General features: G+C 66.4%; 56 protein-coding genes and 3 pseudogenes (1 of these 59 cut by a window edge). 32 read left to right on the forward strand and 27 right to left on the reverse strand.

All coding sequences use genetic code 11. The features are described 5' to 3' along the window. The 4 genes from IEW19_RS15170 to IEW19_RS15185 form a co-directional block, all read left to right on the forward strand. Window positions 1–242, forward strand: a 242-nt coding sequence (locus IEW19_RS15170; protein WP_308419996.1) for an enolase C-terminal domain-like protein, incomplete at its 5' end; no start/stop codon positions are given. A gap of 399 nt (window positions 243–641) precedes the next feature. Beyond that, window positions 642–944 (forward strand): EthD family reductase, encoded by a 303-nt coding sequence (locus IEW19_RS15175; RefSeq protein WP_188572453.1) that lies wholly within the window; start codon window positions 642–644, stop codon window positions 942–944. A gap of 230 nt (window positions 945–1,174) precedes the next feature. Beyond that, window positions 1,175–1,642, forward strand: a complete 468-nt coding sequence (locus IEW19_RS15180) for a hypothetical protein (RefSeq protein WP_188572454.1) — start codon at window positions 1,175–1,177, stop codon at window positions 1,640–1,642. 68 nt (window positions 1,643–1,710) lie between these two features. After that, window positions 1,711–2,043, forward strand: a complete 333-nt coding sequence (locus IEW19_RS15185; RefSeq protein WP_188572455.1) for a TfoX/Sxy family protein — start codon at window positions 1,711–1,713, stop codon at window positions 2,041–2,043. A gap of 263 nt (window positions 2,044–2,306) precedes the next feature. Here the strand turns inward: IEW19_RS15185 and IEW19_RS15190 are convergent, their stop codons facing one another. Together IEW19_RS15190 and IEW19_RS15195 are read right to left on the reverse strand one after the other, a co-directional pair. Further along, window positions 2,307–2,636: a YciI family protein gene (locus IEW19_RS15190; protein WP_188572456.1), complete on the reverse strand. Its 330-nt coding sequence runs from the start codon at window positions 2,634–2,636 to the stop codon at window positions 2,307–2,309. After that, entirely contained in the window at window positions 2,633–3,019 is a 387-nt protein-coding gene (locus IEW19_RS15195) for a nuclear transport factor 2 family protein (protein ID WP_188572457.1), read from the reverse strand. The genes IEW19_RS15190 and IEW19_RS15195 overlap by 4 nt, the downstream gene beginning before the upstream one ends. Window positions 3,020–3,372: 353 nt before the next feature. Here IEW19_RS15195 and IEW19_RS15200 point away from each other — a divergent pair, with 353 nt between their 5' ends. Then, window positions 3,373–3,735: a GNAT family N-acetyltransferase gene (locus IEW19_RS15200; protein ID WP_229748498.1), complete on the forward strand. Its 363-nt coding sequence runs from the start codon at window positions 3,373–3,375 to the stop codon at window positions 3,733–3,735. Window positions 3,736–3,786: 51 nt separating this feature from the next. Here IEW19_RS15200 and IEW19_RS15205 read toward each other — a convergent pair whose 3' ends face one another. Together IEW19_RS15205 and IEW19_RS23940 are read right to left on the reverse strand one after the other, a co-directional pair. Continuing rightward, the gene (locus IEW19_RS15205) at window positions 3,787–4,488 is read right to left on the reverse strand and encodes a hypothetical protein (RefSeq protein ID WP_188572458.1); all 702 of its coding nucleotides are present in this window, start codon (window positions 4,486–4,488) and stop codon (window positions 3,787–3,789) included. Window positions 4,489–4,868: 380 nt separating this feature from the next. After that, window positions 4,869–5,336: a MarR family winged helix-turn-helix transcriptional regulator gene (locus IEW19_RS23940; RefSeq protein WP_188572514.1), complete on the reverse strand. Its 468-nt coding sequence runs from the start codon at window positions 5,334–5,336 to the stop codon at window positions 4,869–4,871. 134 nt (window positions 5,337–5,470) lie between these two features. Between IEW19_RS23940 and IEW19_RS15215 the strand changes: the two genes are divergently transcribed. The 9 genes from IEW19_RS15215 (at window position 5,471) to IEW19_RS15255 (ending at window position 16,231) form a co-directional block, all read left to right on the forward strand. Continuing rightward, window positions 5,471–6,409, forward strand: coding sequence for an SDR family NAD(P)-dependent oxidoreductase (locus IEW19_RS15215; RefSeq protein WP_188572459.1), 939 nt, complete (start codon window positions 5,471–5,473; stop codon window positions 6,407–6,409). Between the two features lie 2 nt (window positions 6,410–6,411). Continuing rightward, the gene (locus IEW19_RS15220) at window positions 6,412–7,302 is read left to right on the forward strand and encodes an amidohydrolase family protein (protein ID WP_188572460.1); all 891 of its coding nucleotides are present in this window, start codon (window positions 6,412–6,414) and stop codon (window positions 7,300–7,302) included. A 1-nt stretch (window position 7,303) separates the two neighbouring features. Further along, entirely contained in the window at window positions 7,304–8,533 is a 1,230-nt protein-coding gene (locus IEW19_RS15225; RefSeq protein WP_188572461.1) for an acyl-CoA dehydrogenase family protein, read from the forward strand. 43 nt (window positions 8,534–8,576) lie between these two features. Beyond that, window positions 8,577–9,032, forward strand: a complete 456-nt coding sequence (locus IEW19_RS15230) for a MaoC family dehydratase (RefSeq protein ID WP_188572462.1) — start codon at window positions 8,577–8,579, stop codon at window positions 9,030–9,032. Between the two features lie 125 nt (window positions 9,033–9,157). Next, the gene (locus IEW19_RS15235) at window positions 9,158–10,483 is read left to right on the forward strand and encodes an MFS transporter (RefSeq protein WP_188572463.1); all 1,326 of its coding nucleotides are present in this window, start codon (window positions 9,158–9,160) and stop codon (window positions 10,481–10,483) included. Between the two features lie 7 nt (window positions 10,484–10,490). After that, a complete protein-coding gene (menE, locus tag IEW19_RS15240) occupies window positions 10,491–12,053 on the forward strand; it encodes an o-succinylbenzoate--CoA ligase (protein ID WP_188572464.1) in 1,563 nt (520 codons plus the stop codon). Between the two features lie 88 nt (window positions 12,054–12,141). Further along, entirely contained in the window at window positions 12,142–13,161 is a 1,020-nt protein-coding gene (locus IEW19_RS15245; protein ID WP_188572465.1) for a bile acid:sodium symporter family protein, read from the forward strand. 125 nt (window positions 13,162–13,286) lie between these two features. Next, complete coding sequence (locus IEW19_RS15250) at window positions 13,287–15,752, forward strand: molybdopterin oxidoreductase family protein (protein ID WP_188572466.1); 2,466 nt, start codon at window positions 13,287–13,289, stop codon at window positions 15,750–15,752. After that, window positions 15,749–16,231 (forward strand): hypothetical protein, encoded by a 483-nt coding sequence (locus tag IEW19_RS15255; protein WP_188572467.1) that lies wholly within the window; start codon window positions 15,749–15,751, stop codon window positions 16,229–16,231. The genes IEW19_RS15250 and IEW19_RS15255 overlap by 4 nt, the downstream gene beginning before the upstream one ends. Here IEW19_RS15255 and IEW19_RS15260 read toward each other — a convergent pair. Next, window positions 16,224–16,352, reverse strand: coding sequence for a MerR family DNA-binding transcriptional regulator (locus IEW19_RS15260; protein WP_229748499.1), 129 nt, complete (start codon window positions 16,350–16,352; stop codon window positions 16,224–16,226). The genes IEW19_RS15255 and IEW19_RS15260 overlap by 8 nt on opposite strands. 192 nt (window positions 16,353–16,544) lie before the next feature. Here IEW19_RS15260 and IEW19_RS15265 point away from each other — a divergent pair. The 7 genes and pseudogenes from IEW19_RS15265 to IEW19_RS23580 form a co-directional block, all read left to right on the forward strand. Continuing rightward, window positions 16,545–17,477: pseudogene (locus IEW19_RS15265) on the forward strand (alpha/beta hydrolase fold domain-containing protein); the annotation flags it as partial. 56 nt (window positions 17,478–17,533) lie between these two features. Further along, window positions 17,534–18,409 carry a fumarylacetoacetate hydrolase family protein gene (locus tag IEW19_RS15270; RefSeq protein ID WP_188572469.1) on the forward strand — a complete coding sequence of 292 codons (876 nt, stop codon included), beginning with the start codon at window positions 17,534–17,536 and terminating at the stop codon, window positions 18,407–18,409. Next, on the forward strand, window positions 18,409–20,190 hold the full coding sequence (locus IEW19_RS15275) for an FAD-dependent monooxygenase (RefSeq protein ID WP_188572470.1): 1,782 nt from the start codon (window positions 18,409–18,411) through the stop codon (window positions 20,188–20,190). Before IEW19_RS15270 ends, IEW19_RS15275 begins: the two co-directional genes overlap by 1 nt. Continuing rightward, window positions 20,168–21,403: a DUF3500 domain-containing protein gene (locus IEW19_RS15280; protein ID WP_188572471.1), complete on the forward strand. Its 1,236-nt coding sequence runs from the start codon at window positions 20,168–20,170 to the stop codon at window positions 21,401–21,403. The genes IEW19_RS15275 and IEW19_RS15280 overlap by 23 nt, the downstream gene beginning before the upstream one ends. Before the next feature lie 234 nt (window positions 21,404–21,637). Beyond that, window positions 21,638–22,459, forward strand: a complete 822-nt coding sequence (gene ppk2 / locus IEW19_RS15285; protein WP_229748500.1) for a polyphosphate kinase 2 — start codon at window positions 21,638–21,640, stop codon at window positions 22,457–22,459. Between the two features lie 26 nt (window positions 22,460–22,485). After that, window positions 22,486–23,040: a cation-transporting P-type ATPase gene (locus tag IEW19_RS23945; protein WP_268236269.1), complete on the forward strand. Its 555-nt coding sequence runs from the start codon at window positions 22,486–22,488 to the stop codon at window positions 23,038–23,040. Continuing rightward, complete coding sequence (locus IEW19_RS23580) at window positions 22,964–25,255, forward strand: cation-translocating P-type ATPase (protein ID WP_268236270.1); 2,292 nt, start codon at window positions 22,964–22,966, stop codon at window positions 25,253–25,255. Before IEW19_RS23945 ends, IEW19_RS23580 begins: the two co-directional genes overlap by 77 nt. On the opposite strand, the gene IEW19_RS15295 is transcribed toward IEW19_RS23580, so the two are convergent. The 3 genes from IEW19_RS15295 to IEW19_RS24240 all read right to left on the reverse strand — a co-directional run bounded on the left by IEW19_RS15295 (window position 25,252) and on the right by IEW19_RS24240 (window position 27,094). Then, a complete protein-coding gene (locus IEW19_RS15295; protein ID WP_188572472.1) occupies window positions 25,252–26,322 on the reverse strand; it encodes a quercetin 2,3-dioxygenase in 1,071 nt (356 codons plus the stop codon). The two genes, IEW19_RS23580 and IEW19_RS15295, sit on opposite strands and share 4 nt — an antisense overlap. A gap of 127 nt (window positions 26,323–26,449) precedes the next feature. Next, a complete protein-coding gene (locus IEW19_RS15300) occupies window positions 26,450–26,749 on the reverse strand; it encodes a DUF4193 domain-containing protein (RefSeq protein ID WP_018772148.1) in 300 nt (99 codons plus the stop codon). A 147-nt stretch (window positions 26,750–26,896) separates the two neighbouring features. Then, window positions 26,897–27,094 (reverse strand): glycoside hydrolase family 15 protein, encoded by a 198-nt coding sequence (locus IEW19_RS24240; RefSeq protein WP_373283616.1) that lies wholly within the window; start codon window positions 27,092–27,094, stop codon window positions 26,897–26,899. A 16-nt stretch (window positions 27,095–27,110) separates the two neighbouring features. Between IEW19_RS24240 and IEW19_RS15305 the strand changes: the two genes are divergently transcribed. Next, complete coding sequence (locus IEW19_RS15305) at window positions 27,111–27,401, forward strand: hypothetical protein (protein WP_188572473.1); 291 nt, start codon at window positions 27,111–27,113, stop codon at window positions 27,399–27,401. Next, window positions 27,398–28,141: a DMT family transporter gene (locus IEW19_RS15310; RefSeq protein ID WP_229748501.1), complete on the forward strand. Its 744-nt coding sequence runs from the start codon at window positions 27,398–27,400 to the stop codon at window positions 28,139–28,141. The genes IEW19_RS15305 and IEW19_RS15310 overlap by 4 nt, the downstream gene beginning before the upstream one ends. Here IEW19_RS15310 and IEW19_RS15315 read toward each other — a convergent pair. The 3 genes from IEW19_RS15315 to IEW19_RS15325 form a co-directional block, all read right to left on the reverse strand. Further along, a complete protein-coding gene (locus IEW19_RS15315) occupies window positions 28,052–28,348 on the reverse strand; it encodes a DUF3040 domain-containing protein (RefSeq protein WP_229748502.1) in 297 nt (98 codons plus the stop codon). The two genes, IEW19_RS15310 and IEW19_RS15315, sit on opposite strands and share 90 nt — an antisense overlap. Before the next feature lie 79 nt (window positions 28,349–28,427). Continuing rightward, the gene (locus IEW19_RS15320) at window positions 28,428–28,961 is read right to left on the reverse strand and encodes a DUF488 domain-containing protein (RefSeq protein ID WP_229748503.1); all 534 of its coding nucleotides are present in this window, start codon (window positions 28,959–28,961) and stop codon (window positions 28,428–28,430) included. A 99-nt stretch (window positions 28,962–29,060) separates the two neighbouring features. Beyond that, window positions 29,061–30,107 carry an aldo/keto reductase gene (locus tag IEW19_RS15325; protein WP_188572474.1) on the reverse strand — a complete coding sequence of 349 codons (1,047 nt, stop codon included), beginning with the start codon at window positions 30,105–30,107 and terminating at the stop codon, window positions 29,061–29,063. 188 nt (window positions 30,108–30,295) lie between these two features. Here IEW19_RS15325 and IEW19_RS15330 point away from each other — a divergent pair, with 188 nt between their 5' ends. Both IEW19_RS15330 and malQ read left to right on the forward strand, forming a co-directional pair. Further along, the gene (locus IEW19_RS15330) at window positions 30,296–31,030 is read left to right on the forward strand and encodes a GAF and ANTAR domain-containing protein (protein ID WP_188572475.1); all 735 of its coding nucleotides are present in this window, start codon (window positions 30,296–30,298) and stop codon (window positions 31,028–31,030) included. A gap of 169 nt (window positions 31,031–31,199) precedes the next feature. Next, window positions 31,200–33,422 carry a 4-alpha-glucanotransferase gene (gene malQ / locus IEW19_RS15335; protein WP_188572476.1) on the forward strand — a complete coding sequence of 741 codons (2,223 nt, stop codon included), beginning with the start codon at window positions 31,200–31,202 and terminating at the stop codon, window positions 33,420–33,422. A gap of 91 nt (window positions 33,423–33,513) precedes the next feature. On the opposite strand, the pseudogene IEW19_RS15340 reads toward malQ, so the two are convergent. Together IEW19_RS15340 and IEW19_RS15345 are read right to left on the reverse strand one after the other, a co-directional pair. Beyond that, window positions 33,514–33,838: pseudogene (locus IEW19_RS15340) on the reverse strand (pullulanase X25 domain-containing protein); the annotation flags it as partial. A gap of 257 nt (window positions 33,839–34,095) precedes the next feature. Beyond that, window positions 34,096–35,157, reverse strand: a complete 1,062-nt coding sequence (locus IEW19_RS15345; RefSeq protein ID WP_188572477.1) for a lactonase family protein — start codon at window positions 35,155–35,157, stop codon at window positions 34,096–34,098. A gap of 192 nt (window positions 35,158–35,349) precedes the next feature. Between IEW19_RS15345 and IEW19_RS15350 the strand changes: the two genes are divergently transcribed. Further along, the gene (locus IEW19_RS15350; protein ID WP_188572478.1) at window positions 35,350–36,189 is read left to right on the forward strand and encodes a putative protein N(5)-glutamine methyltransferase; all 840 of its coding nucleotides are present in this window, start codon (window positions 35,350–35,352) and stop codon (window positions 36,187–36,189) included. Here the strand turns inward: IEW19_RS15350 and IEW19_RS15355 are convergent. From IEW19_RS15355 to IEW19_RS15405, 11 genes are all read right to left on the reverse strand, one after another. Next, window positions 36,129–37,277, reverse strand: a complete 1,149-nt coding sequence (locus tag IEW19_RS15355; RefSeq protein WP_188572479.1) for a hypothetical protein — start codon at window positions 37,275–37,277, stop codon at window positions 36,129–36,131. The two genes, IEW19_RS15350 and IEW19_RS15355, sit on opposite strands and share 61 nt — an antisense overlap. Window positions 37,278–37,708: 431 nt before the next feature. After that, a complete protein-coding gene (locus tag IEW19_RS15360) occupies window positions 37,709–38,128 on the reverse strand; it encodes a YtxH domain-containing protein (RefSeq protein ID WP_188572480.1) in 420 nt (139 codons plus the stop codon). Window positions 38,129–38,254: 126 nt separating this feature from the next. Beyond that, on the reverse strand, window positions 38,255–38,521 hold the full coding sequence (locus IEW19_RS15365; RefSeq protein ID WP_188572481.1) for a GlsB/YeaQ/YmgE family stress response membrane protein: 267 nt from the start codon (window positions 38,519–38,521) through the stop codon (window positions 38,255–38,257). A gap of 133 nt (window positions 38,522–38,654) precedes the next feature. Next, complete coding sequence (locus IEW19_RS15370) at window positions 38,655–39,488, reverse strand: aldo/keto reductase (protein WP_188572482.1); 834 nt, start codon at window positions 39,486–39,488, stop codon at window positions 38,655–38,657. 102 nt (window positions 39,489–39,590) lie between these two features. Then, on the reverse strand, window positions 39,591–41,147 hold the full coding sequence (locus IEW19_RS15375; RefSeq protein ID WP_188572518.1) for a long-chain-fatty-acid--CoA ligase: 1,557 nt from the start codon (window positions 41,145–41,147) through the stop codon (window positions 39,591–39,593). 23 nt (window positions 41,148–41,170) lie between these two features. After that, window positions 41,171–42,367, reverse strand: coding sequence for an acetyl-CoA C-acetyltransferase (locus IEW19_RS15380; RefSeq protein ID WP_188572483.1), 1,197 nt, complete (start codon window positions 42,365–42,367; stop codon window positions 41,171–41,173). Window positions 42,368–42,401: 34 nt separating this feature from the next. Next, the gene (locus IEW19_RS15385) at window positions 42,402–43,658 is read right to left on the reverse strand and encodes an acyl-CoA dehydrogenase family protein (RefSeq protein ID WP_188572484.1); all 1,257 of its coding nucleotides are present in this window, start codon (window positions 43,656–43,658) and stop codon (window positions 42,402–42,404) included. Window positions 43,659–43,801: 143 nt separating this feature from the next. After that, window positions 43,802–44,527 (reverse strand): TetR/AcrR family transcriptional regulator, encoded by a 726-nt coding sequence (locus IEW19_RS15390; protein ID WP_188572485.1) that lies wholly within the window; start codon window positions 44,525–44,527, stop codon window positions 43,802–43,804. Between the two features lie 81 nt (window positions 44,528–44,608). Beyond that, window positions 44,609–45,631: an SDR family oxidoreductase gene (locus tag IEW19_RS15395; protein ID WP_188572486.1), complete on the reverse strand. Its 1,023-nt coding sequence runs from the start codon at window positions 45,629–45,631 to the stop codon at window positions 44,609–44,611. Continuing rightward, a complete protein-coding gene (locus IEW19_RS15400; protein WP_018763738.1) occupies window positions 45,625–46,596 on the reverse strand; it encodes an aldo/keto reductase in 972 nt (323 codons plus the stop codon). The genes IEW19_RS15395 and IEW19_RS15400 overlap by 7 nt, the downstream gene beginning before the upstream one ends. Before the next feature lie 55 nt (window positions 46,597–46,651). Continuing rightward, complete coding sequence (locus IEW19_RS15405; protein WP_188572487.1) at window positions 46,652–47,473, reverse strand: aldo/keto reductase; 822 nt, start codon at window positions 47,471–47,473, stop codon at window positions 46,652–46,654. Window positions 47,474–47,675: 202 nt separating this feature from the next. On the opposite strand from IEW19_RS15405, the gene IEW19_RS15410 reads away from it, so the two are divergent. Both IEW19_RS15410 and IEW19_RS15415 read left to right on the forward strand, forming a co-directional pair. Further along, window positions 47,676–48,572, forward strand: coding sequence for a helix-turn-helix domain-containing protein (locus tag IEW19_RS15410; RefSeq protein ID WP_188572488.1), 897 nt, complete (start codon window positions 47,676–47,678; stop codon window positions 48,570–48,572). A 145-nt stretch (window positions 48,573–48,717) separates the two neighbouring features. Next, on the forward strand, window positions 48,718–48,918 hold the full coding sequence (locus IEW19_RS15415; RefSeq protein ID WP_188572489.1) for a hypothetical protein: 201 nt from the start codon (window positions 48,718–48,720) through the stop codon (window positions 48,916–48,918). Between the two features lie 70 nt (window positions 48,919–48,988). Here IEW19_RS15415 and IEW19_RS15420 read toward each other — a convergent pair whose 3' ends face one another. Further along, complete coding sequence (locus IEW19_RS15420; protein ID WP_141944225.1) at window positions 48,989–49,201, reverse strand: dodecin; 213 nt, start codon at window positions 49,199–49,201, stop codon at window positions 48,989–48,991. 540 nt (window positions 49,202–49,741) lie between these two features. Here IEW19_RS15420 and IEW19_RS24420 point away from each other — a divergent pair. Next, window positions 49,742–50,092, forward strand: a pseudogene (locus IEW19_RS24420) (DUF4193 family protein); the annotation flags it as partial. 30 nt (window positions 50,093–50,122) lie between these two features. On the opposite strand, the gene IEW19_RS23590 reads toward IEW19_RS24420, so the two are convergent. Both IEW19_RS23590 and IEW19_RS15430 read right to left on the reverse strand, forming a co-directional pair. Beyond that, window positions 50,123–50,395, reverse strand: a complete 273-nt coding sequence (locus IEW19_RS23590) for a hypothetical protein (RefSeq protein WP_229748506.1) — start codon at window positions 50,393–50,395, stop codon at window positions 50,123–50,125. A gap of 234 nt (window positions 50,396–50,629) precedes the next feature. Continuing rightward, a complete protein-coding gene (locus IEW19_RS15430; protein ID WP_188572490.1) occupies window positions 50,630–51,334 on the reverse strand; it encodes a FadR/GntR family transcriptional regulator in 705 nt (234 codons plus the stop codon). A 175-nt stretch (window positions 51,335–51,509) separates the two neighbouring features. Between IEW19_RS15430 and IEW19_RS15435 the strand changes: the two genes are divergently transcribed. The 3 genes from IEW19_RS15435 to IEW19_RS15445 form a co-directional block, all read left to right on the forward strand. Next, complete coding sequence (locus IEW19_RS15435) at window positions 51,510–52,994, forward strand: four-carbon acid sugar kinase family protein (RefSeq protein ID WP_188572491.1); 1,485 nt, start codon at window positions 51,510–51,512, stop codon at window positions 52,992–52,994. Window positions 52,995–53,023: 29 nt separating this feature from the next. Continuing rightward, on the forward strand, window positions 53,024–53,923 hold the full coding sequence (locus IEW19_RS15440) for an NAD(P)-dependent oxidoreductase (protein ID WP_188572492.1): 900 nt from the start codon (window positions 53,024–53,026) through the stop codon (window positions 53,921–53,923). Window positions 53,924–54,088: 165 nt separating this feature from the next. Then, window positions 54,089–55,549: the 5' portion of a GntP family transporter gene (locus IEW19_RS15445; RefSeq protein ID WP_188572493.1), read on the forward strand. Its footprint extends 6 nt past the window's final position; the window shows 1,461 of its 1,467 coding nt (coding positions 1–1,461); the start codon lies at window positions 54,089–54,091; its stop codon lies beyond the right edge, outside the window.

Here is a 55,549-nt window from a genome sequence, read left to right on the forward strand (position 1 = left end):
CCGCGCAGCTGCATGTGGGTTTGGCGATCCATAACTACGGGATCCAGGAATACATGCAGCACTCGGACAAGACCAACGAGGTCTTCGAGCAGTCCATGACCTTTGTGGACGGGTACCTGCACCCGGGTGACAAGCCGGGCATCGGCGTCGAATTCAACGAAGAAGCCGCCGCGGCCTTCCCGTACCAGCAGGCCTACCTGCCCTACAACCGCCTGGTCGACGGCACCGTCCATGACTGGTAGGACTTATAGCCGCGACAGGTGACGCTGGCACGTCGACGCCCAGCGCCACCCGGTGTGGGGATGGCGCAACGAACCAGATCTCGGCCTCCATGCTCATCCCACACCCCATCGAGACGGCCACTGCATCAGCAACATGATCCCGTCCCCTCGAAAAGCGTGTCAACGCTCGATAAAGGCGACTCGCTGCCCGCAAGGGGGTCCCCGTGCGTGCGCAACGGAAGTCGGAGACGACCGCCGCGACTATCGTTGCCGCCATCGTCGGGGTACGTCCCCAGCCAGTACTCCATGTTTGTTGAAGTTTGCGGGGTTCTGTACGAAGTGATTGCGAGCTACATACACTGTCCGGTGAAGGCGCGCGCATCGCCATCGCCGCTGATTCATGAATGAAGGGAGTCCGGCATGTTCTGTGCATCCGTCGTCTACCCACTCGACGCTGAAAACTTCGACGTCGACTACTTCGCCACGAAGCACGCTCCACTGTTCGCCGAGATGATGGGCGACAACTGCGTGCGATGGGAAGTGCATCAAGCGCTGACTGCACGGGGCGCGCCGCCCCCGCAGTTCATTGCGGCTGCGTACTTCTGGGTGGAATCCGCAGAGCGATTCGGAGCGATGCTCGCCGAGCGGGGAGAGCAAATCTACGCAGACATCCGCAACTTCAGCGGGACGCAGCCTGCTCGAGGTTGGGCAGAGGTTCTTTGACAGCAGCGTTTGAGCGCGCACGAGCCTCAGGGGCTCACAGTGGGCGACGAATAACCGCGAAGAATGGGTGTCGCCGGTGCCTGAGCTCAACTGGACACTTTGCCAACGGCGTCAAGTGCTGCCGCCGGGCCGTTTGGTTTAGGACCATGCGCGGGCTGCCTGAGAGTCGACCGGTCTGCGCTCCTGCGCGTGCCGTCATCCATAGGCCGCACAGTTAGGGGGAAGCTGCGGTGGTCAGACCCGAAAGGCTCCCGAGGGGCAGGAAGGGCAGCGCCCCGTCGTGGTGGATGCCATGGCCGGTCGTTGCCCTGGTCGTGGTCACGGTCGCCAACTATGTGTGGCAGGTCCCCTATTACCTGCACTTCTACGGCCGTTTCGGCACCAGCCCCGGCGGCCTGACGGTCCCGCTGCTGTTGACCTTTCTCTGGTTCCTGCTGGCCACCGTTCTTCTGGTGACCCGGCGCCGGGGCGGGGTTCCGGTGATGGCATCGTTCCTGGTGGTCGAGGCGCTCTTCTACCTCGTGCACAACCTCTCCGGCGCCGCAGGGCGTGATCTTCCCGCCGGCGACGTCGTGCTCCTCGTCGCCTCATTGCTGGGCTACGTCAACACCGTGGCCGCAGTCTTCTTCCTGGGGTGGCTGTTCGTCACCCGCCGACAGAGCCGGTCAGGCGATCGACGCACCATCAGCAGCCGCTGAGGACGGGCCGGCCCGTCCGGGCCAGGGTCGGGGTTGTCCTCTTCGCTCCCGGGAGCGAAGATGTTCCCATGCTGCCCGAGGAGCGTTTCAACATGCTGGTGGGTGAATTTGCTTCCAGTCCTGGCGTCAGCGTCCCGGGTGAACCCGGAGGGCGCGGGTTCGGGTCGTCCGCGCTGAAGGTCAACGGCTCGATTTTCGCCATGATCTCCGGCGGCAAGCTGGTGTTGAAGCTGCCTCATGCCCGTGTCGACACGCTCATGCGGGCCGGAGCCGGCACGCCCTTCGATGCCGGAAAGGGCCGCCCGATGAAGGAATGGCTCACCGTCACCGCCGACGACAACGAGTCCTGGCTGGCACTGGCCCGGGAGGCCCTGGACTTCGTGGGGTCCACTCACCAGTGACCTGCGCCGCCAATGACATCGGTGCCCGGAAACGCCCCGGCGACCTGTCGCCCGGCCCACCCGGCCGAATCCGTGGATGACCGCTCCCCACCGGAGTCCCGGACGGCTAGTGTCGGCATTATGTAGTTCGTGGTCTTCTACGCAGCCAAAGGTGCCTCCCGCCTGCGCGAGGTCTACCCGCGCCATCACGCCTACGTCGAACAATTCGCCCGGGACGGCGGCCTGCTGGCCATCGGGACCTTCGACGATCCAGTCACCGGTGGTCAGCCGAAGATGTTCGCCCATTCCCGGATGTGCCACTCCTCGACGAGCCCGGCACGGACGAAGGGGTCATTTTCCGCGTAATGTTGCGCCTCGTCAGGGGAGACGAGCACGCCCATGGTGCGGACCGCCTCGCCGGGCCGGTCAAGGAACGCGCCGGCCATGAGAAGCAGGCCTTCGCGGTGCAGCCGTTTGGACGTTGCGACGTGTTCAGCCAGTTGCTCCGGGGCCTCGCGCTGTATGTCGGGGAAGGACTGGAAGCGGGTGGTCATGAAGACCACATAGAACCGGGGGACTCCGTCGATTTGGAGCGGGCCCGCGCCGTTTGTCATGCCGGGACCTCCGTGGTGGTGTCAGTGCTTGAGGGAGCGAAGGAGGGCCTGTCGAAGATGAGGACGGTGCGGTTGATTTTGCCCCCGGCCACGATGAAGTGCTCGGCGGTGGGCGCATGGGTGGTTGCGGGGGTGTGCGGGTAGTACACGAGTACCGCAGTGGTGTCGTCGCCGAAGGCTGCGATGGTTTCGACGCCCGTGAGCTGCTGCATAAAGCCGCCGAGGAATGCGCGGTAGGAGGCGGCCCCGTTAATGGCCCCGCTGGGGGCCTCCGTGGCGATCTCCTCGGCGATGTAGCCCATCGCCCGGTCCAGATCGTGTCCGGTCCAGGCCGAGTGGTAGGCAAGTGCGATGGAGAGCGGGGAGGGTTCGGTCGAAGGCATCTGTTCCTCCTTGCGGTGTGCACCAGACCAGGTGGTGGATTCCAGCGGGCGCGTCGCGGCGGCACTGAAGGGGAGTCTATCGAGATTTGGCCACGACAGAAACCTCTTATTTCTGTACTAAGAGAGAGGCAACGTCCAAATCCGAGAAGGCCCCGTGACCGGACAGTCCGCCCTGAAATGTCAACCTGATTCAGGACCGGTGTGACGGCTTGAATCGGGACCACTAAGGTTCCAAGCCCAGCGCTAACGTTGGCGTTCGTTGTTTGAAACTACGTTGCCCGTTCCCCATAGGGTGTTGTCATGACTGAGCGATATTTTTCTCCGCCGGCGCGGACAGGGTTGATCGTGCCCGCGTGCACCTGTGGCTCAGCGAGCAGTCCTACTGGGCGCAAGGTCGGCTTCGTGAAAAGCAAGATGCAGCTTTTGACGCCTCCCGGAACTACGGAGTGTACGACATCGAGACTGGAGAGCGGGTAGCTTACGGTCGCGTCGTCACTGACGGAGTTACGTTCGCTTGGCTTTGCGACGTGTTCGTTACGACCGAAGCCCGCGGTCACGGCATCGGCAAGATGCTCGCCGCAGGTGTAATGGCGGACCTGGAACCTCTGGGCCTGAAGCGGATTCTGCTTTCAACGGCAGATGCTCACGGGCTTTATGCCCAATATGGCTTCACAGAACTGGCTGAGCCATCAAGAATGATGGCCCGTGTCCGTTGACCGATCCATTACCGGACGGAGACACAGAGGATGCTGTCGCCCGGGCAGAACCTAGACGATGACTCCGTCGTTGACTTGTAAGCGCCCGGAACGGCGAGGGATTCCCCGGGCCCAGTATGCGATCAGGAGTCCGACCGTGGCGGCTCCGCCGGCGTGCATCCGGGGGGAGGACCATGCACCTTCCGGAGTGGGAATCGCCAATGCCACGACGACGGTGACGACTCCCAGGAGAACCTCCGCTGTAGCCTGCAGTGGCCGGCCCCGGTATTCAGGGTAGGCCAGTCGGATGCAGGGGATCACCGGCAGCAAGAACAGGCCGAAGCTGGGGAATGGGTAGATGGCATTGAACGTGAAAATGACCAGTCCCAGCGCCAGCAGGCCGATGAACTTCAGCAGCTGACCAGCCCTAAGCGGGTTCTCCGGCGTCCACCGGCTCAGCAGCAGGCCCCACGCCGGAAGTCCCAGCAACCAGCCGCCGGCCCAGAAGCCTAGGTCCATCAGCGCCAGGACAACGAGCAGGGCACCGGGCATCAGGAACGCCGCGGCCTGTCGGAGCGGTGGGAGCTTCCCGGTCGGGACGAATATGCACGTCCCTACCAGGAAATACGCTCCCGCATACCAGGGCAGCAGCTGGATCACCGGTACTTGGGACAGTCCAAAAACCAGCAGCGCCAGCGAGACGGCCATCACGCACACCGAAGCGAACACCCACGGCCGGCGGACTACGTTCGGTGTGGCATCCCCCAATGTCATGGACGCACTCTACCGGTGTGCCGCACTCGTTTCCGCACCTCCAGGATTAGGACAGTTGCCAGCCACGCAGTACGGCACGAATGATACGAAGAAGATGAGGATAGCCGTGTCGGCTGCTGCCCGGTACTCGTAGTAACTGGGGTGACCGAATGCTATGTCTCCCCTGAGCAAGGGGTAAAGCACCCCGGCCAAGTAGGCCAAGGCACCTATACATGGGAGTAGCAGAAGTCCATAGATCGCCCTTAGGCGCTTAGCGGAGCGCTTGTACTGGCCATATTGCTTCTCCCATTCCGTCCGATTCACGAACCCCACAGCCTGCCGTAAACCCCTTGTTCAGGCTGCGAATTGCGTTCCTCGGGGACCAGGAACGCCGGCGGGCCCTACTCTGCCGCGCCCCACAGGGCTTTTCGGAGCAGCCGCTTCAACTCCTGCGACTCCTCGCCCGACAGGACTGCCAGCTGATCCAGTTCGGCTGAGTCCATTGCCGCCCGGGCCTTGGTGTGCATCCTGCGCCCCTCTGCCGTCGAGACGATGATCTTCGCCCGCCGGTCCTGCTTTCCCTGCGCACGCTCCACGAGGCCGCGGCGTTCCAGGTCGTCCACCAGCGTGACCACCTGGCTGGGGTCCAGGCTCAGGAAGTCCGCCAGTTCGCGCTGCGTCGGCTCCAGCCCGCTGCACGCCAATGTCAGGATGGAGAATGAGCGTTCGCGCAGGCCAAAATCAGCGAGGGCGCGGTTGTTCAGTACCGATCCCGCGGCATGCAGCTTGGCCAGCAGAAGGCCCACATCACTGCCGATCCTGGCGGCCGCAAGGCGCGGTGTCTGAACGTCTGTGCCCAAGGTGGCCATCACAACTCCGGTACTGGTAAAAAACAATCGTTGACTTTTTCAATGATCCGTATTTTCATTGATTCCAACAAGGATCTCACACCGCAGTGGGACCACCCCACCGGCCTCGGCCGGCGCATGCAAAGGAGCAGGCCATGAGCTTGAACGGCAAGGTTGCAATCGTCACCGGCAGCGGGCAGGGCCTTGGCCTTGCCTACGCAAGGGAACTCGCCCGCAAGGGTGCCGCCGTCGTCATCAACGACGTGAACGCAGACACCGCAGCGCAGGCCGTCGCGCAGATCGAGGCCGACGGCGGCCGCGCCACCGCCGTGGTGGTTCCGGTAGGCTCCACCGACGCCGCCAAGGCCCTGGTGGCCGGAGCCGTGGACACCTTCGGCGGCTTGGACATCCTGGTCACCAATGCCGGGATCCTGCGGGACAAGTCCCTGTTGAAGATGACGGACGAGGACTTCGACCTGGTGATCAACGTCCACCTCAAGGGCACCTTCACCTGCGTCCGCGAGGCATACGCCTACTTCAAGGAAAACAACGTCCAGGGCCGCATCATCACCATTGGTTCCCCCACGGGCCAGCGCGGCAACTTCGGCCAGACCAACTACGCCGCCGCCAAGGCCGGCATCGTGGGCATGGTCCGCACCTGGGCGCTGGAAATGAAGAAGGCCGGCGTGACGGTCAACAGCGTCATTCCCGTGGCCGCAACCGCCATGACCAAGACCGTCCCGTACTTCCAGAAGGCAGTGGAAGCGGACGAGCGCGGCGAGGCCATGCCGTCCTTCTTCCGCCACGACCTTGGCTTTGGAACGGCCGACGACGTCTCCGGACTGGTTGCCTTCCTCGCCTCCGACGAAGCCGCCAACATCACCGGCCAGGCCATCGGAGCCGGCGGTGACCGGCTGCAGGTGTGGACCCACCCCGAAGCGGCCACCACCGAATACCGGGAGGGCGGCTGGAGCTATGAGGCGTTGCAGGAAAACGCCGGCCACCTGTTCAGCAAGGAAACCCTGCAGGGCTACGGCGAGGAATTCCTGCCACTGCCTGAGGAGCTGCAGCCCGAGCCTGTCGAGGCCCGCTGACCATGGCCGACCGTTACGAACTGGCAATCGACCCGGCGAAACTCGACGCCATCGACATGCACGTCCACCTCGAGGTGGACAGCTGCGGCCACGGCTCCCTTCCGGAGGAACTGACCGAAGCCTCGGCCAAATACTTCAAGGCCGAGGACCGCACTCCCTCCCTGGACCGGATCGCCGACATCTACCGCGAACTGAACATGGCCGCCGTCGTCTTCACCGTGGACGCCCGCACCCAGCTCAAGCACGAGCCCAACAGCATCCCGGAGCTCATCGCGGGCGCTGCCCGGAACAACGACGTCCTGATCCCGTTCGGCAGCGTGGACCCGCGCACCGGCGAGGACGCGATCGCCGGAGCCAAGCACCAGGCCATCGAACTGGGAGCCCGCGGCTTCAAGTTCCACCCCTCCCTGCAAGGCTTCGACCCGTCCAACGAACGCTTCTACCCGCTCTGGGAGACGCTTCAGGAACTGGGGCTGCCAGCCATCTTCCATACCGGCCAGAACGGCATGGGCGCAGGCCTCCCGGGGGGCTACGGCATCAAGCTGGCCTACTCCAACCCGTTGCTGCTCGACGCCGTGGCCGCAGACTTCCCCGGCCTGCAAATCATCATGGCCCACCCCTCCGTGCCGTGGCAGGACGAGGCCAACTCCATCGCCACCCACAAGGCCAACGTCTTCATCGACCTCTCCGGCTGGTCACCCAAGTACTTCCCGGAGTCCCTGGTGAAGGCCTCCAACTCCTACCTGCAGGACAAAGTGCTGTTCGGCACCGACTTCCCGCTCATCACCCCGCAGAAGTGGCTGGGCGCCTTCGCCGACCTGCCGCTGAAGGACGAGGTCCGGCCGAAGATCCTCAAGGACAACGCGGTCCGCCTCCTTGGGCTGGGGGCCTGAGATGGGCACCTTGACGACGGCGGAGGCCGGCCTGAGTGCCCGGCTCTACGAAGCAGCGGACTGGTACAACGCCGAGTCCCTGCTGACAGACGGCGAGCGCAGGGTCCTGGCGCGCCTTAGAAGCTTCCTCGACACCGAGGCGAAGCCCCTCCTGGCCGAGTACTGGGAACGCGGGGAGTTCCCGGAGCAGCTTGCCCGGCCGCTGATCGAGCTGGACCTCATGGAACCGGGGGAACTCACCGGCGCCCCCGGCGCAGAGCACAGCCCGGCCCGTGGAATCTACCAGGGCTTCCGCATCTTCGAGCTGGCCCGCACGGACGCGTCGCTGGCCACCTGGTACACCGCCCAGGCTGGCCTGTTCCGCACCGCCATCCGGGTGGGTGCCTCCCAGGAACAGCAGGCCGAATGGATGCCCAGGGTGATCGACTTCTCGCTCAAAGGGGTCTTCTCGCTCACCGAACCCGAGTCGGGATCGGACATCGCCGGCGGGCTCTCGACGACTGCCCGGCAGGAGCCCGATGGGAGTTGGATCCTGGACGGTGCCAAGCGCTGGATCGGCGGCGCCGCCACGGCTGACGTCCTGGCAGTGTTCGCCCGGGACACCGCGGACGGGCAGGTCAAGGCCTTCCTGGTGGACCGCGCCGCAGACGGCGTCACGCTGGAGAAGATCCACGGGAAGACCTCGCTGCGGATGATGCAGAACGCCCACATCACGCTGGCCGGTGTCCGGGTCCCCGAGGCAATGCGGCTGCACAACGTGAACTCCTTCAAGGACGTCGCGGCGATGCTCCGGGCCATGCGGTCCGATGTCGCCTGGATTGCCACCGGCGTCGCTGCCGGTGCCTTCGAGGCCGCGCTCGCCTATGTCAATGAACGCCGGCAGTTCGGCCGCACCCTGGGCTCCTTCCAGCTCGTCCAGGAGAAACTGGCCCGCATGCTGGGGAACGTCACGGCCAGCCTGTCCCTGGTGGTCAGGCTCACCGAACAGCAGGCCAAGGGCATCTACCGCGACCAGGACTCGGCCCTGGCCAAGATGCAGGCGTCCCTGTTCATGCGCGACACCGTGGCCCTGGCCCGCGAGGTGGTGGGTGGCAACGGCATCACCCTGGCCACCGACGTCGCCCGCTTCCATGCGGACGCGGAAGCCGTCTACTCCTACGAGGGCACGCACGAGATCAACGCCCTCATCATCGGCCGCGCCCTCACCGGCGAAAGCGCCTTCACCCGCTGAACCACAACTTCCCCACCCACCAAACAACTGCCAGGAGGCAACGATGCCCAATCTCGTCGTCGATTTCGACACCCTGCTCACCCTGTCCGGCAAGGACCTCGGCACCACCGACTACCGCCAGATCACCCAGGAACAGATCAACCTCTTCGCGGACGCCACCGACGACCAGCAGTGGATCCACACCGATCCCGAACGCGCCAAGGACGGCCCGTTCGGTGCCCCCATCGCACACGGTTTCCTCACGCTGTCCCTGATCATCCCGTTCTGGGGCGAGCTGTTCGACGTCGAGGGCGTCACCACCAAGGTCAACTACGGCCTGGACAAGGTCCGCTTCACTGCCCCGGTGAAGGTCGGTTCCAAGGTCCGCATGCAGGCCACCATCGCCGAGGTCACCGAGGTCAAGGGCGGCGCGCAGATCAAGGTCAACGCCACGATCGAAATCGAAGGCCAGGAACGCCCCGCCGTCGTCGCGGAATTCCTGGCGCGCTTCTACAAGTAAGGCGCTTCCATAAACGGGCCCCTTTTACAAGGGTCCCTCCTGACGCACCAACCCGGCGGCACCCCCGCGGCACCGCCCCCACGGGCAACCCCAAAACCCCCTTCCCTCCGTCCCTAGGAACAACCATGTCCGGACACACCACGCTCGCACCCGCGGGCACGGCCGCCAAGCGCAAGGAAGCGCGCACGGTCATCCTGTCCAGCTATCTGGGCAGCACCATCGAGTTCTACGACTTCCTGCTGTACGCCACGGCCGCAGCAGTCGCCTTCCCCAAGGTCTTCTTCGCCGGAACCGATGAGTGGGTAGGCGTCGTCGCGGCCTACGCCACCTTCGCCGCCGGGTACGTGGCCAGGCCGCTGGGCGGGGTGATCTTCGGCCACTTCGGGGACAGGATCGGCCGCAAGGGGATGCTGATCATCTCCATGGCCATGATGGGCATCGCCTCCACCCTCATCGGCCTGATTCCGGGCGCGAGCGCGATCGGGCCTTGGGGGGCTGTGCTGCTGGTCCTGCTGCGCGTCTGCCAGGGCATCGCCGTCGGCGGTGAATGGGGCGGCGCCGCCCTCATGGCGCTGGAGCACTCAGACCCCAAGCGGCGCGGCTTCGCCGCCTCCTTCGTCAACGCCGGCGCCCCCACCGGCGCCGTCCTGGGAACCCTGGTGATGGGCGCTTTCTCGGCACTGCCGCAGGATGCGTTCCTGGCGTGGGGGTGGCGGGTGCCGTTCCTGCTGTCCTTCGTGCTCCTGATCGTGGGCATGTTCGTCCGCCTCCGGGTCTCCGAAAGCCCGATTTTTGCCGAGGCCGTAGCCAAGGAAAGCACGCAGGGCACCAAGCGCAAGATCCCGCTGCTGGACGTGCTGCGCCGGCCCAAGGCACTGATCATGATCATGTTCGCCGGTGCCGCCGGATTCGGCCTGCAGGTGGTGCTGCCCACCTTCTCTGTCACCTACGCGGTGTCCAAGGGGGCGCCGCAACAGGGCGTGCTCTACGCGTTCGCCGGTGCCTCGGCCATCTCCATCGTGTTCGTCCTGCTGGGCGGCCGCCTGTCAGACCGTTTCGGCCGCCGGCCGGTGATGATCGCCGGCCTTGCCCTGTTCATCGCCTACCTGTTTCCGATGTTCGCCATGCTCGGCTCCGGCAACGTGGGCCTGGTCTTCCTGGCCTTTACCGTGGCGCTCATCCTGCACTCATCCCTCTACGGGCCGCTGGCAGCGTTCGTCTCCGAGCAGTTCGGCACCACCTCCCGCTACACCGGGGCGGCGGTTGGCTACCAGCTGGCCACCCTGATCGGTGCGGGCTTCACCCCGGGCATCATCGCCGGGCTGTACAAGGATTCCGGGCAGAACATCCTCCCCGTGGTGGTGTTCCTGTCCGTCATGGCCCTCGTCTCGATTGTCTTCATCGCCCTGACGCGGGAATCTAAGAACAACGACCTCACCACGGTCCGTTAGGAGAACCATGGACAACAACGGAGTTGGCTCCTGGCTGCAGCGCCGCCGCCGGAAGTCAGGTGCCAAGTCAGCCCTCCTGTCCGCAGCCGGCACCCTGAGCTACGAAGAGCTCGCCGAAAGGGCCGACCGCCTGGCCAACGCGCTCCGGGACAGGGGAGTGGCCAAGGGGGACCGGGTGGCTTACCTGGGGGAGAACCATCCTTCCTTCGTGGAGACGTTCTTCGCCTGTGGCCTCCTGGGCGCCATCTTCGTGCCGCTCAACACCCGTCTCGCGCCGCCGGAACTGCAGTTCCAGCTGCAGGACTCCGGGGCGCGGCTCCTGGTCAACGCCGGCGCCCTGGAGGAGCCTGCCTCCGCCGCCGTGGCGGGCACGGACGTGAGCCACCGCCTGGTCACAGCAGCCGACGGCGGGACCGAACCTTCCGCCGCCGCGTCACCGGCCGCCGTCGGACACTCCGCCGTCGTCGAGCACTACGAAGAGGCGCTGCAGGCAGCGGCACCGGACCACCTCGACGTGCCGGTGGGGCACGACGACGCGGCGATGATCCTGTACACCTCGGGGACCACGGGCAAGCCCAAGGGCGCCCTGCTGACCCACGGGAACATCACGTGGAACTGCATCAACACCATCGTTGACATGGACCTGAACCGCAACGACGTGGCGCTGATGATCTCTCCGCTGTTCCATGTGGCGTCGCTGGACATGGGGCTGCTGCCGATGCTGCTCAAGGGCGCCACCGTGGTGCTCGAGGCCAAGTTTGATTCCGCCAGGGTCCTGGATCTGATCCAGGAACACGAGATCACCACCCTCAACGGGGTGCCCACCACGTTCCAGCTGCTCTGCGAAGATCCGGGATGGGCGGCGGCGGACCTCACCTCGCTGGACAAGCTCACCTGCGGGGGCTCGGCCATCCCCCGCCGGGTCCTGGACGCGTATGAGGACCGCGGCATCGGCTTCACCAACTGCTACGGCATGACCGAAACGGCACCCGGGGCCACCATGCTTCCGGTGGACCGCTCCAGGGAAAAGGCTGGCTCGGCGGGCCTGCCGCACTTCTTCACCGACGTCCGGATTGCCGATCCGATGGGCGGCGCCGTGGCCCCGGGCGAGGTTGGGGAAATCCAGATCTCCGGCCCCAACGTGATCAAGGAATACTGGAACCGGCCGGAGGCGACGGCTGCCAGCTACGCGGACGGATCCTGGTTCCGCTCCGGTGACATGGGTTACCGGGACCAGGAGGGCTTCCTGTTCGTCTCGGACCGGCTCAAGGACATGATCATCTCCGGCGGGGAGAACATCTACCCGGCCGAGGTGGAAGCCGTCATCGCGGAGCACAGCGCCGTGGGCAGCGTTGCCGTCATCGGCGTCAGCGACGACAAGTGGGGTGAGGTTCCCCAGGCGATTGTGACCCTGCGCGAGGGCGGATCGCTGACCGCCGAGGAGCTCCGCAGCTTCCTTGACGGCCGGCTTGCCCGCTATAAGATCCCCAAATCGCTGGTGGTGGTGGATGACATGCCGCGTACGGCCAGTGGCAAGATCCGGAAGATGGAGCTGCGCAGGCAGCTCTGAGGGTTTCCCGAGCAGTAGGGTTCCGCCGTTGTTACCGTTCACGGTCATCAATTGGCGGAACCCTACCAGCCGGTGGCAGCATAGTTGGATGCTTGAGGCAACTAAACCCCAGAATTCCCCTGACAGGGCCCCCGTAAACCCAGCCCTGGAAGCGGAAAGCAAGATCGCCCGCATCGCCGTGACGGTGTTCCCCATCCTGGTGGTGGCCGCAGGCATTATCGGCTTCCTGCTCCCCGGGGTCTTCAAACCCATCGCGCCCGGCGTGCCCTACCTGCTGGGCATCATCATGTTCTGCATGGGCTTGACCCTGACCCCGCCGGACTTCGCGGCGGTGGCCAAGCGGCCGTGGGCAGTGGCACTCGGAATCGTTGCCCACTACATCATCATGCCCGGTGCCGGCTGGCTGATCGCAGGGGCCCTCAACCTCGAGCCCGAGCTGGCCGTCGGCGTCATCCTGGTGGGCTGCGCACCCTCCGGAACCGCCTCCAACGTGATGGCATTCCTGGCCAAGGGCGATGTTGCCCTCTCCGTGGCAGTGGCCTCCGTTTCCACCTTGATCGCCCCGATCGTCACCCCTCTGCTGGTCCTGTTCCTGGCCGGCTCCTACCTGCAGATCGACGCCGCGGGCATGGTCCTGGACATCGTCAAGACCGTGCTGCTGCCGGTGGTCGCCGGCCTCCTCGCCCGGCTGTTCCTCAAGAAGCTTGTCGCAAAGGTGCTGCCGGCACTGCCGTGGGCCTCCGCCGTCGTTATCTCCCTGATCGTGGCCATCGTGGTGGCCGGCAGCGCCAGCAAGATCATCAGCGCCGGGGCCATCGTGTTCCTCGCCGTGCTGCTGCACAACGGCTTCGGCCTGGGCCTGGGCTACCTGGCCGGCAAGCTGGGCCGCCTGGACGACAAGGCCCGCCGCGCCCTTGCCTTCGAAGTGGGCATGCAGAACTCCGGCCTGGCCGCGACCTTGGCCACCGCCCACTTCACACCACTGGCCGCGCTTCCGTCGGCCGTCTTCTCGCTGTGGCACAACATCTCGGGTGCCATCGTGGCGGCCTGGCTCGCCCGGCGCCCGCTGCAGGAAAAGCAGGCCAACGTACCGGTTAAGCAGGCCTGAGCAGCGCCGTCAGACCCCGACGTCCGGGAGCGGGCCTGTTTCCATCCGCCCACCGTGGGTAAAGGACCCGGTAGGGACAACGCCGTTTCGGCGCTGCCCGCCGGTTCCTGACAGGAGATGGACAGATGGCCCGGATCGACCGAATAGCTGAACCATGGGGGACAAGGACGCCGTACGGCAGCGGCGGTGAGTGGCCGGTGAGGGTGGATACCCACTTGGCCGAGGGAGTGGCCCCTGACGATGTGGACAGGTGGGTCCAGACGGCATCGCTCCTCCACTCCAACGGCGATGCCATGGACATCGCGGTCAAGGACAACCGGATCGTCGGGGTACGGGGACGGGCCTCGGACCGGGTCAACCACGGCCGGCTGGGGCCGAAGGACCTCTACGGCTGGCAGGCGAACGCGTCACCGGACCGGCTCACCAAACCCCTCATCCGCGAGGGCGGGAAACTGGTGGAAACGGACTGGGACACCGCCATGCGGCGCGTGGTGGACCGGTCCAAGGCGCTGCTGGCGGAGCAGGGGCCCAGCGCCCTCGGCTTCTACACCACCGGCCAGCTCTTTTCGGAGGAGTATTACACGCTGGGCGCCGTGGCCCACGGCGGTATCGGAACCAACCACGTGGACGGAAACACCCGGTTGTGCACGGCCACCGCAGGTGAGGCGCTCAAGGAATCATTCGGCTGCGACGGCCAGCCCGGCTCCTATACAGACGTGGACCACGCGGACGTGATCGCCCTCTACGGGCACAACGTGGCGGAAACCCAGACAGTCCTCTGGACCAGGATGCTGGACCGGCTGGCCGGGCCCAACCCGCCCAAGATCATCTGCGTGGACCCGCGGATGACGCCCGTGGCCAGGGCCGCCACCGTGCACCTGGCCCCGAGGCCGGGCACCAACGTTGCCCTGATGAACGGCATCCTGCACGAGATCATCACCAACGGCTGGGTGGACCAGGACTATATCCAGGCGCACACGGTGGGGTACTCCGAGCTTGAGAAATTGGTCAAGAACTACCCGCCCGCCCTGGTCGCGGAGATCTGCGGTGTTCCTGCGGAGCAAATCCAGGAGGCGGCGAGCATCATCGGCCACGCCGAGCGGCTGCTGTCCACCGTCCTGCAGGGCTTTTACCAGTCCAACCAGGCCACTGCAGCCGCCGTGCAGGTGAACAATGTCAACATCATCCGCGGCATGCTGGGCAAGCCGGGCTGCGGCATCCTGCAGATGAACGGCCAGCCCACGGCGGAGAACACCCGCGAGTGCGGCGCGGACGGTGACCTGGCCGCGTTCCGGAACTGGTCCAATGACGCCCACATCAAGGACCTGGCCAGGGTCTGGAACATCGATCCCATGTCCATTCCGCACTACTCGCCGCCCACCCACGTCATGCAGATGATGCGGTACGCGGAGGACGGCTCCATCCGGATGCTGTGGGTCAGCGGCACCAACCCCGCCGTCTCCCTGCCCGAGCTTGCGCGGATCCGCGGCATCTTGGAGCAGGAGCGGCTGTTCCTGGTGGTGCAGGACATCTTCCTGTCCGAGACCGCCCAACTGGCCGACGTCGTGCTCCCCGCTGCCACGTGGGGTGAAAAGACGGGCACCTTCACCAACGTGGACCGCACCGTCCACCTCTCCGAGAAGGCCGTGGATCCGCCCGGCGAGGCCAAAGCCGACCTGGACATCTTCATCGACTATGCCCACCGGATGGGCCTGCAGGACAAGGACGGGCAGCCGCTGATCAAGTGGCACGATCCGGAGTCCGCTTTCGAGGCCTGGAAGGATTGCACCCGCGGCCGCCCCTGCGATTACACCGGCATCACCTACGACAAGCTGCGCGGCGGCTCCGGCATCCAGTGGCCATGCAACGAGGAGAACCCCGACGGGACCGAACGCATTTACGCTGACGGCAAGTTCTGGGCACATCCCGAGTACTGCGAGACGTACGGGCGCGACCTCATCACCGGCGCGCCCGTGGAGCCATCCGAATACAAGGCGTTGAACCCGGAGGGCAAGGCCATCATCAAGGCCGCCGAATACATGCCGCCGCATGAACTGCCCAGCCGGGACTTTCCGCTTCAGCTGATCACCGGCCGCACGCTCTACCAGTTCCACACGCGCACCAAGACGGGCCGGGCCCCGGAGCTCCAGGCAGCCGCACCGGACGTCTGGGTTGAGTTGTCAGCCGACGACGCCGGCGCGTACGGGATTGCCGAGGGCGACCTTGCGGAGGTGGAGACGCCCCGTGGTTCCGTCCGTGCCAAGGTGCGGATCAGCGGCATCCGTAACGGCGTGCTGTTCCTGCCGTTCCATTACGGCTACTGGGACACCGACGGCGGCCATCAACCGGACGGCGCGGGCAGGGCGGCGAACGAACTGACCATCACGGACTGGGATGCGGCGTCCAAACAGCCAATCTTCAAGACGGCGGCGGCACGCATCACCCGGGTTTCGGGCGGCGACGGGCCCTCGCCGGCGCCCACCAACACGGCGTCGGCCCCCGCCGGCGACTTCCCGGAAGGGGCCAGGACCAAGGGGATTGCCTCTGCCCTCGCGGACGAGGCCACCGGAACGGCAGGAGGGGCACGATGAAATTCGGGCTTGTACTTGAGGAAATGCACCGCTCCGAAAACGACCTTGCGCACCACCTGCTGGTCATCTCGGAGCGGCACAAGGTGGACCACGAGATCTACCACCTGGCCCGTGACCTGGCGCGCTGGTCCCAGCAGCATGTGCGGGACATCGCGGCCATCGGCAAGAACTACGGCCAGGACCTGGATCCGGAGCCGCGCGGCGAAGCGGGACTGATGGAGACCCTCCGGGAAAAGGGCAGCGAGATGGTGGGCCGGCGCCCCGAAACCGGGATGCTGCTGCTGAAGGACCTGCGGGAGCTCTACCTGAAGGCCTGCGGCGTCTCGGCTGACTGGGAGCTGCTGGCCCAGGCTGCCCAGGGAATGAAGGACAAGGACCTGCTGGCCCTTGCCGAACGGTGCCATCCGCAGACGATCCGGCAGATGAAGTGGGCCAACGGCAAGCTGAAGGAATCCGCCACGCAGGTCCTGGTCAGCTGACGGTCCGGACGCTGGCCTGGGGCCGCCCGATGCTGTCGTAGTGGTGCAGCGCCCGGACGGTGACTCCTGTTGCCGCGGCGAGTTCACCAACGCTCCAGGCTGCGCAGGGGCCGAATTCCATACCGCCAACCGTAGGACCTGACGCAGCGTCAGGTTCAACCCCTGCGCGCCGCAATTCCCGGCACCTCCGAACCAGTTTCATTCAGTGAAACCGGCGGCGCGATCGGCACCGCGGATGGCCCAGAGTTGAATGCAGGAGCGCGGACCACGGCGTGGGCCCGCTCCCGACACCACAGGTCATTCAGCACAGGACAGAGACGGCGCGGAACATATGGAGTCAACGATGACGGCACTGCGGATCCTCCGGGGGATCGAGTTCGCCCGGCCGCGCAACGCGGAGCCGCTGCTGCTGGACCTGTACCTTCCCGGCGCCGCAGCGGCAGGTGCCCACCAGGGCGGCAGGCCTGCTGTGATCCACCTCCACGGGGGCGGCTGGAGGACTGGGGAGCGATCCTCGTTGGGACCGGCGGTGGATGGTTTCGGCTTCAGCCCCATCGAGCAGCTCGCCGATGCCGGTTTCGTGGTGGCCTCGGCCGACTACCGCCTCACGGACGTTGCCACCTTCCCGGCCCAGCTGCTGGACGCCAAGGCAGCCGTCCGCTGGCTACGGGCCCACGCCGCGGACTACGGGGTGGACCCGGACCGGATCTACGCCTGGGGCGACTCCGCCGGCGGCCACCTCGCCTGCCTTCTGGGCCTGACGGCCGGATTCCCGGCGTTCGAGGTCCACGACGGCGCGGGGAAAGGCATCGGCAGCCACGGCGCGGACGCGCACGTCGCCGCCGTCGCTGCCTGGTACCCGCCCACAGATCTAACCCGGATGGGCCAACAAGCGCGGCCGGACGCCGTGGCCCGCGCCGACGATCCCGGCTCCCGCGAGTCGCTGTTGATCGGCGCCCAGCCAGCCGACGCACCGGACAAAGCCAGGGCCGCCAGCCCCGTCGCCTACGTGCACCCGGACGCGCCGCCCTTCCTCCTCATCCACGGAACAGCGGACCGGTTCGTCCCCGCGGCCCAGTCCGCCGGCCTTGCCGAGGCGCTGGAAGCGGCGGGCAACGCCGTCGAACTTCTCCTGTTGGAGGACGCGGACCATATGTGGACGACGCCGGACGGCGGCAGCTCAGCGGCTGAGCAGGCAACTGCCGCCACCATCGACTTCTTCCGCCGCCAGGCGGAACAGCACTGAATTTCCCAAACCAAACCGGGGCGGCATGCGCCCGGACAGACCTGAAAGGCCCCTCCATGCAGTTCATCGGCATCACCCACCACGGCGGACCCTGGGCAGCGGTGCTCGCCGGTTCCCGCGTCCTTCCGCTCGCCACCGTCACCGAATTCTGGGCCGACGCCGAGGGCTGGAAGGACAAGGCAGCCAGCCTGGTATCCGCCACGGATGGGGCGGACGACGCCGGCGCCTGGCTGGAACGCGGCAGCGTCACCGAAGTGCCGCTCGTCCCTGCCGCCGCACGGGTTATCTGCGTCGGGCTGAACTACAAGGCGCATGTTGCCGAGGGCAGCTTCAAGGACCAGGAACTGCCGCCGTATCCCACGCTTTTTGCCCGGTGGACCGCATCCCTGTCCGTGGGCAACGCGCCAGTCCCCGTCCCCGCAGGGGAGGCCGGGCTGGACTGGGAAGGCGAAGTGGCCGCCTACATCGGCCGCCGCGTGGAGTCCGCGGACCAAGCCACGGCTGCCGACGCTGTCTTTGGCTACTCCACGTTCAACGACATCACGTCCCGCAGGGCCCAGAAGCTCACCTCGCAGTGGACCCTGGGCAAGAACGGCGACTTCAGCGGCCCGCTGGGCCCCCTGGTCAGCCGCGACGAAGTGGGCGACCTCCGGGACGGGCTCCAGGTCCGCACTCGCGTCAACGGCTTCGAAGCCCAGAACGGCAACACTCGGGACATGATCTTCTCCGTCCCGGCCATCATCGCGCTCATCAGCGAAACCTTCACCCTGCACCCGGGGGATGTCATCGCCACCGGCACTCCGGACGGCGTGGGCTACGCCCGCACCCCGCAGTGGCTGCTGCAGCCGGGCGACACCGTGGAAGTGGAGGTCGAAAAGCTCGGCACCCTGACCACCCCGGTGGGGGACATTTCCCTCCGGAGCCGTGCCTGATGAATGCCTTCCATCCCGGCCCGGGCATTCCGGAGGAAGCGCAGGTCCTGATAGCCGGTGGCGGCCCCAGCGGGTTGTTCCTGGCTTTGGACCTCGCCTCCCGCGGTGTCGCCAGCACGGTCATCGAACCGCGGACCGGCGTGGACCCCACCCGGCCCCGGGCCAAGACCACCAACGCCCGCACCATGACCCACCTGCGCCGCCTGGGCCTCGCCGATGCGCTGCGGAAGGCCTCACCGTTGCCCGTGGAGTACGCGCAGGACGTCATCTTCTGTACCGGGCTCACCGGCCCCTCCGCGCATGAGCTGCGCCGGTTCCGCAACGCCTTCCAGCTGGTCCCCGGGCGGTACGGTCCGCAGCCGGAGTGCGGCCAGCAGGTCCCCCAGCCCGTCCTCGAAGAAGTGCTCCGTACCGCGGTCGCGGACAACCCGCTGGTTACCTTCGTGACCGGCTGGTCTGTCCATGAGGTCCGGGCCCCGGGCACCGGAGGAAGCGAAGCCGGCAGGACTGACACCAGCGGAACCGACGGTGAGGCAGCCGAGGCGCCTTACGCCGTCGTCGTAGCTGATGCTTCGGGTGCCTGCCGCACCATCGCGGCGGAGTACGTCATCGGGGCCGACGGCGGGTCCTCCGCCGTGCGCCGCAGCCTTGGCCTTCGCCTGGAAGGTGGCTCCGCTGCGCTGTCCAACATCAGCATCCTGTTCCGCTCGCGCTCCCTGGCGTCCGCCGTCTCCCTGGACCCCGCGGTGCAGTATTGGGTGGTGGGGTCGGAAACGTCCGGCATGGTGGGACCGATGGACCTGGCCGGCACCTGGTGGGCCATCATCCAAGGCGTTGATCCTGCCGCCAGCATCACTCCGGAGGACGCAGCCGCGATGGTCCGCTCCCTGGTGGGCGGCGAGGTGGACGTGGAGGAGGTGGCCACCGATCCCTGGACCGCACGCATGCTGCTTGCCACTGGGTACAGCCGCGGCAACGTCTTCCTGGTGGGCGACGCCGCGCACCTCAACCCGCCATGGGGCGGCCACGGTTTCAACACCTGCATCGGGGACGCCGCCAACCTGGCCTGGAAGCTCGCCGCCGTCATCAACGGCTGGGGCGGCCCGGGGCTGCTGGCCAGTTATGGGGCGGAACGCCGGCCGGTGGCAGCCCGCACCATCCGCGACGCCGCCGAGAACGGCAAGGCCCTGGCCTACCACTTCGCGGACGCCTCCCTGGCTGCCGCCGGGCCCCGTGGCGGCGCCGCGCGGCAGGCAGCCAACGTGGCGCTAGCCGTGAAGCAGAGCGAGTTCGATTCCCTGGGGCTGGTGCTGGGGTACTCGTACGGGAACTCCTCACTGGTGGTGCCGGACGCCCTGCCCGTACCGGCAGAGGACCCCATCCGCTACGTCCCGTCCGCGGGCCCGGGGGCCCTGCTGCCGCATGCCTGGCTGACGGACTCATTGTCCCTGTACAGCGTTCTGGGACCCGGCTTCACACTATTGGTCGACGCCGGGACGCTGGGCGGGGTGCCGGCGAGGGACGTCTTCCAGCCGGTGCTGGCAGCCGCTGCCCGGACGGGCGTCCCGGTGACCGTCGCCGTCGTCGGACCAACCGACGACGGTACTCAGCTTTCCCACATATGGGGCGCCGGCACCCTTCTGGTCCGCCCGGACCAGCACGTGGCGTGGCGGGGGAATTCCGCCGCGGCTGCGGGCGCAGCCTTGTCCGTGGCGGCCGGTTGGTCGCCCACTTCCCTCGAGCACACCAGGAGCATCCGTGTCGACGCCGTCATTCCGTGACTTCCTCTTTGCCCCCGACCACCCGCGGGTCGCAGAGATCCGGGGCCTGAATGCCCGCGAGTATGCCGAAGCGGCCAAGGCCGACCCGTTCGCGGGGCCCATGATCGAGGGCTGGAAGAAGCTGTATCCGCAGCCGTTTACGGGCATCACGAACGACGGCGTCCGCCGCCCCGGGCTGTTTCCCCTTGCTCCCGCGCGGGCTGGGGAGGAGGCGCCGACGGCGGCGATGGCCGCGGCAGCCCGCAAACTCCTGGGCACTGCCACTGGTGACCGGGCGCGGACGCTCCGCTACGCCGTGGACGCGCCTGAATGGCAAAGCTGGGCCAACCCCGAGTTCATGCAGCACGACACCGGGATCCGCCTTGATGAGTTGGATCCTCCCGTCCGCGACGCGGTCCTGGGGGTGGTGGAGGCAAGCCTCAGTGCCAAGGGTTTTGAACTGGTGCGGAACCTGATGCGCATCAACGGTTTCCTTGGGGACCTGGTGGAGCTGCCGCTGCTGATGAACGAATTCAGCTACAACTTCGCCCTTTACGGTGAACCGTCCGAAACCGAACCCTGGGGGTGGCAGCTGTTCGGTCACCACGCCGCGCTGAACTGCCTGGTGGCGGGGACGCAGCTGGTGGTCTCGCCGGTGTTCATGGGCGCCGAGCCGGACATGATCGACGCCGGTCCGCACCGGGGCGTGAAGGTATTCAAGGAGCGCATCGCCCTTGCGCGGCAGCTGATGGGGGCGCTGCCGTCCGGGTTGCGCGCCGAGGCCACCGTGTATGGATCGATGGCGGATCCGGCGATGCCCGAAGGCCGCCTCCACCCCGGCGACGAGCGGCACCTGGGTGGCTGCTTCCAGGACAACCGGGTGATTCCGTATGAAGGCATCCGGGTTGATGACATGCCCGCGGCTGCCCGGGAGCTGCTGGACGCGGTGGTGGAGGATTTCATCGCGTATCTGCCGGACGGCCCCCTCGCCGCGCGCCGCCGGGAGATCCAGGAGCACTACGGCGAAACCTACTTCAGCTGGATCGGCGGCTGGGAGGGGGAGGAAGCCTTCTATTTCCGCGTACAGAGCCCGGTGGTGGTGCTGGAACTTGACCACCACACCGGCGTGTTCCTCAGCAACGGGGAGCCTGCGCCGTTCCACATGCATACGGTGGTCCGGACGCCGAACGGCAACGACTACGGCCGCGCCCTGGTGAAGCAGTTCACCTCCTAGCCCAGCTCATCGATTACGGAGCAATGGGTTGGCGCGTCAATAGGGCCCTATTGCCCTAGAACTTGATTCCGGCCAGGGCAACACTCGAAGCAGCGGGTCGCGGCACGGGAGTGCGCGTGATTGGTGCCTACGGCTTACCGGCCCCGTTTCTCCCATCCCCGGGTGCCGGTTCCGTCGGAGTCGCGGTTCTGCTACCTGATTCGCCCTAGGAAGTACCCAACCAGGAGGCCGGCCGTGGGCAAAAAGAAGAAGAACAAAGGGAGCGCCGATCAGGGGCCCAGTACGAAGATGGGCCGCAAGGAGTACGAGGCCGAGATGGCCAAGCTGCAGGGCGAGTTGGTCGCCCTGCAGGAGTGGGTGAAGTCCACCGGAGCCAAAGTCTGCATCGTATTCGAGGGCCGCGACACGGCTGGCAAGGGCGGCACCATCAAGCGCATCGTCGAGCGGGTGAGCCCCCGGGTGTTCCGGGTGGTGGCCCTCCCCACTCCGACGGACCGGGAAAAATCCCAGATGTACCTGCAGCGCTATATGGCGCATTTTCCGGCGGCCGGCGAGGTGGTCATCTTCGACCGCAGCTGGTACAACCGGGCGGGCGTCGAGCTTGTGATGGGTTTCTGTACCCCGGAGCAGAGCCAGAAGTTCCTGAACATGACCCCGCTGGTGGAGAAGGCGATGGTGGACTCCGGCATCATCCTGCTCAAATTTTGGCTCGAGGTCAGCGCGGACGAGCAGACCCGTCGGCTCAAGAGCCGCATGGACGATCCGCGCAAGACGTGGAAGCTGTCGCCGATGGATTTGCAGTCCTACAGCCGGTGGTACGACTACTCTCGGGCGAGGGATGCCATGTTCGAGGCAACCGACACCGCCTGGGCACCGTGGTACGTCGCGAACAACGACGTTAAAAAGCGAGGCCGGCTCAATATCATCAGCCATCTGCTGAGCCAGGTGCCTTACGAACCGGCCCCGGGGCTCGACATCGAACTGCCAAAGAGGCAGAAGGCCGGCGACTACCGCGAGCCGACCGTGACGCCGCGGCAGATCCCCACACCGTTCTGAGCAGCGCCGGCGATGAGGAGTACGTCATGAACAACAAGCCCGGAGCAGCGGCCGTGGTGGTCCAGGCCGAAGCGGACGCGGCCTGGTGCGCGCTCTCTCCCGGAGAAGTCGAGAGGCAACTGCGGGTGGACCCGGCCCGCGGCCTGAGCGCGGCCGAGGCGCAGCAACGGCTGCAGGAGTACGGCCCGAACGCCTTGGCCGCCGCGAAGCAGGAACCAGTCTGGAAACGGTTCTTCAAGCACTATGCGGACTATATGCAGATCGTGCTTGTGGTCGCCGCGCTGGTCAGTCTGTTAATCGGGGAGTACGGGACCGCCATCGGGCTGGCTGTGCTGACGCTTTTCAACGCATGGCTGGGGTATCACCAGGAAGGCAAGGCCGAAGAGGCTGCCGCATCCCTGGGCAAAATGATGAAGGCGATGGCCAAGGTGCGCCGCGACGGCGTCATGGCCGAAGTCCCTGCAGAGCAGATTGTGCCGGGCGATATCGTGGTTGTCGACGCAGGTGACCGCCGTCCCCGCCGACGGCCGGATCATCCTGGCAGCGACCCTGCAGATCGAGGAGGGCGCCCTGACCGGTGAGAGCGTCGCGGTCGAGAAGGACGCACAGTCCCTCAGCCGGCACGACGCCGGCATCGGAGACCGCGTGAACATGGCGTTCATGAACACCAACGTCACCCGCGGACACGGCGAGATCATTGTCACCACCACGGGCATGGGCTCGGAGGTGGGCCACATCGCCCACATGCTCTCGGGACAGAAAGTCGAGAAGACCCCGCTCACCAAGCAGGTGGACCGGCTCACCATCTTCATCATCGTTGCGGCCCTCTTCGCTTTCATCGCCATCGTCGTGATGGGCCTGGCCCAGGGCGAATCCTTCGCGGTGCTCTTCGGAATCGGTGTGGCACTGGCAGTCGGCTCCATCCCTGATGCGCTGCCCGCCGTCGTCACCACCATCCTGTCCGTCGGTTCGGTCAACATGGCCAAGAAGAACGCCATCATGAAGGTCCTGCCCGCTGTCGAGACCCTGGGCTCCACCTCGGCGATCAACTCGGACAAAACCGGCACCCTGACCCTGAACCAGATGACCGTCCGTGAGATCACGACTGTCCAGCACCATTACACGGTGAGCGGGGAGGGCTACAGTTTCGACGGCCAGGTCCAGCGGACCACCGGCGACGCCGAGCAGGACCTGGACTATGTGATGTTCCCGTGCGCCCTGTGCAACGACTCCGATATCCAGGACGGCGAGGTCATCGGTGACCCCACCGAGGCGGCGTTGTACGTCCTTGCGCAGAAGGGTGGCGTGGATGTCACGGAGTTCCGCAGGAACCACCCGCGGGTGGCGTCAGTACCTTTCGACTCCGACTACAAATTCATGGCCACCTTCCACCGGATGCCGGGCGCCGACGGCAGGCCCGTCATCCGGGCCTACGTGAAGGGGGCGCCCGACGTCGTCCTCGGCAGGTCCTCGCCCGGGCGGATGCCGGGCGGCCGCGCCGCGGCCCTCACCGAGGAAACGCGCGCAAGGGTGCTCGCAGAGAACGACCGCATCGCCGGCCAGGGCCGGCGGGTGTTGGCCCTGGCACAGCGCGAGTTCGACCCCGCGACGTTCGATCCGTCGGGTGACCTCATGGCGCTCATGCAGGACCTGGAGATCAGCGCCCTGATCGGCGAAGTGGACCCGCCACGCGCGGAGGCCGTGGCCGCCATCGCCACGGCGAAGCAGGCCGGCATCCGGATCCGGATGATCACCGGCGACCACGCTGTCACCGCGGCGGCGATCGCCGAGGAACTGGGCATCAGGGGCCGTGCGGTCACCGGCGCAGAGTTCGCAGCCTTGAGCGACGACGAGGCCGACAGCCAGGTGGACGGCATCGGCGTGATCGCCCGTGTCGCGCCCGAACACAAGGTCCGGCTGGTCCAGGTCCTCAAACGCAAGGGCCACGTCGTGGCCATGACCGGCGACGGCGTGAACGATGCGCCGGCCATCGCCGCGGCCGACATCGGGATCGCGATGGGCATCACCGGCACGGACGTCGCCAAGGGAGCGGCCAAGATGATCCTGGCCGACGACAACTTTGCCACGATCGTGGCGGCCGTTGAAGAGGGCCGCCTCGTATACGACAACCTGCAGAAGTTCATCCGCATCCAGGTCGCCAACCTGTTTATGTTCATTCTGGCGTTCATCGGCTCGTCCGCCTTCGCCATCGCCGGGACGGCCCTGTTCACCCCGGCCCAGGTGCTGTGGATCCACATGGCCGTCGTGGCCCCCATTGGTGCCGTGATGGGCCTGGACCTCGCGACGCCGGGCATCATGGACCGCAAGCCCCGTCCCTTCAACCAGCCGATCATTGTCCGGTCCATGATGGTGCGCCTGCTCTTCGTCGGGCTGTTCATGGCGGCCGCGACGCTGGTCCTTGTGCAGCTCGGCAAGACAGACTACGGCTCCCTCGAGGTCGGCCAGAGCATGGCGATTGTTGGCCTCGGGCTCATGAACATCACTGTCGCCCTCAACCTGCGCTACCCCGCGGACAGCGCCTTCGGGCCCTCCACGTTGTCCAACCCGAAGTTGCTCTGGGCGTTCGCGTGGGCTTTGGTGGGCTCGATGCTGATCACCCAGATGCGCGTGCTGCAGGACCTCTTCGGCACCGTCCCGCTCACCGGCCGGCAGTGGGTGGCGTGCCTGGTGCCGGCCGTGGTGCTGCTGCTCGCCGGCGAGCTCTTCAAAATGATCCTGCGCGCCCGGCAGAAGGGGACGGAGGCGTCCGGCCGCCCGGCCCTGGACCGGGCTTAAAACACGTCCAGGGCTGCGCTGCGCTGCGGCGGGGGACCCACGACGGTCAGGTCCATCTCGGCCTGGGCGCGGCCGAAGCCTTCCATGTCCATATAGGGTTCGCCGCCTTCGGTGTACATGTAGTCCCCGGTGGGCTCATTGAAGTATTCGAAGAACCCGTTGAACACGGACGGCGTCAGGAAGCCCACCATCTGCGTGTTGTGGGCGTCGAGCGCGAACGAGTGGATGGTGCCGGCCGGGGCATGGACAAAGTCTCCCTTGGTCAGGAGCATCTCGCGGCCGTTCGCGTAGAGCCACATGCGGCCCTCGGTGCAGAGGAAGTTTTCCGTGTGCTGGGAGTGGAAGTGCAGCGGGATGTAGGGGGTCTTGGCGCCCTTGGTGTGCACGGCGAAGTAGTTCGAGCCGGTGTTGGCGGGCCGGGACAGGTAGGTGAACATGGTCTGGTAGCTGACCATCCGCTCTCCTTCGCCGGCACTCAGGAAGTAGGGGCTCTGGGAAGGCGGCAGGCCGGCGTCGTGCTTGAATGACGGCGCCACGCGCTCAACGTTGGGGAAGGTGATGCCGAACTCGGCGCCCACCTCGGCCTGCGCCTGCAGGCTGGCCCTGTTTCCGGGGCGGACCGGCGGGACGTGCGAATCGATGGGCGTTCCCACCCGCTCGTAGTACTTTTCGCCGCCGCCGGGCGTCATCCAGTTCAGGAAGCGGGTGTAGTGGCTGGCCATCCGGTAGGCGTGCGGGGTGTTGGGCGGGATGACCACCGAGTCGCCGGGGGTGAGGATCCTGCTCTCGCCGGGCAGCCACACGTGCAGGATCCCGTCGAAGACGTAGAGCGTCTTGTGCTCGATGCTGTGGCTGGCAAAGGGGGACTCGGCCCCCATGCCGCCGGAAATGTAGGCCGCGCTGAAGATGCCGCCCGTATCGGCCGCGCGGGCGATGACGGTCACCAGCTGGCCGTTGATTTCGTAGCGTGCGCCTTCGCCCGACGCCATGTAATACGGGACCGCCTCCCCGGGCAGCGCGTTGGCCACCGGGAGTTGCTTGTTCATTTCCTCAACGCTGAGGGACATGGTTTCCTTCTTTCCAGTCGGCCGGCCCTTGCCGGAGCGTGACCTACATCATCGCTGGCCGCCGCCCCGGCCAGAAGTGCGGATTCCAATGGTTGAAACCCGAACCCGGCCGCCCTTCGTCCCCCTGCTAGCCCTCGCATTCCTTGCAGTACTTCTTGCCGTCCTTCTCCCGCGCCAATTGGCTGCGGTGGTGGACCAGGAAGCAGGACATACAGGTGAATTCGTCTGCCTGCACCGGGACCACCTGGATGAGGAGTTCCTCATTGGAGAGGTCTGCGCCGGGCAGCTCGAAGCTGTCCGCGAGGTCCGTTTCGTCCATGTCAGGAGCGGCCTCCCGGCGCCCGGACTTATCGGACTTCAGCTCCTCCAGGGCGACGTTCGGCTCTTCCTCGGGAGTCACCCGCGGAGCGTCGTAGTCAACTGACATGTGGTGTGTTCTCCTGTCCAGGATTTAGGTGCCCAGATTGTTCTGGACAGATCGACAACGCAGGGCGGGGGCAACAAATTCCCGTGGACCCGCTTGGCCGCCCCGCAGGTTTGCGGGCGCGTCCGACGGCGGGACGATCCCGGTGCTTCAGCGCGCGTTCCCCAGGTCCTCCTTGGTGCGGCCTTCGGGGGATTGGGCCGCTTCGGGCGGGTTTTCCCGGAGGGCCAGTGCGGCCCGGACCAGGGCGGCATGCGTGAGGGCCTGCGGATAGTTGCCCAGAAAGGCGCCGGAGGCAGGGTCCAGTTCCTCGCTGAAGAGCCCCAGCGGGGACGCCAGGTCCAGCAGCGCAGAGAAGGTTTCAGTGGCCTCGGTACTCCTGCCGGCCGCCTACCTTGAAGCCCGGCACGAGGAGTGGCTCGGCCTTTACCGCAAGCGGTTGGCAGCCGTGCGGCGCCATAAGGAGGGAGTGCAGGAACTTCTGGCAGAGCACCTAACCGCCCTGTTGCCGGGGGAGGAGGAACGGACCAGGGGAATTGCCGCGCATCTGGCGTTCCTGCTCGAAGGCGCCATGGCGAGGGCAGGCCTGGAGGGCAATGATGCACCGCTGCAGGAGGCCAGGCTCATCGCCACAGGGCTGCTGGACGCCCTGTGAACACCAGCCAAGACCACCAGGGGGCGCAACTGTGGGGAGCCCTGTCCGTGGTGGCGGCGGCCCTCATCGAGCGCTTCGCTGACAGGAAGCCGCTGAGGCGGCAATGGATGCTCGGGGCGCTGCTGGGAGTCGCCGGAGCGGCCTTGTTGTCCTTTGCCGGGCACGCGCCGGCAGGATCCGGTGCAGCAGGCTCCGGCCCGGACGCCGGGTCATGGACCTCGACGGCCCGAATCCTCCTGGGACTCCTGGCAGGCACCACCTATGCCCTGTACTCCTGGGCGGCACACCGCCTGACCGGTCAAGGTGCCACCTCCAGGGCCGCGATGGGGAGCATCTTCGGGCTGGGCGGACTCCTCCTGATGCCGGTCCTCGCCGTCACCGGCGGCCCGCTGCTGGCATCCTGGCGCAGCGTCAGCGTGGGCGCCTACATGGCGGCGGTCCCGATGTTCGCCGGGTATCTCCTGTTCGGCTGGGGCCTGGAGCGGGTCGGTCCGAGCACTGCCACCGCTATCTCGCTGTTCGAAACAGTGGTGGCCGCCGTGCTGGCGGTGCTTGTGGTGGGCGAAAGGCTTCCGGCGCTTGGCTGGCTTGGCGCCGCCGTCGTCCTGGCCAGCCTGTTCATCCTGACACCGCGGCCACGCGCGCTGCCGTCACCCGGTGGACTGCCGCCCCTGGCTCCGGGCCAGCACCGTGGGACCCAGCAACAGGCAGGTGCCCAGCCCCAGCAGCAGAATCCCTAGCACCACAGCGCCAGGGGCCGGGAGACCTGCCCCTGCAACGATGAGCACCACGCCGATCAGCGCCGCCAACGTCCCCGGGAACAGACCCGCGGGGAAACGGCGCGCCGGATAGCCGGACAGCAGCTCCATTGCCAGGTGGGGATCATCCGCGATCAGCCCCAGTTCCATCTCCTTGAGCAGGCGTCGCTCCTCATCGGACATCGGCATGGCGGGCCCCTGTTTCCCTGGGAGGCGGTATCGGTATCGACCGTAGGAGTCTTCTACCGGTTAGTCAAGAGCGCCGGCGTCACCCGGGGGCGTCGTAGCGCAACTCGTTTCCCAACACGCGCACGCCCTTGGTGGGAACGTGGGGAACTGCCTTGGCCGGCGGCATCAGGTGTTCAACGGGCAGGTTTGCCAGCAGGACGCAGTGGTCTGAGATGAGCCGGCGGTGGCAGCGCCACCAGAGGGTTTCGCTGCACATGATCGCGGTCGGCGCCGCCTGGGACCCGGCCACGAGTTCTGCGGCGGCCGCCCTGAAGTCCGCGGTGCGCATATAGCCGGCGTACGCACGGAACGACTCGTTGCGCAGGGCCGTGTCCGGGGAGTCCGCGAGCAGCTTCCGGAAGCCGCCGAGCCGTTTCTCCCAGCGGTAGCCGATCCCCGCCTCCGGCAGCCACTCCGCCAGCCGGTCCTTGCCGAAATGCGGATGCTTGCGGCTGCCCGGTCCGATCCGCACGTCCACCAGCGATGTCACCCCGGCGTCGCTGAGCAGCCTGGTGAAATCCTCCTGGGAGGCGGTTCCGTGACCTACGGTGAACAGGGCCTTCATTGGAGCCATGATAGGCAGCATGGCACGCACGGTGTTCAGGCGACGTACGACGGCGGGACCCGCATGCCTGAGTTCGCCGCACCTTCGGCGGCCTCCCGCCGAAGCCGGCTACCGCCGTCGCAATTCCGCGAACTCGATGGACGGGACAATGGCGCCGGCGTCCCGTTCCACGAAGTTGGTGCCCGGGGGCACCAGGTCGTCAATGGTGTCCAGCACCGTCTCGCCCAGTTGGACCTCCGCCGCGCGCAGGTAGGCGTGGAGGTGTTCCTCGCTGCGCGGGCCAATGATCACGCTGCTGACGGCGGGGTGGGTCAGGGCGAATCCCACGGCCAGGTCCACCAGGGACATCTCCAGCTTGTCAGCCAGGCGGGCCAATGAATCCGCGGCGAGCAGCTTCCGCTCGCTTGACGGGCCGGAAATGTCGTACCGGCCGGGCAGCGTGTGCACCCGGGTGGGCGGCTTGCCCGATTCCAGGACGAAGCTGCCGGAGAGCCACCCGCCCGCCAGCGGACCGTACGCCAGGACACCCAGGCCGTACTGCTGGGCGATGGGCAGGACGTCCCGCTCGTTGCCGCGGACCAGCATGGAGTACGGAACCTGGTTGCCCAGCGGGGGGATCAGGTGGTTGGTGGTGGCCAGCCACTGTGCCTCCACCAGCTGCGCCGGCGTGAACACGGACGTGCCGTAATACAGGATCTTGCCCTGGCGGATCAGGTCATTCAGGGTGGTGATGGTTTCCAGGACGTCGGTGTTGTAGTCGGGCCGGTGCGCCTGGTACAGGTCAATGCGGTCGGTCTGCAGCCGGCGGAGGCTGCCCTCCACCGCTTGGGTGATCCAGCGCCGGGAGTTCCCCGAGTGCGCCGGGTTCCGGCTCATCTGGCCGTGGAACTTGGTAGCCAGGAAGACGTCGTCCCGGCGGCCCTGCAGCGCCCGCCCCACCACCTGCTCGGATTCGCCTTGCGAGTACACGTCTGCCGTGTCAATTGCAGTGATGCCGGCGTCAAGGGCCGCGTTGATGATGCGGATGCTCTCGTCCGCTCCGGTGGGGGCACCCTGGCCGTTGCCGGTCCCCTCACCGAAATTCATGGTGCCAAGGGTCAGCGGACTGATGGGGGTTCCCGACCGTCCGAACACCCGCAGTTCACTAAGGCTCATCTCCGTCTCCTCCATTCAGTGGCCGTGCGCAGTTGCCGGGCCGGATTCGTCATGACGCTACACAGAATCAACGGCCCGCCACAGATTTCCGCCTTAGTCCTTCTCTTTTCGTCGCATGGAGTAATTAGGGGCCCCGGGATGACGTTTTGTGGCGCGCGTACCGCGCGGAACAGCGCCTATATTGAGGCATGGACACGCCCAAAAGTGATGACCAGTTCGTCCAGTTGCACGACCTCATCATCGGCAGCACCAACGTGGCTGACTTCCTAACTGAGTTGTCCGGTGTTGCCGCTTCCACGGTCAGCGATGCCGCGGATGTGTTCATTGAGTGCGGGGTGACGCTCCGCCGCAGAAAACGCAGCGCCACTGTGGCCGGAAGCACCGAACGGGCCGTTGTCCTTGACAAGCTGGAGCAGGTGCTGGGGGACGGGCCCTGCATTGCATCGCTGGACGCCATGAAGCCCATGGTGCTGTCCGATGTTGAGACAGATACCCGCTGGCCCGAATACCAGAAGGTCCTGGCTGACCACGGCTGTCGCAGTGCGCTGGGCGTTCCCCTCGCACTTGATAAGAACCAGGGTGCGGCCCTGAACTTCTTCGCCGCCGAGCCCGATGTCTTTACCCCGGACGTGATTCACAAAGCGGAAGGGTTGGCGGACCTTGCCGGCCGGGCACTGAGGCTCGCCCTGCGCATCGCCGACGCCCAGAGCCTGGCGGATGACCTGCGGGCGGCCATGGCGAACCGCACCACCATCGACCTTGCCTGCGGGGTGATCATGGCGCAGAACCGGTGCACCCAGGATGAGGCCATGGCCCTCCTCACCAAGGCATCCAGCCACCGGAACCAGAAACTGCGGGACGTGGCGGGGGAGATTATCGGCCGGGTCAGTGACGGTGCGGTGTCCACGCACTTCGATCCGTAGGCACCCTTCCCTGCCCCAGCCCGTCGTGGCTGACGCCGGGTACTGCCCGGGTTTCGCCTCTGCCCCGCCCTGCAATAATCTGAACCAACGGTTGTGCACGGGGGTGTCAGCGCCCGGTGTAACAGCAGCACTGCAAGTTCCGGGACCATCACAAACGAGGCGGACACCCATGACGGCTTCAGACCAGCAGCACGCACCACGGCCAACCCTGCCCGGATACCCTCCCTCGGATGCCCTTGAACCGGTGGATCCGCACCTGCTGCAGCGGCTGGCCGACGCGCATGGCGTGGGCACGTCCTTCCAGGGATGGGACGGGCTGCCACACTCAGTTGCCCAGGCGACGCTGGTCAAGGTGCTGGCTGCTTTGGGAGTCGCGGCGCACACCAACCGGCACATCGAGACTGCCCTGGCCGAGGCGGAACTCGCGCCCTGGCGGCGCATCCTGCCGCCCGCCGTCGTCATCAAGCAGGGTGAACCCGCCCAGGTGCCCGTCCATGTCCGGGACGGTGCCACAGCGCGCCTGACCATCACCCTCGAAGGGGGAGCCGGGTCGCGGGAGGCGGTCCAGCAGGATGTCTGGGTCCAGCCCCGCGAGGTGGACGGCGTCTCCACTGGACGTGCCACATTCTCCCTTCCCGAGGACTTGCCCCTGGGCTGGCACACCCTGCACGCGGAGTCGGAGGGGGCCACGGCCACCGCAGCCCTGGTGGTGACGCCGGCGCGGCTGGCCACGGCAAAGCTGCTGGAGGAGCGTCGCGGCTGGGGCTTGGCAACGCAGCTGTATTCGGTCAGGTCAAAGCGGTCGTGGGGCATCGGCGACTTTGCGGATTTGGCGGACCTGGCGGCCATCAGCGGCGCGCGGGGCGCCGACTATGTGCTGGTCAACCCCCTGCACGCGGCTGAGCCCGTTCCGCCGGTCCAGCCCTCGCCCTACTCGCCGTCCACCCGCCGGTTCTTCAACCCCCTGTACATCCGGATCGAGGCAATCCTGGAGCTGGCCTACCTCCGGCCGCGGAAACGTGCCGCGCTGGAAAAGCTCCACGAGGAAGTGGCGGGGCTGAACAAGGAGGGCGCCCGGCTGGACCGGGACGCTGTCTACGCGGCGAAGCTGCAGGCGCTGGAAATGCTCTACCACACAAGGCGCTCGCCGGCACGCCAAGCCGCCTTCGATGAATTCTGCCGCGTCTCCGGCGCCGGCCTGGATGACTTCGCGCTCTGGTCCGCCATCCGTGAGGACCTGGCGCCGGGCGATCCGCTGTGGACAGACCCCGCTTGCGCCATTGGAACGCCGGAAGCCGAGGCCCTGCGGGAGAAACTGGCGGACCGGATCGGGTTCCACCGCTGGCTGCAGTGGATCTGCGACGAACAGCTGGAGATCGCCCAGCAGGCGGCGCTGCGGTCGGGCATGCGGCTGGGCGTGGTGCACGACCTCGCTGTCGGCGTGGACCACAGCAGTGCCGACGCCTGGACGCTGCGCGGCGTGCTGGCCCCAGGCACCAGCGTGGGCGCGCCGCCGGACATGTACAACCAGCAGGGCCAGGACTGGGGCCAGCCGCCGTGGCACCCTGCCCGGCTGGCAGAAGCCGGCTATGAACCGTTCCGCAACATGCTGGCGAACGTGCTCCGGCATGCCGGCGGCATCCGCGTGGACCACATCCTGGGCCTGTTCCGGCTCTGGTGGATCCCCATGGGGAACGCTCCGGGGGACGGCGCCTACGTCCGCTACGACCACGAGGCCCTGATCGGCATCCTCGCCCTCGAGGCGCACCGTGCCGGTGCCGTGGTGATCGGGGAGGATCTGGGCACCTTTGAGCCATGGGTGCGCGACTACCTCGCCGCCCGCGGCATCCTGGGGACGTCCATCCTTTGGTTTGAGTACGACGGCGGTTCGCCCCTTGCGCCGGAAAAGTACCGCACGCAGGCACTCGCCAGCGTCAACACCCACGACCTCCCACCCACCGCCGGCTACCTTGCGGGGGACCACGTGGGGCTGCGGAGCAGGCTGGGGCTGCTGGAGCGGTCCGAAGAGGAGGAACGGGCCGAGCACAATGCGTCCCTGGAGAAGATGTTCGCCCTGCTGCGCGAACGCGGATACCTCTCCGAGAGCGATGCCGGGGGCGGGCCCGGGCAGGCGACCGAGGAGCACACCATCGAGGCCCTGCACCTCCTGCTGGCCCAGGCACCGTCGGTCCTGCTGGGCGTGGCCCTGGTGGACGCGGTGGGGGAGCGGCGGGTCCAGAACCAGCCCGGAACCACCGAGGCGCTGTATCCCAACTGGCAGGTTCCGCTGGGCGGCCCGGACGGCAGGCCCGTTTACCTCGACGACCTCCCCGCCAACAACCGGTTCAACTCGCTGCTCGCGGCCGTGGAGGGAGCCCTGCACGGCTCTTGAATCCGTGCACGCCCCTTGGCGGAAGTTGAAACACCGTGGCCCCGCCGCTTTTGGAAGCGGCGGGGCCACGGTGTTAATCCCGGCGGTGAACCTAGCCCGCGGTGATCACGTGCCTGAAGTGGTCGTACCGGAAGGTGACTGGGCCGCCGTCGTGCTCAAAGGCGATGTTGGCGCCGGGGGAAGCCCCGCCGGCCCCGTAGCTCGTCCCAGCTGCGGTTCAGGGCGGCCTTGAACTCGTAGGTTCCCGCCGGCAGGTCCGGGACGGTGAGCTTCCACACGAGGTCCGCCGGGTCCAGGGCCAGCTGCGCCCGGGTGCAGGACGGCTCCCAGTCCGAGGCGCAGCCCAGCTCGCTGTCCATGCTTCCGGCGGCCGCCACGGCGGCCGGTTGTTGTGACGCGGTAACGGCACTCAGCACCGGGGCGTTGTGTTCCTGCCAGCTTTACCGGCAGTTGGGCGCGTGGGGGCGCGCCGGGAGGGGTGCGGAATAACACTGTGAGACCTTCCTGGGAGCAGCGCTGCTGTACGGGCTTGCCGTTGACATGGGGACGCGGCAGGAGGGTTCGAAGAACAGCATGCTGTCTTGTGAACCGAGTCACAACTGTAAGCGCTTGCACTGGATTACTCCAGTGTTTTGGGAAGGCTCCGTGCCGAAGGTCCGCCGGACGGGTTCAGCTATCCAGCGCCTACCAGCGCGGTGGGTGATGGGGTATGCAGGTTGTGAAGCTCAGGGCCCGGGAGGCCGGTGATGGGATCCAACCCAAACGTGGCGATGTTGTCCGACCGTTCATGCGCCACGTGCAGCCAGTTTCCCCGGACCAGGTGGTGCCGCGGCCAGTCCCCTCCGCTGTCGAAATCCTTCACGGGGATTAGCTCGGTACCTTCCGCTGCGATCTCAAGGACGCTGATGATGTTGGAGCCGCGAACGCCGGCATAGGCGAAGTTCCCTTGGGGGCCGAGGCAGATTTCGGCGGCGGAATCGCCTTCCTGGCTTCCGCCTGCCGTTGCGGGTCCGCGGAATACCAGCTCGTAGGTGCCTGCCTCGGGCCGGACCACGAAAACCTCCACAGAGTACTCCGACACGATGAAGACGTTGCCGGTCGGGTGCTCCACCAGGTGCCGGGGACCGCTGCCGCAGGGGAGGGCTACCTCGTGGTCGGCTACCAGTCCGGTGCCCGGCTCATAGTTCCAGATGCGGAGGGTGTCGTGGCCCAGGTCCGTGGTCATGATGCGCCCGTCGCGCAGCATCAGGCTGGCGTGGGCACGGCTTTGCCTGGGACCGCCGGGAAAAAGACTGGCGTGCGGATCAACCGACGGTGCGGCAGGGAGCCGGGCCATCATGCCGCCATCGGCATCCAGCTCATAGAGGATGACCTGGCCGTCACCCCAGCAGGCGGCGGTCACGAAGCGGCCGTCCGGGTCAACCGCGACGTGGCAGGTGGCCTCGCCGGCTGGCTGTGGTTCCCCGTGCGGTTCCAGGGAAAAGCTGCCCCGGCGGCGGTATGCCTGGACTTTCTTGCGCTGCTCGGCTGCCGCGTACACCATCGGCAGCTTTGGGTGCACGGCAACGAACGACGGCGACTGCGCCTCCGCTGCCGTGCCCAACCATTCGAGGCTTCCGTCCTGATGCTCGCGGACAGCGCCGACGCCCTTGGCGCGGCCACCGCCGTCGGGAGTGTACGTGCCGATCCAAATGATGTTGCTGGCTGCATTGTTATTGGCTGCGCCGGTGGTCATGGTCCCATCCTGCCAAGAGTTGGCCCCATTCCCGTGCGCCAAGCCACGGATTAGCATGGGATTACCAGCAACGCCAGGAAAGGTGGGCTCGATGACCTCTGTACCAGCTACAAGGGCCCCTTCCCCGTGCTGCCGGGAGAGCCAGGCCTAAGCGGCGTGTGCGTGCCGGTCGGCTCACCGAAAAGCGCTGCCATGTCGCCCGCGGAATCGCGGGCTGGGTGGAGCCGACCCACATCGACGGACTTCGGCCACATCGTCTCTCTCTTGCGGGCGGCGGGCTGCGTCTTCGCCGAGGAAGAAGCAGGGCTCCTGCTGGCTGAGGCCTCAGGTCACACGGAACTTATCCGGAATGTCCGGCGCCGGGTGGAAGGCGTCCCCCTTGAGCACATCCTGGGCTGGGCAGAGTTCGCAGGCAGGCATGTTCTGGTTGGGCCCGGGGTCTTCGTTCCGCGGCGCCGCACTGAACTGCTGGTCAAAGAAGCCGTGGCTGTGCTGCTGATCGGCAACCACCCGGGACCTCCAGTTGTGGTCGACCTCTGCTGCGGGTCGGGAGCAGTGGGAGCAGCCATCATTCGAGAGTTTCCAGACGTGGAGCTGCACGCGGCCGATATCGACCCTGCAGCCGTGCAGTGTTCGCGGCGGAACATCGAATCAGTGGGCGGCCACGTGCACGCGGGCGATCTGTTCGAAGCCCTCCCGCCTGCACTGCGCGGCCGGGTTCGGGTGCTTACTGTCAATGCCCCGTATGTACCAACGGAAGCGATCGGCACCATGCCCCCGGAGGCACGCCTTTATGAACCTGTGGTTTCACTGGACGGCGGACCTGATGGCCTGGACTTCCATCGACGCATTGCTGCTGAAGGCATCCGATGGCTGGCTTCAGGCGGTTATCTGCTCATCGAAACCAGCCAGCGGCAGGTAGCCGGTACTTCCGAAATCCTGGCCGCTGCCGGATTCGCAGTACGGACGGCTCATTCGGAGGAACTGGATGGGACTGTGGTCGTCGGGCGGCTCGGAGCGGAGAGAGTGTAGCGGCTCCCCGCGGCGCGGGGGTGGCCAAGCCAGCAACAAAAGCAGCGCGAAGACGGCTGGCGGGCAGTGTTTATTCCTGTCGGTGGGGTGGTGGGGGTGGTTTGAAGTAGTGGTTCTGTTGGGGTGTTTGATGGGGGTCGATGTGGGGTGGCGGGATGAAGGTGGGTGTGTTGTGGGTGGTGGTGGCTGCAGAGCAGGACGCCGTTGTTGGTGGTGCCGGTGGCCGTACCTCCGGAACCGATGCCTATGCCGCCTGTTCCGGTGTTGGGGGTGGTGCGGGGGTTGGTGGCGGTGTTCATCACGGTGAGGAGGTGTTCGCATTGGTCGGTGGTGGCGAAGATTTCGAGGTGGTGCAGGCCGCGGCGGGGTTTGCGGATGAAGGCGCCTTGGGTGTGGCGGAGGGCTTCTTCGGTGGGTTCGGTGCCGTCGGCGTCGATGGTGTCGGTCCAGCGTTGGGCCACGCGGGTGAGGAAGTCGGGGTCAGTGGTGGTCCCGGTTTCGGTGCTGTTCGCGCTGGCGGGGGTGAGGGCGGCGGCGAGGTGTGGCCGGGTTGGTGGGAGTGGTTCGCCGGTGATGGTGGTGGTGGGCAGGACATGGTGGGGGAGGGTGAGGCGGCGGCGGGCTTCGCGGATGGGGATTTGCAGGCGCAGGCGGAGGAACTCCGCGGTGTTCCGGCACCCGTCATCGGCCGGGGAAGCCACCATTGGACGGGCGGCCCGGGAGGGCGGCCCGGGCCAGGCGGCATCAGTCTCGCTCACCGCTCCGGTTCCGCTGGCAGCTGTTGGGGTGGTGTACAGGGTTTCGATGCCGTTGGCGTTCCACCCGGTGATCCAACCTGTGGACTGGCCCGCACAGGACCGGCCTGACCTGGTCTTGGCTGCCCCGGCGTCGCTGGTCGCCTGGGTGCGGGTCCGGTCCACGGCCCCGGCTGCGAGGAACTGCAGGTACTCCATGGACCGGGCGAAGCCCTCAACCCGGGCGGCATAATCGGCGGCTTCGGTATGGCTGGCGGCGGCCAGCAGGTCCGGGGCGGCCAAGGCAACGGCACCCAGCTGTGCGGCCAGCTCGTCCAGCAAATCCTGCGTCACAGATGCGGTAGCACATGGGACATCCGGTGCTGCGGCACGTGGGAGGACTTGCGAGTGCTGTGAAGGATTCCCTGCGGGAACGGGACCTACTCCGGGATTCTCACTCGGGACCGGGTGGAGGTGGGCCGGGCGCGGCAGCCGACTGCCGGCGTCGTACGCCCTCCCAAGATCTTCCCCAATAGCCTCCATAACCCAAGTCTGCCAGCCACCACCGACAATCAAGAGACCCCAAAACCCCTATGTGGAAAACCTGGGCAGTTATGGGCGAGGTCGCGGCAAACGGGTGGGCGCTGCCGCGGAAACTGCCGGATTAAACACTGCCGGCCGCCGCGTCCCCCAAGGATCGCGACGGCCGGCAAAGCGATTCAGTTGTAGCACAAAGCTGGTTCACTCCCGTGTCACGCGGCGGTGACCGCGCAATGAAGCAGGAATCAGGCCTTTGCGCCGGTCCCTCCGGAGGTACCAAGGTTGGTGGTTTCCGGGTGGGTGCTGTGCGCGGGGATGTGGTCTTCGCCAAGGCCGCCCTCACCGGTCGTGGAGGTGCCGGCAGAAGTGCCAACAGACGCATCGGCCGCAGCGGAAGACTTGGCGCCTCCGGAGGAGCCATCACGGTTCATGGCAGAACCAAGGACTGTCCCTGCCCTGCGTGCGGCCTCGCCCAGCTGGTCCGCCACTTCAGGCGCCTTTTCCTTGATGGCCTCCGTGGCCACGGAAACCTTGTCTTGGACCGGCTTGCTGTCCCAGATGCCGGCCGCGCGGGCCTTCAGCTTGTCGTAAGCAGCACGGCCCGACCGCGAGCCGAGGACATAGCCGACGGCAACGCCTACACCCAAAAGAAGCTTGTTTTTCACGATGAACTCCTGCTCTGCGAGAAGGTTGTCAGTTCCGGCGGGGGAGCGGCGATGCCCCACGCTGGAGAAAGTGAAAGCCGGCCTGGGGATGTTGTCCCCAGGCCGGCTTCCTGGCGTGCGTAGTGATTAGCCGCGTGCGCCGCGCTTAGTGACCATGCCGTAGATCGCAAGAACGATCAGCGAGCCAACGATGGCCAGCAGCCAGGTCTGCAGCGAGAAGAAATTCTCCAAGCCGCCGCCGAACAGGGCGCTTCCAATCCAGCCACCGAGCAGTGCGCCTACGACGCCCAGCACCATGGTAATGATCCAACCGCCACCCTGACGTCCCGGAAGGATTGCCTTGGCAATCGCGCCGGCGATGAGTCCGAGAATCAGAAATGCAATAAATCCCATTTTGTCGCTCTCTTCCTAAGTAAAGGAGGCCTCCATGTTGGGGAGGCACTTCGTCCTTCTGGCTCAATAGTAATCATGCTTACTATCTATTTGCCAACCCCGTTTTAGGAAAAAAGTGCTGTTCAAGCCAAATTTAGTGGCCTGTTTTGTCCGAGTCGTTGCCCGCCCCGGGGCCCTCGTCCAGGACCGAAAGTTCCGCTAGATCCTGCGGGTCCAGGGCGAAATCGAACACGTCCAGGTTCTCGGCCATACGCTCCGGGGAAGCGGACTTTGGAATCGTTACCAATCCGTTTTGTATATGCCACCGCAAGACCAGTTGGCCAGGCGTTTTTCCATGCTTTTCAGCCAGTTGGGAAAGGATGGGAGCACTGAGCAGACCTGCGCCCGAGCCGCCCAATGGACTGTAAGACTCAGTAACTATCCCATGCCGGGCATGGAATTCGCGCTCCGCGGCCCGGGTTATTGCAGGGCTGAGCTGGATCTGGTTCACCGCGGGCACCACATCGGTCTCCGCCATCAGCCGATCAAGGTGGGCAGGCTTGAAGTTGGACACACCGATGGACCGGACCTTCCCTTCTGCCTGCAGCCGTTCAAACGTCTGCCAGGTGGAGATGTACTGGTCCCTACCGGGTAGCGGCCAGTGGATCAGCAGCAGGTCCACATAATCAAGCCCCAGGCGCTTCAACGATCCCTCCAGGCCCGCCACAGCGCGGTCGTGGCCCTGGAATTCACCGTCCAGCTTGGTGGTGATGAAGAGCTCGCTGCGGTCCACGCCGCTGGCCCGGATGCCGTTGCCCACGCCGCGTTCGTTTCCGTACTTCACGGCGGTGTCGATGTGCCGGTACCCGGCTTCCACGGCGTGTACGACGGCGGCCGCCACCTGTTCGTCGTCCAGCGGCCAGGTGCCAAGCCCCAGCTGTGGAATCCTGTTGCCGTCATTTAGTTCGATGAGCGGTGCAAGTGTCATGCCATCAGTCTCCCCTCTACCGGCCGTCCCCGCTCCAACTGCCCGGGATCTGAGATCCCGGGCAGTTGGAGCCGGCGTTGACACAGGGCGAGTCGTGCAGCCTCAGACGGGGTCTTCGGCCAGTTTCCGTTTGAGGATCTTGCCGCTGGGTCCAAGGGGAAGTTCAGCTAGTATCCTGACCAGCCGCGGGTATTTGTAGGCCGCCAGCTGGGCGCTCGCGAAGTCGATCAACTCGGCCTCGGTCACGCTGGCTCCGGCGTCCAGCACAATGGCGGCCGCGATTTCCTGTCCGTGGACATCATCCGGAATCCCGTACACGGCGGCGCTGACCACCGCCGGGTGGGTCAGCAGGACTTCCTCCACTTCCCGCGGGTAGACGTTGTAGCCGTTCCGGATAATCATGTCTTTCTTGCGGTCCACGATGGTGAGGTAGCCGTCGTCGTCCTTTGTCCCAAGGTCCCCGCTGCGGAACCAGCCGTCCACCACCGCTTCCGCTGTTGCCTCCGGCCGGTTGAGGTAGCCCTTCATCAGCAGGTGCCCGCGGATGACCAGCTCGCCGAGTTCGCCGTTCGGCAGCAGCTCGATCCGCTCCACTACCTCGGGGCGGGCGATTTCGATGTCGACGCCCCAGATCGGGACCCCGATGGTGCCCGGCCGCGGTGCCGTGCCCACGTGGTTGAAGGCGGCAACCGGCGAGGTTTCGGTCAGGCCGTAGCCTTCGTGGATCTCCACCCCGTAGACGTCGCGGAACTTGTCCATGACGGCCACCGGAAGGGACGCGCCGCCGGAGATGCCGTAGCGCAGGGAGGACGGCCGGTCCGGTACGGTCTTGGCGGCTTCCAGGAGCGCCACGTACATGGTGGGCACCCCGATGAAGATGTTGACGTTGTGCTGCGCCAGCAGCTTCAGCGCATCCGGGCCGGAGAAGCGTGGCATCAGGACGATGGTGGCGCCGGCACGGAGGCCCGTGTTCAGGACCACCGTCTGGCCAAAGGTGTGGAACAGCGGCAGGCCGCCGAAAAGGACGTCGCCCGGATGGAAGTCCATCACGCTGGTTAACAGGACGCTGGTCTGTTCCACCAGGGCGAAATGGGTGCCCAGTGCGCCTTTCGGTTTACCCGTGGTGCCCGAGGTGTAAAGGATGGTGGCCGTGTCCGAGGGGCGGCACGGTTCGTACGTCCTGATCGGCTCCGCGACTGCGGCTTCCGCTTCCAGCCGTGGGAACCCGCCGTCGTCGGAAGCCATCACCGTCAGCACCTCGATGCCGCTGGCGGCCGCGCCGGCGGCACCCTCAGTGAGCAGGGGAGCGGCGCAAACCAGCAGCCTGGCGCCGCTGTCCTGCAGGACGTACTCGACTTCACGGGCTTTCAGCAGTGCGTGGACCGGGACGACGATGGCGCCGAGCGACAGGATGGCGTAGTACACCCGGGCGAAGTCCGGGACGTTGGGGATCAGGACGGCGACGGCGTCTCCCGGGCCGATGCCGCGGGCCCGCAGGGCGCCGGCATAGGCTCGGGTCTGGCGCCAGAGATCGCCGTAGCTGACCTGGTCCTCACCGACCACGAGCGCGATGCTGCCAGGAGTCCTCTTGGCTGATTCGGCCAGGACGGCAGCAACGGAGATAGTGCCGAAGCCGTCGGCGGAGTTGGTGTTGGTCATGGCCTGCTTCTTGGTTGGGATGATCATGCTTTGAGGATCAGGGCGTCGCCCTGGCCGCCGCCCCCGCAGAGGGCTACGACGCCGGTGCCTCCGCCGCGGCGCTTCAGCGCCAGCGCCTGGTGCAGCACCAGGCGTGCGCCCGAGGCGCCGACGGGGTGGCCCAGGGCGATGGCACCGCCCTCGGCATTCACGGCTTCGGTCTCGATGCCCAGGTCGTTGGCGGACTGGATGAGAACCGAGGCGAACGCTTCGTTGATTTCCACCAGGTCCAGCTCCTGAACGGTGATTCCCTCATCCTTGAGCGCGCGCTCGATGGCGCGGGCGGGCTGGGAGTGCAGGGATCCGTCCGGTCCGGCGGTTTGGCCGTGGGCGCCGATCTCGGCAATCCACTCCAGCCCTGCAGCTTCGGCCGCCGCCTTGCTGGCAATAACCAGCGCCGCCGCGCCGTCGGAGAGGGGCGACGACGAGCCGGCAGTGATGGTGGCCGTCATCTCCTTGGAGAACGCCGGACGGAGTTGCGCCAGGGATTCGGCAGTGGTTTCCGGGCGGATGCCCTCGTCGTGTTCCAGGGTCACGGCGGGCCCTTTGCGCTGCGGAACCTGGATCGGCGCGATTTCCTCGGCCAGCACTCCGGCGGCGCGGGCCACTCCCGCGCGGTGGTGGGAGCGGGCAGCGACGGTGTCCTGCTCGGCTCGGGTGATTCCACGCTCCGCATTGCCGGTATCGGTGGCCTCGCCCATCAGCTTGCCGCTGACCGGGTCCTGCAGTCCGTCGTGGTTCAAGGAGTCGAGCATTGGCGCATCGCCAATGACCACGCCGGCGCGAAGCCCGGGCACCAGGTGGGGCGCGTTGGTCATCGACTCCTGGCCGGCGGCCACAATGAAGTCGGCTTCCCCGGTGCGGATCATCCGGGCAGCATCAATAACGGCCGTCAGCCCGGACAGGCAGAGCTTGTTGATGGTGATGGTGGGTACGTCCCAGCCGATGCCGGCAGCCAGGCTGGCCTGCCGGGCGGGGCCCTGGCCGGCACCGGCCTGGATGACCTGCCCCACGATGACGGCGCCGATTTGTTCTGGCGCCACACCAGTGCGTTCCAGGGCGGCCCGGATGGCGTGGGCACCCAGTTCGCTGGAGGACAAGGGCGTGAGGCCGCCGCGGAACCTGCCGAACGGAGTGCGGGCGCCGCCCAGGATGACGGGGATATTGGCGTTCTGGTTCAAAGAACGGTCCTTTCGGGATGAGGGTCGGCGCGGGTCAGGCGAAGGCGGAGGTGCCGGTGATGCCGCGGCCGATGATGAGGGCCTGCATGGTTTCGGTGCCTTCGTAGGTGTGGATGGCTTCGATGTCCGCAAGGTGCCGGGCCACACGGTTTTCCAGCAGGATGCCGTTGCCGCCCAGCAGGTCGCGGGCATTGGAGGCAATGGCCCGGGCGGTCCGGGTGCAGGTGTATTTGGCCAGCGACGCCTGCTCCGGCGTGAGTATTCCGGCCTCATCCAGCCGCGTCATCTGCACCACCATCAACTGCATGGTGGCCAGTTCACTGAGCATCCTGGCGAGCCGTTCCTGGACGATCTGGGAGGCGCCCAGGGGGCGCCCGAACTGCTTCCGCTGCTTGGCGTACTGGACGGCGGTTTCGTAGCAGGCGGTGGCGTGGCCGACGGCGGACCAGGCCACACCCAGTCGGGTCGCCAGCAGGACACGGGCCGTGTCCTTGAAGGTGCGTGCGCCCGGCAGGACGTTCCCTTCCGGGACGAAGACATCCTCCAGCCGGATGTGGGCCTGCCAGATGGCGCGCAGGGCAAGCTTGCCTTCGATTCTGGTGGCGGTGTAGCCGGGGGAGCCCTGCGGAACCAGGTAGCCGTGGACCTGCCCGTCGTCGCCCCGGGCCCACACAATGCTGACGCCGCCAACGGAGCCGTTGCCAATCCACTTCTTCTCGCCGTTGAGCAGGAACCCGCCGTCGGTGCGGGTGGCCGTGGTTTCCAGGGCCACCGAGTCGGAGCCGTGGGTGGGCTCTGTCAACGCGAACGCCGCGTATTCCGCGCCGTTGGCGATCGCCGGGAGCCAGCGCTCCTTCTGCTCCGGGGAACCGCATTCCGCCACGGACCGCAGGGCCAGGCCGCCCTGGACGGCGATCATCGTTGCCACGGAACCGTCGCCGCGGCTGATTTCCATGTTCACCAGTCCGGCGGCCATGCTGCTCATCGGGGCAAAGCCCTCCACCGGTACGCCGTCCCGGAGCAGGTCCAGTTCGCCAAGGCGGCGGAGGAGGTGCAGCGGGTATTCCCCGCGTTCCCAGTAGCCGTCGATGACGGGAAGGACCTCGTCCTGGACGAAGGTGCGGGCGCGGTCCCAGTACGAGCGGTCTTCGTCGCCGATGCCGGCGAGGGCGGACGCGGGGTCGGTCCCGAGGGCCTCGGTCAGGAGGTAGTCCGGCTCCACGGTGCCGGCGGGGAAGCTGGTGGGGCTTCCGGTGCGGGCCGGCACGCGGGTGGGTGACGTCGTCGTCATGTATGTGCATCCTCCGGGTCAGCAGCGGATTGGCCCGCTGTAAAGGTGTGGCTTGCGCCACACATTCCAAGGATGCAATGAAACGCAGTTCCACGTCAAGAAACTGCGTCCCAGGATCTGCTGCGCGGATCGACGACGGCGCTTCAGGGGAGTGCGTCCAGGACCGCCTGGGCAATCGCGTCCCTGTCGGCTGCGCCGGGAAGGACTGTCACGACGACGGTCGGCCCCGGTTGGGCGGCTGCGGCGGCACCGAGGAGCGCAGGCCTGAATGTTTCTGACAAGGCACGGAGTTCGCCGGCCAGTGCCGCAGCCCTGTGACGATCGGCGGACGGGGTTGCTCCGGCTTCAGGCCCGGCGCGCAGCCACTGCCTGAGGAAGGCGTTGTGCACGGCCACCACGGCGGCGGCGAAGGCAACGGCCTTGTACTCGCGGGCCTTGTATTCGCGCCCACCGTTCCCGGGCAGCCTGCCATTCAGGTAGAGCAGGAACGCCCGCTCGTACCGGTGCGAGGTCACCAGTTCCCGGTCCCGGAGGGCCGGAACAGCCTGCAGGAGCTCGTACCGGGCACGTGACGTTCCGGGGTTCCGCAGGTGGTGGTCGAAGACCAGCAGTGCCGCGTCCACCACGGCCGCCAGGGGCTCGAGCCTGGATTCTGCCAGCCGGTCGTTCACCTGGTGCAGGATCCGCTCGTGGTCGGCGAAAACGACGTCCTCCTTGGACCCGAACCTGCGGAAGAACGTGCTCCGGCTCATGCCCGAGGCTTCCGCGAGCTCTTCAACGGAGGTTGCATCGAAACCCTGCCTGGCCAGGAGCCCGATGGCTGCCGCAACGGGACCGTCGGCACGATGGTTGGAAGGGGGCGAGGTCATGCGCCGAAATTTAGCACAGCAGCCATCCGCCGGCTGGCCTGCCGCCGGGCGGCAGACCAGCCATGAGGGGACATCAGCGGCTCAGGCGCCCTGCCGGGACCAGTTTATGAGCTTGTCGGACAGCTGCATATAGGCCTCGTCCACCTGCTGCAGCTCGGGGTGGCTGTCGTACCATTCGATAATTTCCCGGGCGCCGTCCGCGAACGGGATGGTGGCGGTGTAGTCCGGGACCAGGGATTTGATCTTGGTGTTGTCGAAGACCACCGAATGGGACCTGTCGCCCAGGAGGTTGGAACCCAGTTCGGCGTCGTGGACAGCAATGGTTTCGGACGCCACGTGCACCAGTTCCGGCTCCCCGGCGCCTGCTGCCCGGGCAAACAGCCGGTAGATCTGGTTCCAGGGCAGGTACTCGTCCGAGGTGATGGTGTAGCTCTCGCCCACGGCCTGGGGCCTTCCGAGCAGGCCGACGAAGGCCTTCGCGAAGTCCCTGCTGTGCGTCAGCGTCCACAGTGACGTGCCGTCGCCGTGGACCATGACCGGCAGGCCGTTGCGCATGCGGTGGATGTCGGTCCAGCCGCCCACCATGGCGATCTTGGTGCGGTCATAGGTGTGCGACGGCCGCACCACTGTCACTGGGAAGTCCTGCTCCCGGTAGGCCCGGAAGAGCAGTTCCTCGCACTCGATCTTGTCCCGCGAGTACTGCCAGAAGGGGTTCTTCAGCGGCGTGGACTCCAGGATGGGCAGCCTGGTGGGCGGCTTCTGGTACGCGGAGGCTGAGCTGATGAAGACGTACTGGCCGGTCCGCTCGCGGAACAGCTCCAAGCTGGTTTGCGCCTGGTCCGGGGTGTAGGAGATGAAGTCCGCGACGGCGTCGAACTCCCTGCTGCCCAGCACCTCCTGGACAGCCGCCGCATCGCGGACATCCGCTTGCAGCACTTCAGTCCCCTCCGGGACGGGCCTGGTGGACTTGCCCCGGTTCAGGATGGTCAGCCGGTGGCCCAGCGCGACGGCGCGTTCAGCCGCCGCCGCGCTGATGACCCCGGTGCCGCCGATAAAGAGGATGCTCCTCGGCGCCACCGTATCGGTTGCGTGTGGGGTTACCACGCGTAGTCTTCCGGTGCCGTGCGGTGGCCGGGGAAGATGTCGTCAAGCCGCTTGAGCGCGTCTGCGTCGAGAGTGACGTCCAGGGCGCGGATGGCGGCATCCAGTTGTTCCTGCGTGCGCGGGCCGACGATCGGGGCGGTCACTGCGGGCTGGTGCAGGAGCCAGGCGAGGGCGACGTCGCCGGGTTCGTGGCCCAGTTCGTCCGCGAAGTCCTCGTACTGGCGGATCTGGTCTTCATGCTTTTTCAGCGTCTCGGCGGCCCGTCCTTCGGTACGGCGCACACCTTGGCGCTCCTTCTTCAGCACGCCGCCCAGCAGGCCGCCCTGCAGCGGCGACCAAGGGATCAGGCCCAGGCCGTACTGCTGCGCCGCCGGGATGACTTCCAGCTCCACCTGCCGCATGAACAGGTTGTAGATGGACTGTTCGCTGACCAGCCCGGTGTAATTCCGGCGCCGCGCCGCTTCCTGGGCCTGGGCGATGTGCCAGCCGGCGAAGTTGCTGCTGCCGGAGTACAGGATCTTCCCCTGCTGCACCGCCACCTCGATGGCCTGCCAGATCTCGTCCCACGGTGTGTCACGGTCGATGTGGTGGAACTGGTACACATCGATGTAGTCCGTCTGCAGCCGCTTGAGGCTCGCATCCAGGGCCCTGCGGATGTTCAGTGCCGAGAGCTTGGACTCGTTGGGCCGGTCCGTCATGGTGCCGTAGAGCTTGGTGGCCAGGACGGTGTGCTCGCGGCGCTCGCCGCCCTTGGCGAACCAGCGCCCAATGATCTCCTCGGTCCAGCCGCGGTGGTCTGCCCCGCCGTACACGTTGGCTGTGTCGAAGAAGTTGATGCCCGAGGCGTGGGCGGAGTCCATGATGCTGTGGGCGTCCGCTTCCTCGGTCTGCGGCCCAAAGTTCATCGTGCCCAGGCAGAGTCGGGAGACTTTCAGGCCGGAGCGGCCCAGGTGGGTGTACTGCATGGAAAATCCTTTCAATGGGGAATCTTGACGAACCGCTGGTTGGGCCTGCTGGAACCTACATCTGGGTGAAAGAGGCGACGGCGGGATCGGAGCCGATGCGGGCCCCGGCTTCCAGCGCGGTGATGGCGGTAAGTTCGTCGTCGGACAGCGTGAGGGACGAGGCCGCGAAGTTTTCCCGGATCCGGCCAGGGTTCGCGGACTTGGGGATGACGATGTTTCCGTTGGCAAGGTGCCAGGCGAGCACCACCTGGGCGGTGGTGGCACCGTGGGCGTTGGCGATCCCGGTGACGGCATTTCCGTTGAGGTCACCGCCCTGGCCCAGGGGGCTGTAGGCCTCAACAGCGATCCCCAGGCTCCGGCACTTGGCCGCCAGGTCTGCCTGCTGGTAGCTGGGGTGAAGTTCGATCTGGTTGACGGCCGGCACGGTTTCGGCGGACTCCAGCAGGGTGTCCAGATGGTCGGAGAGGAAGTTGGAGACGCCGATGGCGCGGATTTCCTTGTTCTCGTAGAGCCGCTCCATCTCCTTCCAGGCCTGGACGAACAAGCCCTGGGAAGGGACCGGCCAGTGGATCAGGTACAGGTCGATGAAGTCCAGGCCAAGTGCCTTGCGGCTGTTCTGGAACGCCTCCTGTGCCCGGCCCTGCTCGCCGTTGCGGAGCTTGGTGGTAACGAAGATTTCATCGCGTGCGATGCCGGTGGCGGCGACTGCTGCCCCCACTCCTGCCTCGTTCCGGTAGGCGGCGGCGGTGTCAATGTGGCGGTAGCCCGCTTCCAGCGCGTCCTCCACGGTCCGCTGCGTGTCTTCCGGCGGGACCTGGAAAACGCCGAAGCCAAGCTGGGGAATGGTGACGCCGTTGTTGAGGGTCAGCTCTGACATGGGTGTGCTCCTTGGAGATGGAAATGCTGGAAATCGGTGCCGACTGCTCGATCGGGAGAAAGCGATTTCCGCTGGCTCACTCCTGAGCCTATGCACCTTTCAGCACTAAGTCAGCAGGTATGGCTGATCCTGTTTTTCCTAGGACTGCCAGTCCTACCTTTTGTTGTAGAGCGGAGTGCCCATCGCAGGCAGAATGGTCTGCATGGGTCAAAGCGCCGAGTTCGGAAAGTTCCTCAAAGCCATGCGGTCCCGGTTGAGTCCGGAGGTGGCAGGAACGGGTCCCAGTACGGGTGCCCGACGGGTCCCCGGCCTGCGGCGGGAGGAAGTGGCGCGGCTGGCCGGAGTCAGCACCGACTACTACGTCCGGCTGGAGCAGGGCCGCAACATCCACCCCTCGCGTACGGTCCTTGACGCGGTGGCCCGGGCCTTGCGCCTGGACAGCAGCGAGCACGCGCACATGATGGACCTGCTCGAGAACTGCGCCAGTTCTCCCCGGGAGCCGGGCGCCAGCGCCACGCAGGGCGTCCGTCCCGCACTGCGCCAACTCCTCGACGCGGTGGGGGACGTGCCCGCCATGGTGCTGGGCCGGCGCAGTGATGTCCTGGCCGGCAACAGGCTGGCGTTCCTGCTCTTCGCCGATTTCCCGGCGCTGCCGGCCGCGGAGCGGAACCTCACCCGCTGGACCATCCTGGACTCCGCCGCCCGGGAGCTCTTCAGGGACTGGAAGACAGTGGCCGCTGAAGCGGCCGGATCCCTTCGGCTGGACGTGGGGCGGCACCCCAATGATCCGCAGGCCAACCACCTGGTGGGTGAACTGGCCGTCCACAGCGAACACTTCCGCCAGTGGTGGGCAGGGCACCGGGTGGCCACCCGCTCCGCGGGAACTGTACGGCTGCACCATCCTGCGGTGGGGGACCTGGAACTGAACTTTGAAAACCTTGTCCTGCCGGAGGACGCCGACCAAACGCTCAGGGTGTATTCCGCCCGGCCGGGATCGCCGTCGTCGGACGCCCTGGCACTGCTGGGCAGCCTCGGCGCGGCGCCGGATGTTACCCCGGAGCGGGCCCCCGCCGGGGCCGAAAGCGGCGACGCGGGCTGACGGGGGCGCCACGCCACTGTACATTCGTCCAGCCGGAGGGGTGGATTCTGGCCACCCGCCCATTGGTGCGTGGGTTTCCCCTTTCCTAGGGTGGGAGTACTGCTCCCCGCGCCCAGTCTTCTATCACCCCAGGATGGTTCCAACGATGAAACGCATCGCCCTGCTGAAGGAGCGTCAGGCGGCTGCCGGCTCCACCGCCACCGGTTCGCACTGCCCCGTTTCGGGTCTCTGGAGCCCGGACCTGGACCCCCACACCGTCCTGTCCTTCTTTGAGGGGAACGTGTTCCCTGCGTTCGACGGCGTCCCGACGGTGTGGCGGCGGCGCAGCCCGGGCACGGCGAACTAGAACCCGCTTAAAACAAAACTGGCCCGCAGCCAACGTTGTTGAAACGCGATGGCTGCGGGTCAGTTTTGGTCTAGTGCTCTTCCAGGCGGAAGCCGATCTTGATGGTGACCTGCCAGTCCGCCACCTTGCCGTCCTCCAGGTGGCCGCGGACCTCCTTGACCTCGAACCAGTCGAGGTTCCGCAAAGTCTGGGACGCCTTGGCAATACCGTTGCGGACAGCGTCGTCCACGCCTTGGGTGGAGGTGCCGACAATTTCAGAAATGCTGTACGTGTGGTTGGACAACTTCGCTCCTCGTGGTCGTCGATGCTCCCGGTTGCGGGCCGTCCCTGAAGCCTAGTAGGACTGCGGGAGCATTGAACAGGGCCACGGGGAATTAGGGCCGAAAGCAACAACCCCTGGAGTTTTTGGGCAGATAAGCCGACCTCCGCGCTGCTCAAGTTCGGATGCGTGCCCAATAAAGGCTGTGAGTCTTGCAGTGGTTGGTCTGGGACCAGGGCGTGTTGATGCCGGTCGTTCTGCCTGGCGCGTGACTCGAAAAACAATTGCCCCTTAGGGTGCGTTTCCCCCGATTTGTCCGCGCTGGGTGGAGCGCGCGACGTTGGCCTGTCCCACGTCGGTGGCTTGACTAGAAGCTTGTGGGTTATACCCGCGTGGTACCTCCTGCCCGGCTCGTCGGATGGAGCCGCGCAACGCCCTACCGCCACCAGCAGGCCCGTGCTTCCCGCGAAACCAACCGGACCTAGGGAGTACGTCGCCTAACGCACCCAAGAAGGCCGCAGCTACCGCGAAATCCGCAGATCCCTCAAGCGCGGCATCGCTCGAATCCTTAACCGCCAACTCAACTCCCTTTACGCCACGGCCGGACCGGCCTCATCCCCACGTTGCCGGGGCAAATCCCTTCCCGGAACAGGAGCGCACGAAGGTGCGGTTGAGCATACCGGGCTTCGGTCCAGTCCGCGCTGCGCGGAATTCCAAAGGGTTACCGGACAGCTGTCCCCGAACTCGAGGAAGCAGAGAATGTCGACGGCGTGGAGGTTCCCGGTGCCGATCTTTCACATGAAGAAACTCATCATCCAGGTCATTCCCGAGAGCGAGGGTGAATTCACGTGCTCGTCCTGTTTTCTGCTGCATCACAAACATCAGGAGGTTTCACGTAGAGACGGGCGGGCAGTGCGCAGGGAGTGCCCACACGAGACGGCGCGCTCAGATTACCGGGTCGGTGTAGTCGGCGATGCGGGGTCGAACTTCTTGCAAAAAGCGGGCCACAGCGACCTCCGGCTGGTCCGGAAACATTTCTACGTACACCGCGAGTTGTTCCCGGTCGCGCACGGGTCCGGACTGAATCACGGTATCGATGATGGTTTCGGCCTGTCGCCGGATTCCCTGTGGACGACCCGGTCCGTGGCCGGCCGCCGGGCCTTGGCCCTGCTCCTTCGGTTCTTGTCCGGGCGTGGGACTGAATTCAACTGTTGGCATAGGGCACCTGTTGCAACTGCTGCTTCAGCGGAGGCCTGAAACGGAACCACGGCCGTGCGTGTTCCCAGCGAGCGGGGTGCTCGTCACGAATGACTGTTAAGGGTCACACTACGCCCCCCAGAGCTGTCCTGGATATGCCCGAAGCGTTCATGCTTCGCTCTGAGCGTGCGATTTCGGAGCATGCCCAGACAATTATTGGACGTTCAGCAGCCAAAACACCGAACGGGGGAGGGGCTACTTGGCTTCCAGCACCAGCTGCTTGAGGTCGTCGAGGGTCTGCTGCATGTGGGCGTCCATGGCGTCCCGGGACCGGACGGCGTCGCGGGACTCCAGGGCGTCGGCGATGTTCTGGTGGTGCCCGATGGCGTGCTCCTGGATTGCCGGAACGGCAGAGGTCTCGGTCCTGCGCTTTTCGAGCACGCGGTGCAGCGGCTCAAACAGGACCGACACGAAGACATTCCCGGACGCGCCCAGGATGACGTCGTGGAACGCGAGGTCCGCCGCTACGAACGCAGCGACGTCGTTGATGCTGTGGGCGGCCTTCATGGCCGCAATGTAGTTGAAGAGGGAGGCGATGTCCTCCTCCGCGATCCGGCCGGCCGCTAGCTCGCAGGCTCCCGTTTCGAGCATGCGGCGCAGCTCGATGAGCTGGATGGAGGCGTCGGCGTCATTCTTGCCTTCAGACGCCGCGCGGAGCACGGCTTCCAGTGAGGCCCAGCGGCTGAGGGGATTAACGAACGTACCCCGGCCGCGCTCCACGCTCAGGATCCGTTGGGCCTGCAGCGTCTTCATGGCTTCGCGAACCGTCATGCGGCTGACCTCGTGGCGCGCACTCAGTTCGTGCTCGCCGGGAACGGTGGAGCCGGGCGGGAATTCCCCTTCGATGATGCGGTCCAGCAGTTCGTCGGCCACCACACCTACCAGTGACTTCCTTGCCATGCTGCCCCCTGATCACTGTTCCTGGCCCACGCGTGGCGGATATGTCAGACAAGTGTACTTGCGCGTCCGTATGCCGTGTGCCACACTGATTTTTCAAATGCAAGATGTCAGACATCTTACAGTTACCTTTACATCAGGATCCGTGAACCCGGATCGCAACACAACGGAGTGCACTGTGACGCATGAAGCAGACGTTCTGGCCGCCTATCCGGCAGACCTCGAGATTCCCGCCCGGCTGGTTGCCGGCACGCTGGCCGCCTCCAACGCGGCGGTTCCCCGCGTCCTGGTAGTGCTCGACGACGACCCCACCGGAACGCAGTCAGTGGCAGACCTGCCCGTGCTCACCAGCTGGGAAGTGCAGGACTTCGCCTGGGCCTTCGGCCAGGGCAAGCCCGCGGTGTACGTCCTGACCAATACCCGCAGCCTTGACCCCGCAGAGGCGGCGGCCCGCAACGAGGAAGTGGTCCGGAACGCCCTGGCGGCAGCAGGACAGCAGGAGAAGCTGCGCCTGGGTTTCGTCAGCCGCAGCGACTCCACCCTCCGCGGGCACTACCCTCTTGAACCGGACGTCATCGCGGCCACTGTTGCCGAGGTCAGCGGAGAAAAGACCGACGGCGTTGTCCTGGTCCCGGCGTTCCCCGACGCCGGCCGGCTCACCATCGGCGGCGTCCACTACATGCGCGGCACCGGCGACGCCAAGGGCACCCTGGTCCCGGTCTCCGGGACCGAGTTCGCCAAGGACGCGTCCTTCGGCTTCAGCACGTCCGTCATGGCCGACTACGTCGCAGAGAAGTCGCAGGGCAGGTTCCCCGCAGACTCAGTGATCGTCCTGGACCTGAACATCATCCGGGCAGGTGCTTCCGCGCAGGACCCCGCCATCTCCGCCAAGGCCATCGCAGACGCCATAGAGCGTGCCACCGACTCCACGCCCATCGTGGCTGACATCGTCACCGAAAACGACTTCCGTGCCCTGGCCCTGGGCCTCGAAGAAGCCGAACGCCGCGGCAAGAAGCTCCTCTACCGGGTGGGTCCCCCGTTCGTCCGCGGCCGCATTGGCCAGGAAATCCGCGCTGCGCTGACCGCCGAAGAGGCCTACGCGGGAAACACCCCGTCCGAAGCGGGCGGCCTGATCGTGGTGGGCTCGCACGTCGGCCTCACCACGCGCCAACTCAACGTCCTCACGGCAGAACACAGCTCAGCACGCATCATCGAGATCGACGTCGAAAAGCTCCTTGGCGATGAAACCGACGCCCAAAAGCACCTGGACCAGACGGTGGACGCGGTCGTCGACGCCCTCCGCGCCGGGGACGTCATCGTCCACACCAGCCGCCTGCTCATCAAGACGGACGACCCCGCGGAAAGCCTGCGGATCGCCCGCACCGTTTCCGCCGCCGTCGTGAACGTCGTCAACCGCACCCTGAAGACGTTCCCGCCGCGCTTCGTCATCGCCAAGGGCGGCATCACCTCCTCGGACGTCGCGGCGCACGGCCTGGAAATCCGGCACGCCATTGTCCGCGGCCCCATGCTCCCCGGCATCGTCAGCCTCTGGGAACCGGTGGACGGACCCGCCAAGGGCATCCCGTACATCGTCTTCGCCGGCAACGTGGGCGACGACGACTCACTGGCCCAGGTCACCCGCAAGCTCAGCAATAGCTTTTAGCAGCCCCCAAAAATTCAACGGAGAACACCATGACCAGCAACTACACCGTCACCGTCCTGGGCCTCGGCGCCATGGGCCTGCCCATGGCCACCCGCCTGGCCTCCCAGCTGACCGTCCACGGCTTTGACATCGCCGAGCCGCGCCTCAAGCTCGCTGAAGAAGCCGGCATCGCCACCTTCACCACCGCCCGCGAAGCCGCCAAGGGTGCCAACGCCGTGCTCCTTGCCGTCCGCAACGGCGAACAGCTCAACGACGTCCTCTTCGGCGAGAACGGCGTGGCTTCCGTGCTCGAGCCCGGCGCCGTCGTCATCCTCGGCAGCACCGTGGGCACCGACGCCATCCCCGCCACCGTGGCCAAACTGGCGGAATACGGTGTGGACCTGGTGGACGCCCCGCTGTCCGGCGGCCCCAAGCGCGCCGGCGAAGGCGACCTGCTGATCGTCGTCGGAGCTTCCCCCGAAGCCCGCGAAAAAGCGGCCCCCGCGCTGGACCTGCTCGCCTCCACGCTCACGGTCGTGGGCGACAACCCCGGCGACGGCCAGGCCCTGAAGACCGTCAACCAGCTCCTGTGCGGCGTCCACATCGCGGCCGCCGCCGAGGCCCTGGCCCTCGCCGACGCCCTGGGACTGGACCAGGCCAAGACCCTCGCCGCCCTGGAAGCCGGCGCCGCCGGTTCGTTCATGCTTTCCAACCGCGGCCCCCGCATCCTGGAGGCCTACAACGAGGACGGAGCCGAGGTCCTGTCCCGCCTGGATATCTTCGTCAAGGACATGGGCATCGTGGGCAAGGCCACCCGCGCCGCCGGCCTGGCAGCCCCCGTCGCCGCCGCAGCCGAGCAGCTCTACCTCCTGGGCCAGGCCCAGGGCCTCGCCGCCGCCGATGACTCCGCCGTCATCAAGGTGGTCGCCCCCGCCAAGCGCACCAAGTAGCCCCTCCTCCCTGAAAGGAACGACGACGGCGGTCCCCCCTCCGCCGTCGCCGTCCCTCCCAGCGTTCCACACGGTGCCGCTGCGGTTCCCGGCCGCCAGGCACCACCGATAAACCCCTGATGCCGCCCTGCCCAAGGGCCGGCACGTCAAAGGAGACACCTCCCCGTGAACCACCTGATCAACCCGCTTATCCAGCGGGCGGCCGACGCCCCGGCCATCAAGCCCGCCGTTGAGCTGGGCACCCCGCTGCTGCTCACCATCGCGGCCGTTGGCATCGCCATCCTGCTGGTGATGATCATCCGCTTCAAGATCCAGGCTTTCGTGGCCCTGCTCACCGTCAGCATCCTGGTGGCCGTGGCCGCCACCATCCCGCTGCAGGACATCTTCACCGTGGTATCCAGCGGCGTGGGCAGCACCATGGGCAAAGTCGCCATCCTGATCGCGCTCGGTGCCGTGCTGGGCCGCATGATCGAGGTGTCTGGTGGCGTCCAGTCGCTCGCGGACCACTTCACCCGCAAGCTCGGCGCCCGCCGCGTGGCCGTGGCGCTCACCGCCGTCGGTTTCCTGGTGGCCATCCCCGTCTTCTTCGAGGTGGGCATCATCGTGCTGGTGCCAATCGTGTACGCCTTCGCCAAGATCGCCAAGGTGCACCCGGTCAAGTTCGGCCTTCCCATGGCCGGCATCATGCTCTCCATCCACGTCGCAGTCCCGCCGCACCCAGGCATCGTTGCCGGCGCCGGCGTGCTCGGAGCCGACATCGGACTCATCGCCCTGATCTCGCTCCTGATCTGCGTGCCGCTGGGCTTCCTTTCCTACTGGGTGGCATCCATCATGAACCGCAAGGACTACGAACTGCTGCCGGCGGTGAAGGCCCAGGTTGAAGAGTTCGGTTCCGACTCGCTGGTCAAAGTGGGACATGACGGCCCTGGCGCCGCCGCCATCGCACCGCCCCGCCCCGGCCTGATCATCTTCCTGATCGCAGCGCCGATCGTGCAGATCTTGCTCGGCACCGTCGGCACGCTCGTCATCCCCAAGAGCGACCCCCTGTACGGCCTGGCATCCTTCATCGGCAACCCGTTCCTGGCACTGCTGGTCGCTGTCGCGCTGTCCTTCTTCCTGCTGGCCGTCCGTCGCGGCTGGTCCTTCCGGGAAACAGGTGAGATTTTCGAAGGGTCCCTGCCTCCCATCGCCTCCATCCTGATGGTGGTGGCCGCCGGCGGGGTGTTCGGCAATGTACTGCAGGTCTCCGGCATCGGGTCCGCACTGTCCAAGACCCTGGACACGCTCGGCGTGCCGCTGCTGCTCCTCGGATTCATCATCTCGCTGGCCCTGCGCGCCGCCCAGGGGTCGGCCACCGTGGCCATCGTGACCACCACCGGCCTGCTGTCCGCAGCGGTCAGCGGCGGCGGCTACAGCCCCGCGCAGATCGCCGTGATCGTGATCGCCATCGGTTTCGGCGCCCTGGGCCTGTCCCACGTGACCGACGCCGGCTTCTGGGTGGTGGTCCGCTACTACGGGCTCACGGTTTCGGACGGCCTGAAGACCTGGACGGTCCTGACCACCGTCCTGGGCCTGGCCGGCTTCGCGCTGACCTTCGTTGCCTGGATCCTGGTGGGAGGCCTGGGC

The sequence above is a fragment of the Arthrobacter liuii genome (genome assembly GCF_014639275.1).
GTDB classification, from domain to species: domain Bacteria; phylum Actinomycetota; class Actinomycetes; order Actinomycetales; family Micrococcaceae; genus Arthrobacter; species Arthrobacter liuii.

What these genes read in the sequence shown, in the direction of transcription:
- IEW19_RS15320 (WP_229748503.1), bottom strand. Translation starts at nt 28,961, where the DNA reads ATGGCTCCAATGAAGGCCCTGTTCACCGTAGGTCACGGAACCGCCTCC.
- IEW19_RS15300 (WP_018772148.1), bottom strand. Translation starts at nt 26,749, where the DNA reads ATGTCAGTTGACTACGACGCTCCGCGGGTGACTCCCGAGGAAGAGCCG.
- IEW19_RS15325 (WP_188572474.1), bottom strand. Translation starts at nt 30,107, where the DNA reads ATGAGCCTTAGTGAACTGCGGGTGTTCGGACGGTCGGGAACCCCCATC.
- IEW19_RS15270 (WP_188572469.1), top strand. Translation starts at nt 17,534, where the DNA reads ATGCAGTTCATCGGCATCACCCACCACGGCGGACCCTGGGCAGCGGTG.
- IEW19_RS23940 (WP_188572514.1), bottom strand. Translation starts at nt 5,336, where the DNA reads ATGGCCACCTTGGGCACAGACGTTCAGACACCGCGCCTTGCGGCCGCC.
- IEW19_RS15375 (WP_188572518.1), bottom strand. Translation starts at nt 41,147, where the DNA reads ATGACCAACACCAACTCCGCCGACGGCTTCGGCACTATCTCCGTTGCT.
- IEW19_RS15295 (WP_188572472.1), bottom strand. Translation starts at nt 26,322, where the DNA reads ATGTCCCTCAGCGTTGAGGAAATGAACAAGCAACTCCCGGTGGCCAAC.
- IEW19_RS15330 (WP_188572475.1), top strand. Translation starts at nt 30,296, where the DNA reads ATGGACACGCCCAAAAGTGATGACCAGTTCGTCCAGTTGCACGACCTC.
- IEW19_RS15215 (WP_188572459.1), top strand. Translation starts at nt 5,471, where the DNA reads ATGAGCTTGAACGGCAAGGTTGCAATCGTCACCGGCAGCGGGCAGGGC.
- IEW19_RS15385 (WP_188572484.1), bottom strand. Translation starts at nt 43,658, where the DNA reads ATGACGACGACGTCACCCACCCGCGTGCCGGCCCGCACCGGAAGCCCC.
- IEW19_RS15365 (WP_188572481.1), bottom strand. Translation starts at nt 38,521, where the DNA reads ATGGGATTTATTGCATTTCTGATTCTCGGACTCATCGCCGGCGCGATT.
- IEW19_RS15350 (WP_188572478.1), top strand. Translation starts at nt 35,350, where the DNA reads ATGTCGCCCGCGGAATCGCGGGCTGGGTGGAGCCGACCCACATCGACG.
- malQ (WP_188572476.1), top strand. Translation starts at nt 31,200, where the DNA reads ATGACGGCTTCAGACCAGCAGCACGCACCACGGCCAACCCTGCCCGGA.
- IEW19_RS15245 (WP_188572465.1), top strand. Translation starts at nt 12,142, where the DNA reads ATGCTTGAGGCAACTAAACCCCAGAATTCCCCTGACAGGGCCCCCGTA.
- IEW19_RS15235 (WP_188572463.1), top strand. Translation starts at nt 9,158, where the DNA reads ATGTCCGGACACACCACGCTCGCACCCGCGGGCACGGCCGCCAAGCGC.
- IEW19_RS15230 (WP_188572462.1), top strand. Translation starts at nt 8,577, where the DNA reads ATGCCCAATCTCGTCGTCGATTTCGACACCCTGCTCACCCTGTCCGGC.
- IEW19_RS23945 (WP_268236269.1), top strand. Translation starts at nt 22,486, where the DNA reads ATGAACAACAAGCCCGGAGCAGCGGCCGTGGTGGTCCAGGCCGAAGCG.
- IEW19_RS15225 (WP_188572461.1), top strand. Translation starts at nt 7,304, where the DNA reads ATGGGCACCTTGACGACGGCGGAGGCCGGCCTGAGTGCCCGGCTCTAC.
- IEW19_RS15370 (WP_188572482.1), bottom strand. Translation starts at nt 39,488, where the DNA reads ATGACACTTGCACCGCTCATCGAACTAAATGACGGCAACAGGATTCCA.
- IEW19_RS15415 (WP_188572489.1), top strand. Translation starts at nt 48,718, where the DNA reads ATGAAACGCATCGCCCTGCTGAAGGAGCGTCAGGCGGCTGCCGGCTCC.
- IEW19_RS15315 (WP_229748502.1), bottom strand. Translation starts at nt 28,348, where the DNA reads ATGCCGATGTCCGATGAGGAGCGACGCCTGCTCAAGGAGATGGAACTG.
- IEW19_RS15345 (WP_188572477.1), bottom strand. Translation starts at nt 35,157, where the DNA reads ATGACCACCGGCGCAGCCAATAACAATGCAGCCAGCAACATCATTTGG.
- IEW19_RS15410 (WP_188572488.1), top strand. Translation starts at nt 47,676, where the DNA reads ATGGGTCAAAGCGCCGAGTTCGGAAAGTTCCTCAAAGCCATGCGGTCC.
- IEW19_RS15405 (WP_188572487.1), bottom strand. Translation starts at nt 47,473, where the DNA reads ATGTCAGAGCTGACCCTCAACAACGGCGTCACCATTCCCCAGCTTGGC.
- IEW19_RS15195 (WP_188572457.1), bottom strand. Translation starts at nt 3,019, where the DNA reads ATGCCTTCGACCGAACCCTCCCCGCTCTCCATCGCACTTGCCTACCAC.
- IEW19_RS15400 (WP_018763738.1), bottom strand. Translation starts at nt 46,596, where the DNA reads ATGCAGTACACCCACCTGGGCCGCTCCGGCCTGAAAGTCTCCCGACTC.
- IEW19_RS15175 (WP_188572453.1), top strand. Translation starts at nt 642, where the DNA reads ATGTTCTGTGCATCCGTCGTCTACCCACTCGACGCTGAAAACTTCGAC.
- IEW19_RS15440 (WP_188572492.1), top strand. Translation starts at nt 53,024, where the DNA reads ATGACCAGCAACTACACCGTCACCGTCCTGGGCCTCGGCGCCATGGGC.
- IEW19_RS15430 (WP_188572490.1), bottom strand. Translation starts at nt 51,334, where the DNA reads ATGGCAAGGAAGTCACTGGTAGGTGTGGTGGCCGACGAACTGCTGGAC.
- IEW19_RS15205 (WP_188572458.1), bottom strand. Translation starts at nt 4,488, where the DNA reads ATGACATTGGGGGATGCCACACCGAACGTAGTCCGCCGGCCGTGGGTG.
- IEW19_RS15390 (WP_188572485.1), bottom strand. Translation starts at nt 44,527, where the DNA reads ATGACCTCGCCCCCTTCCAACCATCGTGCCGACGGTCCCGTTGCGGCA.
- IEW19_RS15220 (WP_188572460.1), top strand. Translation starts at nt 6,412, where the DNA reads ATGGCCGACCGTTACGAACTGGCAATCGACCCGGCGAAACTCGACGCC.
- IEW19_RS15260 (WP_229748499.1), bottom strand. Translation starts at nt 16,352, where the DNA reads ATGGAATTCGGCCCCTGCGCAGCCTGGAGCGTTGGTGAACTCGCCGCG.
- IEW19_RS15275 (WP_188572470.1), top strand. Translation starts at nt 18,409, where the DNA reads ATGAATGCCTTCCATCCCGGCCCGGGCATTCCGGAGGAAGCGCAGGTC.
- IEW19_RS15185 (WP_188572455.1), top strand. Translation starts at nt 1,711, where the DNA reads ATGCTGCCCGAGGAGCGTTTCAACATGCTGGTGGGTGAATTTGCTTCC.
- IEW19_RS15190 (WP_188572456.1), bottom strand. Translation starts at nt 2,636, where the DNA reads ATGACAAACGGCGCGGGCCCGCTCCAAATCGACGGAGTCCCCCGGTTC.
- IEW19_RS23590 (WP_229748506.1), bottom strand. Translation starts at nt 50,395, where the DNA reads ATGCCAACAGTTGAATTCAGTCCCACGCCCGGACAAGAACCGAAGGAG.
- menE (WP_188572464.1), top strand. Translation starts at nt 10,491, where the DNA reads ATGGACAACAACGGAGTTGGCTCCTGGCTGCAGCGCCGCCGCCGGAAG.
- IEW19_RS15250 (WP_188572466.1), top strand. Translation starts at nt 13,287, where the DNA reads ATGGCCCGGATCGACCGAATAGCTGAACCATGGGGGACAAGGACGCCG.
- IEW19_RS15255 (WP_188572467.1), top strand. Translation starts at nt 15,749, where the DNA reads ATGAAATTCGGGCTTGTACTTGAGGAAATGCACCGCTCCGAAAACGAC.